The organism is Morganella sp. GD04133 (assembly GCF_029835375.1).
GTDB classification, from domain to species: Bacteria; Pseudomonadota; Gammaproteobacteria; order Enterobacterales; family Enterobacteriaceae; genus Morganella; species Morganella morganii_B.
Map to the genome: position 1 here is coordinate 57,356 of NZ_JAODZS010000012.1, position 57,671 is coordinate 115,026.

53 protein-coding genes, 1 tRNA gene and 1 pseudogene (1 of these 55 cut by a window edge) are annotated in these 57,671 nt (G+C 51.2%); 26 read left to right on the forward strand and 29 right to left on the reverse strand.

The window, feature by feature from the left end; translation table 11 throughout:
• Positions 1-726: the start of a signal peptide peptidase SppA gene (gene sppA, locus N7387_RS07555; protein ID WP_279798048.1), read on the reverse strand. 1,137 nt of this gene lie to the left of the window's left edge; 726 of the gene's 1,863 nt are visible here — the first part of the coding sequence; its start codon is at positions 724-726; the stop codon falls past the left edge of the window.
• 163 nt (positions 727-889) lie between these two features.
• Here sppA and N7387_RS07560 point away from each other — a divergent pair, with 163 nt between their 5' ends.
• The 3 genes from N7387_RS07560 to N7387_RS07570 are packed head-to-tail and all read left to right on the forward strand — an operon-like array spanning position 890 to position 4,480.
• Positions 890-1,441, forward strand: a complete 552-nt coding sequence (locus tag N7387_RS07560; RefSeq protein ID WP_279798050.1) for an NAD(P)H nitroreductase — start codon at positions 890-892, stop codon at positions 1,439-1,441.
• A gap of 25 nt (positions 1,442-1,466) precedes the next feature.
• Complete coding sequence (gene selD, locus N7387_RS07565; protein ID WP_262859479.1) at positions 1,467-2,513, forward strand: selenide, water dikinase SelD; 1,047 nt, start codon at positions 1,467-1,469, stop codon at positions 2,511-2,513.
• Between the two features lie 2 nt (positions 2,514-2,515).
• Positions 2,516-4,480: a DNA topoisomerase III gene (locus N7387_RS07570; RefSeq protein ID WP_279798051.1), complete on the forward strand. Its 1,965-nt coding sequence runs from the start codon at positions 2,516-2,518 to the stop codon at positions 4,478-4,480.
• A 28-nt stretch (positions 4,481-4,508) separates the two neighbouring features.
• Here N7387_RS07570 and xthA read toward each other — a convergent pair whose 3' ends face one another.
• The gene (gene xthA, locus N7387_RS07575) at positions 4,509-5,318 is read right to left on the reverse strand and encodes an exodeoxyribonuclease III (RefSeq protein ID WP_279798053.1); all 810 of its coding nucleotides are present in this window, start codon (positions 5,316-5,318) and stop codon (positions 4,509-4,511) included.
• Positions 5,319-5,732: 414 nt separating this feature from the next.
• Here xthA and N7387_RS07580 point away from each other — a divergent pair, with 414 nt between their 5' ends.
• The gene (locus tag N7387_RS07580) at positions 5,733-6,596 is read left to right on the forward strand and encodes a LysR family transcriptional regulator (RefSeq protein ID WP_279798054.1); all 864 of its coding nucleotides are present in this window, start codon (positions 5,733-5,735) and stop codon (positions 6,594-6,596) included.
• A 16-nt stretch (positions 6,597-6,612) separates the two neighbouring features.
• Here N7387_RS07580 and N7387_RS07585 read toward each other — a convergent pair.
• The 3 genes from N7387_RS07585 to N7387_RS07595 all read right to left on the reverse strand — a co-directional run bounded on the left by N7387_RS07585 (position 6,613) and on the right by N7387_RS07595 (position 8,246).
• Positions 6,613-6,697 (reverse strand) — tRNA-Tyr (locus tag N7387_RS07585).
• 158 nt (positions 6,698-6,855) lie between these two features.
• Positions 6,856-7,704, reverse strand: coding sequence for a formyltetrahydrofolate deformylase (gene purU, locus N7387_RS07590; RefSeq protein WP_262859431.1), 849 nt, complete (start codon positions 7,702-7,704; stop codon positions 6,856-6,858).
• 65 nt (positions 7,705-7,769) lie between these two features.
• Positions 7,770-8,246, reverse strand: coding sequence for a YchJ family metal-binding protein (locus tag N7387_RS07595; RefSeq protein ID WP_279798056.1), 477 nt, complete (start codon positions 8,244-8,246; stop codon positions 7,770-7,772).
• A 165-nt stretch (positions 8,247-8,411) separates the two neighbouring features.
• Between N7387_RS07595 and rssB the strand changes: the two genes are divergently transcribed.
• The 4 genes from rssB (at position 8,412) to N7387_RS07615 (ending at position 12,897) form a co-directional block, all read left to right on the forward strand.
• Positions 8,412-9,440 (forward strand): two-component system response regulator RssB, encoded by a 1,029-nt coding sequence (gene rssB, locus N7387_RS07600; protein WP_262882779.1) that lies wholly within the window; start codon positions 8,412-8,414, stop codon positions 9,438-9,440.
• A gap of 163 nt (positions 9,441-9,603) precedes the next feature.
• Positions 9,604-10,509 (forward strand): UTP--glucose-1-phosphate uridylyltransferase GalU, encoded by a 906-nt coding sequence (gene galU, locus N7387_RS07605; RefSeq protein ID WP_262859428.1) that lies wholly within the window; start codon positions 9,604-9,606, stop codon positions 10,507-10,509.
• A gap of 22 nt (positions 10,510-10,531) precedes the next feature.
• The gene (locus N7387_RS07610) at positions 10,532-11,875 is read left to right on the forward strand and encodes a UDP-glucose/GDP-mannose dehydrogenase family protein (protein WP_025153083.1); all 1,344 of its coding nucleotides are present in this window, start codon (positions 10,532-10,534) and stop codon (positions 11,873-11,875) included.
• Positions 11,876-11,883: 8 nt separating this feature from the next.
• Positions 11,884-12,897, forward strand: a complete 1,014-nt coding sequence (locus N7387_RS07615) for an NAD-dependent epimerase (RefSeq protein WP_262882778.1) — start codon at positions 11,884-11,886, stop codon at positions 12,895-12,897.
• 117 nt (positions 12,898-13,014) lie between these two features.
• Here the strand turns inward: N7387_RS07615 and hns are convergent, their stop codons facing one another.
• Complete coding sequence (gene hns / locus N7387_RS07620) at positions 13,015-13,425, reverse strand: histone-like nucleoid-structuring protein H-NS (protein ID WP_025153085.1); 411 nt, start codon at positions 13,423-13,425, stop codon at positions 13,015-13,017.
• Between the two features lie 499 nt (positions 13,426-13,924).
• Here hns and N7387_RS07625 point away from each other — a divergent pair, with 499 nt between their 5' ends.
• A complete protein-coding gene (locus N7387_RS07625; protein ID WP_262859478.1) occupies positions 13,925-14,527 on the forward strand; it encodes a thymidine kinase in 603 nt (200 codons plus the stop codon).
• A 279-nt stretch (positions 14,528-14,806) separates the two neighbouring features.
• On the opposite strand, the gene adhE is transcribed toward N7387_RS07625, so the two are convergent.
• Positions 14,807-17,467 carry a bifunctional acetaldehyde-CoA/alcohol dehydrogenase gene (gene adhE / locus N7387_RS07630; RefSeq protein ID WP_279798057.1) on the reverse strand — a complete coding sequence of 887 codons (2,661 nt, stop codon included), beginning with the start codon at positions 17,465-17,467 and terminating at the stop codon, positions 14,807-14,809.
• 555 nt (positions 17,468-18,022) lie between these two features.
• Here adhE and N7387_RS07635 point away from each other — a divergent pair.
• A complete protein-coding gene (locus N7387_RS07635; protein ID WP_025153088.1) occupies positions 18,023-18,670 on the forward strand; it encodes a YchE family NAAT transporter in 648 nt (215 codons plus the stop codon).
• A 43-nt stretch (positions 18,671-18,713) separates the two neighbouring features.
• Here N7387_RS07635 and N7387_RS07640 read toward each other — a convergent pair whose 3' ends face one another.
• The 5 genes from N7387_RS07640 to N7387_RS07660 form a co-directional block, all read right to left on the reverse strand.
• On the reverse strand, positions 18,714-19,448 hold the full coding sequence (locus N7387_RS07640; RefSeq protein ID WP_279798058.1) for an ABC transporter ATP-binding protein: 735 nt from the start codon (positions 19,446-19,448) through the stop codon (positions 18,714-18,716).
• Positions 19,435-20,283, reverse strand: a complete 849-nt coding sequence (locus N7387_RS07645; protein WP_262859424.1) for an ABC transporter ATP-binding protein — start codon at positions 20,281-20,283, stop codon at positions 19,435-19,437. The genes N7387_RS07640 and N7387_RS07645 overlap by 14 nt, the downstream gene beginning before the upstream one ends.
• Entirely contained in the window at positions 20,276-21,100 is an 825-nt protein-coding gene (locus N7387_RS07650) for an ABC transporter permease (RefSeq protein ID WP_004238189.1), read from the reverse strand. The genes N7387_RS07645 and N7387_RS07650 overlap by 8 nt, the downstream gene beginning before the upstream one ends.
• Positions 21,097-22,143 (reverse strand): ABC transporter permease, encoded by a 1,047-nt coding sequence (locus tag N7387_RS07655; RefSeq protein ID WP_279798062.1) that lies wholly within the window; start codon positions 22,141-22,143, stop codon positions 21,097-21,099. The genes N7387_RS07650 and N7387_RS07655 overlap by 4 nt, the downstream gene beginning before the upstream one ends.
• A gap of 79 nt (positions 22,144-22,222) precedes the next feature.
• Positions 22,223-23,791, reverse strand: a complete 1,569-nt coding sequence (locus N7387_RS07660; protein ID WP_279798064.1) for an ABC transporter substrate-binding protein — start codon at positions 23,789-23,791, stop codon at positions 22,223-22,225.
• 743 nt (positions 23,792-24,534) lie between these two features.
• Here N7387_RS07660 and N7387_RS07665 point away from each other — a divergent pair.
• The 8 genes from N7387_RS07665 (at position 24,535) to N7387_RS07700 (ending at position 32,877) form a co-directional block, all read left to right on the forward strand.
• Entirely contained in the window at positions 24,535-26,166 is a 1,632-nt protein-coding gene (locus N7387_RS07665) for an ABC transporter substrate-binding protein (RefSeq protein WP_279798065.1), read from the forward strand.
• 121 nt (positions 26,167-26,287) lie between these two features.
• Complete coding sequence (oppA, locus tag N7387_RS07670; RefSeq protein WP_072868234.1) at positions 26,288-27,928, forward strand: oligopeptide ABC transporter substrate-binding protein OppA; 1,641 nt, start codon at positions 26,288-26,290, stop codon at positions 27,926-27,928.
• A gap of 79 nt (positions 27,929-28,007) precedes the next feature.
• Positions 28,008-28,928, forward strand: coding sequence for an oligopeptide ABC transporter permease OppB (oppB, locus tag N7387_RS07675; protein WP_025153095.1), 921 nt, complete (start codon positions 28,008-28,010; stop codon positions 28,926-28,928).
• A gap of 14 nt (positions 28,929-28,942) precedes the next feature.
• Positions 28,943-29,851 (forward strand): oligopeptide ABC transporter permease OppC, encoded by a 909-nt coding sequence (oppC, locus tag N7387_RS07680; RefSeq protein ID WP_279798069.1) that lies wholly within the window; start codon positions 28,943-28,945, stop codon positions 29,849-29,851.
• 11 nt (positions 29,852-29,862) lie between these two features.
• Entirely contained in the window at positions 29,863-30,837 is a 975-nt protein-coding gene (locus N7387_RS07685; protein ID WP_004239183.1) for an ABC transporter ATP-binding protein, read from the forward strand.
• Positions 30,837-31,835: a murein tripeptide/oligopeptide ABC transporter ATP binding protein OppF gene (oppF, locus tag N7387_RS07690; RefSeq protein WP_029990959.1), complete on the forward strand. Its 999-nt coding sequence runs from the start codon at positions 30,837-30,839 to the stop codon at positions 31,833-31,835. The genes N7387_RS07685 and oppF overlap by 1 nt, the downstream gene beginning before the upstream one ends.
• Before the next feature lie 232 nt (positions 31,836-32,067).
• Positions 32,068-32,292 carry a hypothetical protein gene (locus tag N7387_RS07695; RefSeq protein WP_262859419.1) on the forward strand — a complete coding sequence of 75 codons (225 nt, stop codon included), beginning with the start codon at positions 32,068-32,070 and terminating at the stop codon, positions 32,290-32,292.
• Between the two features lie 27 nt (positions 32,293-32,319).
• A complete protein-coding gene (locus tag N7387_RS07700) occupies positions 32,320-32,877 on the forward strand; it encodes a DNA-binding protein (protein ID WP_262882520.1) in 558 nt (185 codons plus the stop codon).
• Positions 32,878-32,897: 20 nt separating this feature from the next.
• Here N7387_RS07700 and N7387_RS07705 read toward each other — a convergent pair whose 3' ends face one another.
• A complete protein-coding gene (locus tag N7387_RS07705) occupies positions 32,898-33,230 on the reverse strand; it encodes an HI1450 family dsDNA-mimic protein (protein WP_279798073.1) in 333 nt (110 codons plus the stop codon).
• 69 nt (positions 33,231-33,299) lie between these two features.
• Positions 33,300-34,760: a cardiolipin synthase gene (gene cls, locus N7387_RS07710; protein WP_279798076.1), complete on the reverse strand. Its 1,461-nt coding sequence runs from the start codon at positions 34,758-34,760 to the stop codon at positions 33,300-33,302.
• A 255-nt stretch (positions 34,761-35,015) separates the two neighbouring features.
• Here cls and N7387_RS07715 point away from each other — a divergent pair, with 255 nt between their 5' ends.
• Together N7387_RS07715 and N7387_RS07720 are read left to right on the forward strand one after the other, a co-directional pair.
• Positions 35,016-35,195, forward strand: coding sequence for a YciY family protein (locus tag N7387_RS07715; protein ID WP_279798078.1), 180 nt, complete (start codon positions 35,016-35,018; stop codon positions 35,193-35,195).
• A 120-nt stretch (positions 35,196-35,315) separates the two neighbouring features.
• Positions 35,316-36,050: a TonB family protein gene (locus N7387_RS07720; RefSeq protein WP_279798080.1), complete on the forward strand. Its 735-nt coding sequence runs from the start codon at positions 35,316-35,318 to the stop codon at positions 36,048-36,050.
• Between the two features lie 55 nt (positions 36,051-36,105).
• Here N7387_RS07720 and N7387_RS07725 read toward each other — a convergent pair whose 3' ends face one another.
• From N7387_RS07725 to N7387_RS07740, 4 genes are all read right to left on the reverse strand, one after another.
• The gene (locus N7387_RS07725; protein WP_279798082.1) at positions 36,106-36,888 is read right to left on the reverse strand and encodes a hypothetical protein; all 783 of its coding nucleotides are present in this window, start codon (positions 36,886-36,888) and stop codon (positions 36,106-36,108) included.
• A 131-nt stretch (positions 36,889-37,019) separates the two neighbouring features.
• Positions 37,020-38,393, reverse strand: a complete 1,374-nt coding sequence (gene dbpA, locus N7387_RS07730; RefSeq protein WP_279798084.1) for an ATP-dependent RNA helicase DbpA — start codon at positions 38,391-38,393, stop codon at positions 37,020-37,022.
• Positions 38,394-38,529: 136 nt separating this feature from the next.
• Positions 38,530-38,970 carry an acyl-CoA thioester hydrolase YciA gene (gene yciA / locus N7387_RS07735; protein WP_262859411.1) on the reverse strand — a complete coding sequence of 147 codons (441 nt, stop codon included), beginning with the start codon at positions 38,968-38,970 and terminating at the stop codon, positions 38,530-38,532.
• Between the two features lie 69 nt (positions 38,971-39,039).
• The gene (locus N7387_RS07740; RefSeq protein ID WP_262859410.1) at positions 39,040-39,579 is read right to left on the reverse strand and encodes a septation protein A; all 540 of its coding nucleotides are present in this window, start codon (positions 39,577-39,579) and stop codon (positions 39,040-39,042) included.
• 217 nt (positions 39,580-39,796) lie between these two features.
• Between N7387_RS07740 and N7387_RS07745 the strand changes: the two genes are divergently transcribed.
• Positions 39,797-41,554, forward strand: a complete 1,758-nt coding sequence (locus tag N7387_RS07745; protein WP_262859409.1) for a SulP family inorganic anion transporter — start codon at positions 39,797-39,799, stop codon at positions 41,552-41,554.
• Here N7387_RS07745 and qseC read toward each other — a convergent pair.
• Entirely contained in the window at positions 41,544-42,890 is a 1,347-nt protein-coding gene (qseC, locus tag N7387_RS07750) for a quorum sensing histidine kinase QseC (RefSeq protein WP_279798105.1), read from the reverse strand. The two genes, N7387_RS07745 and qseC, sit on opposite strands and share 11 nt — an antisense overlap.
• On the reverse strand, positions 42,877-43,548 hold the full coding sequence (qseB, locus tag N7387_RS07755; protein WP_279798086.1) for a quorum sensing response regulator transcription factor QseB: 672 nt from the start codon (positions 43,546-43,548) through the stop codon (positions 42,877-42,879). Before qseB ends, qseC begins: the two co-directional genes overlap by 14 nt.
• 181 nt (positions 43,549-43,729) lie before the next feature.
• On the opposite strand from qseB, the gene N7387_RS07760 reads away from it, so the two are divergent.
• Positions 43,730-44,146 (forward strand): NirD/YgiW/YdeI family stress tolerance protein, encoded by a 417-nt coding sequence (locus N7387_RS07760; RefSeq protein WP_262859476.1) that lies wholly within the window; start codon positions 43,730-43,732, stop codon positions 44,144-44,146.
• A 191-nt stretch (positions 44,147-44,337) separates the two neighbouring features.
• Here N7387_RS07760 and N7387_RS07765 read toward each other — a convergent pair whose 3' ends face one another.
• From N7387_RS07765 to N7387_RS07775, 3 genes are read right to left on the reverse strand one after another with little or no spacing between them, the layout of a single operon-like run.
• A complete protein-coding gene (locus N7387_RS07765; RefSeq protein WP_262882514.1) occupies positions 44,338-44,910 on the reverse strand; it encodes a YcxB family protein in 573 nt (190 codons plus the stop codon).
• A 9-nt stretch (positions 44,911-44,919) separates the two neighbouring features.
• On the reverse strand, positions 44,920-45,795 hold the full coding sequence (locus N7387_RS07770) for an aminoglycoside 6-adenylyltransferase (RefSeq protein ID WP_279798087.1): 876 nt from the start codon (positions 45,793-45,795) through the stop codon (positions 44,920-44,922).
• A gap of 6 nt (positions 45,796-45,801) precedes the next feature.
• Positions 45,802-46,578, reverse strand: coding sequence for a YciC family protein (locus N7387_RS07775; protein ID WP_279798088.1), 777 nt, complete (start codon positions 46,576-46,578; stop codon positions 45,802-45,804).
• 424 nt (positions 46,579-47,002) lie between these two features.
• On the opposite strand from N7387_RS07775, the gene ompW reads away from it, so the two are divergent.
• Positions 47,003-47,644, forward strand: a complete 642-nt coding sequence (ompW, locus tag N7387_RS07780; RefSeq protein WP_025153112.1) for an outer membrane protein OmpW — start codon at positions 47,003-47,005, stop codon at positions 47,642-47,644.
• Between the two features lie 80 nt (positions 47,645-47,724).
• On the opposite strand, the gene N7387_RS07785 is transcribed toward ompW, so the two are convergent.
• From N7387_RS07785 to N7387_RS07810, 6 genes and pseudogenes are all read right to left on the reverse strand, one after another.
• Complete coding sequence (locus tag N7387_RS07785; protein WP_025153113.1) at positions 47,725-48,039, reverse strand: BON domain-containing protein; 315 nt, start codon at positions 48,037-48,039, stop codon at positions 47,725-47,727.
• A gap of 124 nt (positions 48,040-48,163) precedes the next feature.
• On the reverse strand, positions 48,164-48,970 hold the full coding sequence (gene trpA, locus N7387_RS07790) for a tryptophan synthase subunit alpha (RefSeq protein ID WP_279798090.1): 807 nt from the start codon (positions 48,968-48,970) through the stop codon (positions 48,164-48,166).
• On the reverse strand, positions 48,970-50,160 hold the full coding sequence (gene trpB, locus N7387_RS07795; RefSeq protein WP_045138752.1) for a tryptophan synthase subunit beta: 1,191 nt from the start codon (positions 50,158-50,160) through the stop codon (positions 48,970-48,972). The genes trpA and trpB overlap by 1 nt, the downstream gene beginning before the upstream one ends.
• Positions 50,161-50,192: 32 nt before the next feature.
• Positions 50,193-51,560 (reverse strand): bifunctional indole-3-glycerol-phosphate synthase TrpC/phosphoribosylanthranilate isomerase TrpF, encoded by a 1,368-nt coding sequence (trpCF, locus tag N7387_RS07800; RefSeq protein ID WP_279798094.1) that lies wholly within the window; start codon positions 51,558-51,560, stop codon positions 50,193-50,195.
• Between the two features lie 3 nt (positions 51,561-51,563).
• Positions 51,564-53,186 (reverse strand): annotated as a pseudogene (trpD, locus tag N7387_RS07805) (bifunctional anthranilate synthase glutamate amidotransferase component TrpG/anthranilate phosphoribosyltransferase TrpD).
• Positions 53,186-54,736 carry an anthranilate synthase component 1 gene (locus N7387_RS07810; protein WP_279798095.1) on the reverse strand — a complete coding sequence of 517 codons (1,551 nt, stop codon included), beginning with the start codon at positions 54,734-54,736 and terminating at the stop codon, positions 53,186-53,188. The pseudogene trpD and the gene N7387_RS07810 overlap by 1 nt, the downstream one beginning before the upstream one ends.
• 338 nt (positions 54,737-55,074) lie before the next feature.
• On the opposite strand from N7387_RS07810, the gene N7387_RS07815 reads away from it, so the two are divergent.
• The 3 genes from N7387_RS07815 (at position 55,075) to rluB (ending at position 57,621) form a co-directional block, all read left to right on the forward strand.
• On the forward strand, positions 55,075-55,944 hold the full coding sequence (locus N7387_RS07815; protein ID WP_262859475.1) for a PHP domain-containing protein: 870 nt from the start codon (positions 55,075-55,077) through the stop codon (positions 55,942-55,944).
• Positions 55,945-55,957: 13 nt separating this feature from the next.
• Entirely contained in the window at positions 55,958-56,578 is a 621-nt protein-coding gene (locus N7387_RS07820) for an L-threonylcarbamoyladenylate synthase (protein WP_025153121.1), read from the forward strand.
• A gap of 110 nt (positions 56,579-56,688) precedes the next feature.
• Positions 56,689-57,621 (forward strand): 23S rRNA pseudouridine(2605) synthase RluB, encoded by a 933-nt coding sequence (rluB, locus tag N7387_RS07825; protein ID WP_262859399.1) that lies wholly within the window; start codon positions 56,689-56,691, stop codon positions 57,619-57,621.
• The last annotated feature ends 50 nt before the right edge of the window (positions 57,622-57,671 follow it).

Sequence of the window (57,671 nt, forward strand, 5' to 3'; positions counted from 1 at the left end):
CGTGGTGAGATAATTATCCCACAGCACACTGATAAAACGCTGTGTGGATTCACGGGCTTCCGGTGACATATCATTGCGCATCATCGGCTCAACGGCTGATTTATAGGTGCCAACACGGAAGATATGCGTTTTTACCTTCAGCATTTCCAGCAATTCGTTATAATACAGCGTATTGGTAGCGAAGCCGTAGATACCGACACCACCCTGTGGCGGCATGTATATTTTGTCTGCATAGGATGCCAGGTAATACTGCGCCTGGTTGTAGTTGCCGCTGACGGCATAAACCCGTTTTCCTTGTTTGCGGAATTCGGTGATGGCTTTGCCGATATACTGAAGTGACGGCTGATCAGCACCGATGAAATCATCCAGCTTCAGGATCATGCCGGTAATGTCAGGGTCAGTGGCGGCGGTGCGGATAGTTTCAACCACATCAAACAGCGAGTTTTCCTGTAACTGACCGGAAGACGCCCCGAGCAGCTGAAGAGAAAGACTTTCCAGCGGACTGTTACGGCTCAGCTGATCGACGACAACACCGGAGAGATTTACATATAATGCCCCGGGGTTACGGCTGGTCTGAACATCCTGCTCACTCAGCAGGACATAGGTCCCGGCAACTAACAGCAGTATGATGATAAAAAGGACATTGGCGACAAGCTGACGCACAAAATTCAGTATACGCCAGCTCCATTTAAATATTCCGGCAACGATAGTCCATAAAGTATGCATGACGGCTCCAAAAACAAAGATGTCCTGCTATCGTAAAGAGGATATCCGGATTTGTCAGCCGGAAAACAACGCATTGCCGAAAATATCGGCAGTTAAGCAATCTATCCTTAAAAACAGTAAAAAAAGTGGTAGCTTATCAGCAACTGCAAAAAGGGGAAAACCGATGGATGCACTGACATTATTACTCAACCGGCGTTCTGCGTCTCGTCTGACCACACCTGCACCGGAAGGCGAAGCATTAAAAAATATTCTTAATGCCGGGATGCGTGCGCCGGATCATGGCGCGTTACAGCCCTGGCATTTTATCGTGATGCAGAATGACGGCATCACCAAATTCAGTCAGTTGCTCGAAAAAGCGGCAAAAACAGCCGATCTCGGGCCGGAAGCGGAAGAGAAAGCCCGCAATGCGCCATTACGCGCACCGCTGATTATCACGGTTATCGCGAAAGTGAAGCCGGAACACAAAGTTCCTGAATGGGAACAGATCGCGGCGGCAGGCTGTTCGGTCCATGCGATGCAGATGGCTGCTGTGGCTCAGGGCTTCGGCGGGATCTGGCGCACCGGTTCGTGGACAAAAGACCCGGTGGTACGGGAAGGCCTGGGATGTGAGGAGCATGATAAAATTGTCGGTTTTCTGTATCTCGGCACTCCGGCACTGAAAGCGCCCGCCCACGTGGCGGCACCGGATCTGACACCGTTTGTCACGTATTTCTGAGCAGACTGACGTTAACAAGGAGACTATCATGTCAGAAGCGGTGCGTTTAACGCAATACAGTCACGGCGCGGGTTGCGGCTGTAAAATTTCCCCGAAAGTGCTCGACACCATCCTGCACAGTGAGCAGGCAAAATTCATCGATCCTAATCTGCTGGTCGGCAATGAATCCCGTGATGATGCGGCGGTGTATGATATCGGCAACGGTACCGGCATCATCAGCACCACCGATTTCTTTATGCCGATTGTGGATGACCCGTACGATTTTGGCCGTATCGCGGCCACCAATGCCATCAGTGATATTTATGCCATGGGCGGCAGGCCGATTATGGCGATTGCGATCCTCGGCTGGCCGGTAGACAAACTGGCACCGGAAATTGCACAGCAGGTGATTGAGGGCGGGCGTGCGGTCTGCCGTGATGCCGGTATTTCACTGGCGGGCGGTCACTCCATTGATGCCCCTGAGCCGATTTTCGGTCTGGCGGTCACCGGTATCGTCCCGACAGATAAAATCAAACAAAACAACCGCGCGACCGCAGGCTGTGAGCTGCTGCTGACCAAACCGCTGGGTATCGGTATTCTGACGACTGCCGAAAAACAGAGCAAACTGCGTCCGGAACATAAAAATCTGGCACGTGACACTATGTGTCAGCTTAACAAACCGGGGGCGGACTTCTCTGAAATCGACGGCGTAAAAGCCATGACAGACGTGACCGGCTTCGGTCTGCTCGGTCACCTGAGCGAAATTTGTCAGGGTTCCGGGTTACAGGCCATTATTCGCACTGATTCTGTTCCGGTACTGCCGGGAGTGTATGACTATATTGCTCAGGGCTGCTGCCCGGGCGGCACACAGCGTAATTTTGACAGCTACGGCCACCTTATCGGCGACATGACTGATGTGCAGCGTAAACTGCTGTGTGACCCGCAGACCTCCGGCGGCCTGCTGCTGGCGGTTGATCCGGCGGCGCGTGAGGACGTTGAGGCGGTTGCCCGTAAATACGGCCTGACATTAAGCCCGGTCGGTGAACTGACTGAGCCGGACTCATCCCGTAAACTGATTGAAGTCACTGCATAAGCATGCGTTTGTTTATTGCCGAAAAGCCGAGCCTCGCCCGTGCGATTGCGGATGTATTACCCAAACCGCACCAGCGGGGGGACGGCTTTATCCGCTGCGGTCAGAATGACTGCGTGACCTGGTGTGTCGGTCACCTGCTGGAACAGGCGGAGCCGGATGCGTATGATCCGCGTTATGCCCGCTGGAACCTGGCTGATCTGCCGATTATACCGCAGAAATGGATCCTCAGACCCCGCGATGCGGTAGCGAAACAGTTGCGTACTATCGGTTCGCTGCTCAGTTCCGCCACCGAAGTTATCCACGCAGGAGACCCCGATCGCGAAGGGCAGCTGCTGGTGGATGAGGTTCTGGATTTCCTGGAACTCGCGCCGGAAAAGCGTCAGCAGGTGCAGCGCTGTCTGGTCAATGACCTTAACCCGCAGGCGGTGACCCGTGCGGTGGATAAAATGCGCCTCAACCGCGACTTTATCCCGCTGTGTGTCTCGGCACTGGCACGGGCACGGGCAGACTGGCTCTACGGCATCAATATGACGCGCGCTTACACTATTCTCGGCCGTAATGCCGGGTATAACGGTGTACTTTCAGTCGGCCGGGTGCAGACCCCGGTGCTCGGACTGGTGGTACGCCGTGATGAGGAAATTGAGAATTTTGTACCGCGTGATTTCTTTGAAGTGCGGGCACATATTGTTACCCCGGCAGACGAGCGTTTTACGGCGATGTGGGTACCGAGTGAGGCATGCCAGGATTATCAGGATGATGAAGGGCGCCTGACGCACCGGCCGCTGGCAGAGCATGTGGTCAGCCGCATCACCGGCAAACCGGCGTTTGTCACCGATTTTCAGGACAAAACGGAAAATGAAATCGCGCCGCTGCCGTTTTCACTGTCCGCGTTACAGATTGAGGCCGCCAAACGCTACGGGCTGAGCGCCCAGGCGGTGCTGGATATCTGTCAGCGTCTGTATGAAACCCACAAACTGATTACCTATCCCCGTTCGGACAGCCGTCATCTGCCGGAAGAGCATTTTGCCGGGCGTCACAGTGTGCTTAACGCGATTTCTGTGCATACCCCGCATCTGCTGCCGCAGGATAATCTCGATGATTCACTGCGTAACCGCTGCTGGGACGATAAAAAGGTGGATGCGCACCACGCCATCATTCCGACCGCAAAATCGGTCTCCGTGTCGCTCAGTGAGCATGAAGCCAATATCTACGAGCTGGTTGCGCGTCAGTATCTGATGCAGTTTATGCCGGATGCGCAGTACCGCAAATGCGTGATCGAGCTGGATATCGCCAACGGTAAATTTGTGGCAAAGGCGCGTTTCCTCTCTCAGGCGGGCTGGCGGACCATGCTGGGTGCCAAAGAGCGTGACGAGGAAAACGAAGGCACACCGCTGCCGGTGCTGACCAAAGGGGATGAACTCCTGTGTGAGCGCGGTGAAGTGGTGGAGCGTCAGACGCAGCCGCCGAGACCGTTTACCGATGCTACGCTGCTGTCAGCCATGACCGGAATTGCCCGGTTTGTGAAAGATAAGGCGCTGAAAAAAGTACTGCGTGAAACTGACGGATTAGGCACTGAAGCGACCCGCGCCGGGATTATCGAACTGCTGTTCCGCCGCGAGTTTTTGTACAAAAAAGGGCGCAATATTCATTCATCTCCGGCAGGTCGCGCACTGATCCATGTTCTGCCCGAAATGGCGACATTACCGGATATGACGGCGCACTGGGAATCGACACTGACCCAAATCAGTGAAAAACAGTATCGTTATCAGGATTTCATGGTGCCGTTGTCTGAAACATTGACCGGGCTGATAAACCAGGCCAGACAGAACCGGAATGTTCGTGCCTTCCGTGATTTACCGCCACCGCCGCAGGCAAAAAAGGCCGGTGTGAAAGGCAGAGGTAAAACAGCCGCGAAGGGCAAAGGGAAGACCGGCGGAAAAAAAGCACTTCAACAGGAAGAAGAATAAAATGTCCCGCATTGCGGGACGTTTTTTATCAGCGGGTTAAATCGAATTCAGCCCAGATTGGCGCGTGGTCAGACGGTTTTTCCATACCCCGGATCTCATAATCAATGCCGGTGGCGGTACAGCGCGGTGCCAGCGCATTGCTTGCCAGAATCAGGTCAATGCGCAGTCCCCGGTTGTCATCAAAGCCGCGTGAACGGTAATCGAACCACGAGAAACGATCATCTGCATCCGGATACATAGCGCGGTAAGTGTCTGTCAGTCCCCAGCTGAGCAGGCGATCCATCCACTCGCGTTCTTCCGGCAGGAAAGAGCACTTGCCGGTCTTCAGCCAGCGTTTGCGGTTGGCATCACCAATTCCGATATCAATATCCTGCGGGCTGATATTCATATCACCCATAATAACAATCGGATCCTGATTGGAGCGCCCGGCCAGGTAATCCTGCAAATCCTGATAGAATTTGGTTTTTGCCGGGAATTTCAGCGGATGGTCACGGCTCTCTCCCTGGGGGAAATACCCGTTAATCACAGTCAGTATCCCGGCAGGGGTATCAATATCCGCCATAATCAGACGGCGCTGGGCATCTTCATCGTCCCCGGCGAAGCCTTTGCGCACGGCAAGCGGCTCTGCCTTGGTCAGCATAGCGACACCGTAATGGGATTTCTGGCCGTGATAAAAAATGTGGTAGCCGAGGTGTTTCAGGTCATCGAGCGGGAACATCTCGTCATGGACTTTGGTTTCCTGGAGGCCGATAACATCTGGCTGATGCTGTGCGATAATCGCTTCCAGCTGGTGGGGCCGGGCTCTTAACCCGTTAATGTTAAAAGAGACAAACTTCATAGTATTCCGACCGGTTGATGAGTTAACAACAAAAGGGTAACAGATTGCAGATAGAAAGTAACCCGTCAGCAGAATAATAAAAACCGGCACACCGGGCAGTGATTAATATGACTTAATTTTAATTGACAAAATAATCAGCATTAATAATGATTATTCTTCCTTCAGTAAAGCGGAATGAAACAGGTGTGATAAAAATCGGAAGAAAGATTCTTGTATTTATGTATTAATCTTTAAAATGAAATTTAATAAAACAGAATAATAAAAATATAACATTGTATTATTATTGTTGTATTAATTTTAACGAAAGCCGTATTTTAACTCTTTGTTTAAGAAAAAAACACCAGAAATAAAGTCGTTACATATCAATAAGTAATTATTTAACTGATTATTTACTACAGCACAGGAATCGACATTATGTTTTTTTCAAGGAAGTTAGAAGCCTTTATGGCCGTTGTTGAGTACGGCTCGCTCAGCAAGGCCGCGAAAGTGATGAACAGGACAACGTCACCGGTTGCGAAATCTATCAAGGATTTTGAAATCTCTCTGGGTAAGCGCTTATTTAAACGTGAGAAATTCGGGATGAGCCTGACCCGTGAAGGGATGGAGTTGTACAATGACCTGAAAGATCTCTATATGCAGGAAAAAGAGATTACCAAAAAACATATCAGCGGAACGATATGTAATAAGGTGAATATATTTTATGACTGGGGCAAGAGTAAATATATTGGTGCGCTGTACAGGGCGGCATTCAAAGCCGGTATACAAATTAATATATTTCGTTTTCATTATGATTGTATTGATGAAATAAATGATTTTGAGGGAAATACCCTGATACTGTCCTCTGAGCTGGTTATCAGTGAGCGCTTTACGCTGCTGCGCCACTTACCGCAGGGGCAAATCGGGATTTGTTGCCGCCGCTCACTGTTTCAGGCCTGCGACAATAATTTACAGGCATTATTATCCTGCTGTGTCTGGTTATGTGAGCCGTTGTTATATGAAAGCCCGTTACTGAAAACATTATTGCAGCAGCATGATGAGCAGAGCAAACATGAACATGTGCATCTGATCGACAATGTGAACAGTTATCTGCATCTGCTGGTTGACGGGGATTATCTCTGTTTTATTGATGAGCATCCGAAAACCCTGCCGTACAGTGATGAGCTGATTTTTCTGCCGTTATCGCAGAGTGAGGCGGAAAATCATTGTTATCTGTACAAGTCAAAATCACACGCGAGTGTGCTGAACAAAATAATGGATTGTATTGAAAATATGAAGTAACAGGAGAGAAGAGAGATGGTGGTGGGAGAAGGATTCGAACCTTCGAAGTCTGTGACGGCAGATTTACAGTCTGCTCCCTTTGGCCGCTTGGGTATCCCACCAAAAATCAAATTGTCCGTCCGTTCAGCTCTTGCCTTGGGACGGGCTGCATAATAGCAAATATGCGGGCGCTGTAAAGTAAAAAAAGAGAAAAAATGTGTGTTCGCCGTTTTTTTGCCCGAAGTGCCCGTTATCCGTGCAACTTCAGGCAATCAGGCCGTTATAAAATGACAGTGCGGTTACCGTAAACGAATACCCGTTGTGTCAGAACGCGCCCGAGGGCATGGCTGAGCACATTTTTCTCCACGTCACGACCGGCCATGACCATATCATCAGCGCTGTAGGTGTGATCAACATTTATCACGCTCTGGTGAATGATCGGGCCTTCATCGAGATTATCATTCACATAGTGCGCGGTGGCACCGATAATCTTCACGCCGCGCTCATACGCCTGATGATAAGGCCGTGCGCCGATAAAGGCCGGCAGGAAGGAGTGATGAATGTTGATAATCTGGTTCGGATAGTGCTGCACAAATGCCGGGGTCAGCACACGCATGTATTTTGCCAGCACCACATAATCCGGCTGATACTGATCAATCTGCTGAATGATCTGCATATCATGCTGCTCACGGGTCAGTCCTTCGTGGCTGATATGATGGAACGGAATACCAAACTGCGTGACCAGATGAGAGAGTACATCGTGATTGCCGATAACCGCCGCGATATCGACATCCAGACCGCCATAGGCGCTTTTCATCAGGATATCGCCGAGGCAGTGCGCTTCTTTGGTCACCATAATGACAATACGGCGGCGTCCGGCAGTGGTTAATTCACGTGTGGAGCCTTTCGGCAGGGCATCATCCAGGTCAGCCAGCAGGGTTTCATCGTTAAAAATTCCTTCCAGCTCGGTACGCATAAAAAAGCGGCCGGTACGGTGATCAACGAATTCATTGTTCTGGACAATATTCAGCTGATGCTTGTAACAAATGTTGGTGATTTTAGCGATAAGACCTTTTGCGTCAGGGCAAATGGTTCGCAGAATTTTTTTCTGACTCGTCTGGTGTTGCATGGAAGGTGCGGATCCTTAATAGCTGATGTCGGTGATGTTTGTTTACAGAAGGTGCCTGTCCGGTATCAGGCACAGCATTTTTTATATTTTTTTCCGGAGCCGCAGGGGCAGGGATCATTACGTCCGGTCTGTGGTTTAACGCCATCGAGGTACATCCAGGCACCGTCAGTCAGGCGAAAACGGGACCGTTCGTGAATGAATTGTTTATCTTCGGACTTTTTATCAATAAAGCAAGCACAAAATTCAACGAAAGCTTCGTCCGGCGCGGTACCGGGCTGAAAATCGATCACATTCAGCCCCAGCCATTCTGTTTCACCGAACCCGGCAACCAGTTCTGCCCGCAGAGCGTCCGCCCGTTCCGGCGGATACCATGTCCGGATCAGGTGATCAGCATTATGGGTGACAAACGCGCTGTAACGCGAACGCATCAGTGCCCGCGCATCCGGTGCGGACTGTACACCGGCAAGATAAGGCTGACAACACTGTGCGAAGGTATTGCCGCTGCCGCACGGGCAGGGATCTGTTTCAGTAAAATGAGACATAATTATCAAATAATGTGTTGAGGGTAAATAATCGTAAGGAACAGAGAGCAGATGCTACCGGAAATAGCGATCACGCGCTATCCTTAATCTCAGCAGCAGTGCGCGGGCAACGTGACCACCGGCGTTCCGCACGTTGTGTTGTGAGGCCGGCGGAAAGGAGATGCGATGAAGCAGGCACTGGACGGAAAACGATTGTTAGTCATCGATGACGACCCGGCATTCAATATGGCGCTGTCATCCTATTTACGCCTTCTCGGAGCCACGGTGTTATCTGCCGGTGACGGTGCCCGTGCATGGGAATGTATAGAACAGGGCTTTCAGCCGGAACTGATTTTCTGCGATCTCAATATGCCGGTGATGACCGGCGCGGAATTTATTGCCCGGTCACAGTCGGATTTACCGGCCATCCCGGTGATTGTTATCTCCGCGACACAAAAAATGTCCGATATTGACGAAGTCCTGCGTCTCGGGGCGAAAGATGTTCTGTTAAAACCCCTGAGCAGGCTGGAAGAGGTGAAAAAATTATGTCTGTCTCACCTGTATCCGTCTTTTTTTTCACCGGGTGTGCTGGAAAATAATGACCTCTCCGGGATCTGGGCACAATTGCAGCATAATGTGGATGATGTGTTACGTTTATTAAAACAGCTGAATCCGCCGCCGAGCCAGGTACTGGCCAATTATCAGATTCGTTATGCGCAATTATCCGATACCTGCCGTGCCGGACTGGTATTTGATGTGGCAGAATTCTCCGATAATGAAGTGGCGTTTTATTGTCTCGATATCAGTCAGAATACCGGGAATGGCCCGCTGATGGCGATGTTAATCCGCGTCATCTTTAACGATTTGCTTAAACGCTATATTCATAATCACCACCGGAAATTACCGAGCATGACCGCTATCTTAAATAAGCTGAACCGTTTATTGCAGGACGCGGGTATTCCGGGACAGTTGCCGCTGCTGCTGGGGTATTATCACACCCGGCGCAAGTCGGTGTTATTGTCCAGTGCCGGTATCAGTGCGGAATTACGCTCTGATAATCATGTGATCCGTATTAACCGCGGGATCCCGCTGGGGACACTCTCATCGGTTTATTCCAGTCAGATAAGCGAATTCAGCCGTCATCTGCAATGCCGGATCTGGAACAGCAGCAGTCAGATTAAATTAAGTCTGACCCCCGGACCGCATCAGGGATAATGACCGGACTTTACCAATCCGTTCAGATATTAAACATCCCTTAATACTAAAGCGCATTTACGCGGCACAGAGTATTTATCCCTGAAAATTAGCTGGTATACTCAGTCTCATTATTTTTTATAAATCGCGTATTTATTCTGTTTATGCGCATTGAGGATGATGTATGTCAGTGCAGAAAAATAAAGTACACAAGGCGGTGATTCCGGTTGCAGGATTAGGAACACGCATGTTACCGGCCACAAAAGCGATTCCGAAAGAAATGCTGCCGCTGGTGGACAAACCGCTTATTCAGTATGTGGTAAATGAATGTATCGCGGCGGGGATCACCGAAATTATTTTAGTGACCCACTCATCAAAAAACTCCATTGAAAACCATTTCGATACCAGTTTTGAACTGGAAGCCATCCTGGAAAAACGCGTAAAACGTCAGTTGCTGGATGAAGTTCAGTCAATCTGCCCGCGTCACGTCACCATTATGCAGACCCGCCAGGGCATCGCCAAAGGGCTCGGCCACGCGGTGTTATGTGCAAAACCGATGATTGGTGATGAGCCGTTCGCGGTGGTATTACCGGATGTGATTATTGATGAATACAGCACTGACCTGGCGAAGTTTAACCTGAAAGAAATGATCGCGCGTTATGAAGAACACGGCGCGAGCCAGGTGATGGTCGATCCGGTTCCGCAGGAAATGGTGGCAAATTACGGCGTGGTGGATTGCCACGGTGAAAGCCTGGCCGCCGGTGAAAGTAAACCGATGTTTGCCGTGGTGGAAAAACCTGAACCGGCCAAAGCACCGTCGAACATGGCTATTGTCGGCCGTTATGTGCTTTCTCAGGATATCTGGCCGCTGCTGGGGAAAACGGCTCCCGGAGCCGGTGATGAGATCCAGCTGACTGACGCTATCGCCATGCTGATTGAAAAAAATCCGGTGGAGGCGTACCGTCTGGTAGGCCGCAGCCATGACTGCGGCGACAAAATGGGCTATATGAAAGCCTTTGTCGAATACAGCATGCGCCATAAGCACCTGGGCCGTGAATTCTCAGACTGGCTGAAAACATTACAGAATTAATTATTGTTGCAATAGGTGAACTATGAAAGTAACCGTATTTGGAATCGGATATGTCGGCCTGGTGCAGGCGACTGTGCTGGCGGAAGTCGGCCATGATGTCATGTGTGTCGATGTGGATGCAAAAAAAGTCGAAAATCTGAAAAACGGGATTATCCCGATTTTTGAACCGGGCCTGACCCCGCTGGTGAAGAAAAACTATGACGAAGGTCGTTTAAGCTTCACCACGGATGCGGCACTGGGTGTGGCACACGGCACACTGCAATTTATCGCGGTTGGTACACCACCGGATGAAGACGGCTCTGCGGATCTGCAATATGTGACCGCCGTTGCCCGCACGATTGCGCAGCACATGCAGGACTACAAAGTGGTTATCGATAAATCCACGGTTCCGGTCGGTACCGCGGACAAAGTTAACGCCACCATTAAAGCAACACTGGCTGAACGTGGTGCGGATATTGCCTATGATGTGGTGTCCAACCCTGAATTCCTGAAGGAAGGGGCGGCGGTTGCTGACTGCATGCGTCCTGAGCGTATTGTTATCGGCTGTGATAATGATCGTGTTATCGATATTATCCGCGAACTGTATGAGCCGTTTAACCGCAATCACGACCGCATGATCGTGATGGATATCCGCAGCGCGGAGCTGACCAAATATGCGGCCAACTGTATGCTGGCGACAAAAATCAGCTTTATGAACGAAATTTCCAATCTGGCGGAAATGCTGGGCGCGGATATTGAGAATGTACGCCAGGGTATCGGTTCTGATTCCCGTATCGGCTATCACTTTATTTATCCGGGTTGCGGTTACGGCGGCTCCTGCTTCCCGAAAGATGTGCAGGCGCTGATCCGCACGGCCGAACATATCGGCTTTACCCCGCGTATTCTGCGTGCAGTGGAAGAAGTGAACGAACAGCAGAAATACAAGCTGCCATCCTTTATCAAACGCCATTTTGGTGAAAATCTGGAAGGCAAAACCTTCGCGGTATGGGGGCTTTCCTTTAAACCGAATACCGATGATATGCGTGAAGCGTCCAGCCGTATCCTGTTACAGGAATTATGGGCCGCCGGTGCCAAAATTCAGGCGTATGACCCGGAAGCGATGCAGGAAGCGCAGCGTATTTTCGGACAGCGTGATGACCTGGCACTGATGGGTACCAAAGAAGCGGCATTGCACAATGCGGATGCGCTGGTTATCTGTACGGAGTGGCAGAGTTTCCGTGCGCCGGATTTCGATGCTATCAAAGCCGGACTGAAAACCCCGGTTATTTTTGACGGACGCAACCTATATGACCCGGAACGTTTAGAAAATCGCGGCTTTATCTATTATGGTATAGGCCGTGGTGCTTCCATTAATCCGGTAATCTGAGTCTGAATATGAAAATACTTGTAACCGGCGCGGCCGGTTTTATTGGTTATCATGTCTCGCAGCGCCTGCTTGAGCAGGGGCACGAGGTTGTCGGTGCCGACAACCTCAATGACTATTATGATGTTAATCTGAAAAAAGCCCGTCTTGATCTGTTATTACCGCATCCGCAATTTCAGTTCTTTAAAATGGATTTGTCGGAAAAAGCGGCGGTCAGTGAGTTGTTTGCCGCTCAGAAATTTGAGCGGGTGATCCACCTGGCGGCGCAGCCGGGTGTGCGGTACTCCATTCAGAACCCGATGGCGTATATTGACGCGAATATTCTCGGGCATATGAATATTCTGGAAGGGTGCCGCCATCATAACGTCGGGCATCTGATTTACTCCTCCTCCAGTTCAGTATACGGTCTGAACCGCAAACAGCCGTTTTCTGCCGAGGATGATGTGGATCATCCGGTTTCGTTGTATGCGGCAACGAAAAAAGCCAACGAACTCATGTCTCACAGCTATTCACATCTCTATCAGTTACCGACGACCGGTCTGCGGTTCTTTACCGTTTACGGTCCGTGGGGACGTCCGGATATGGCCTTATTTAAGTTTGTGAAAGCCATGCTGGACGGAAAACCGATTGATGTTTATAACCACGGCAATATGGTGCGTGATTTCACCTATGTTGGTGATATTGCGGAAGCCGTGGTCCGTCTGGTGAATGTGATTCCGGCAGCAGACAGTGACTGGACGGTGGAAGAGGGACTGAAATCTGCCAGTTCTGCGCCGTACAAAATCTATAATGTCGGTAACGGTCAGCCGACCCGGCTGGGTGATTTTATTCAGGCAATTGAAACGGCACTGGATATTAAAGCCAATAAACATTATATGGATATGCAGGATGGTGATGTGTTATCCACCTGTGCGGACTCTTCCGAACTGTATAACACGATTGGTTTCTCACCGGATACACCGGTTAATTACGGTGTGCAACAGTTTGTTGACTGGTATATGTCGTTTTATCACGGTAAAGAATAAATAACAGCGGCGGTTATAAGTATAAAAAAGGAGGCAAACGCCTCCTTTTCTCTGTCCTGCTGTCCGGAAGACATAAAAAAGCCCTTCAGAGAAGGGCCTTTTATCAGATGTTATCGCTTACTTGATTAAGAAATCGTTCAGTGATTTACCTTCGTTATCGATAGCCTGTTTGATAACAGCCGGTGTACGGCCCTGGCCGGTCCAGGTTTTATTTTCACCGTTTTCATCGATATATTCGTATTTGGCAGGGCGCTGGGCACGCTTGGATTTGCTTGCCACTTTGCCGGTTGCCATAGACTGAATTAATTCTTCCGGATTGATACCCTGCTTCAGAATTAACTGACGGACTTCTTCTAATTTGCGGGTACGCTCTTCCTTTTCTGCCTGAGCCTGAGATTCCTCTGAACGGCGTTCTTCAACAACCGCAGTGAGCTTCTCAAGCATTTCTTCTAAGATTTCTAAGCTGCATTCTCTCGCCTGAGCGCGAAGAGTACGGATATTATTAAATGGCTTCAAAGATTCACTCATAATCCTGGTCTCAAATTAAATGTTGGCTGATGTATAGATAATAATAGATTGCTATTTAAAAATCTGCAATAGCAAATTTCGGAGTAAGGTTAAAACACATTTTTTTTAAAAGCAATTATTTCTGAGGAATAATAAGGGTCTTTTTGGTTTTTCGTTTAAAACTGATAAGGGGACGGGGTGAAAATGTGTTGATGTTCAGCATCTTCATAAAAAATGTTCATAAATGAGGTGGGGAATACAAATTATATTCAACCTTATCTTATGTAAAGAAACGTTATTCTTCGGTGCCGGCATAATGAAAAACAGGATAAAGCGAAGAATAGCCGATAACAACAGTGAATATCCGGTATGTAACCATGACCGGTGTGAATTTACGCGGACGATGAAATCAGGATATTGTGTATGCGATCACGGCATGTGTTAAATACAGATTGCGCTGTTTTTAACACTAATGTGTTAGTATTGTCCCGGATCTTGAATGTGTAAGGGGAGAGAGCCGGTGGCTCAGCTTTATTTTTATTACTCCGCAATGAATGCGGGAAAATCGACAGCGTTACTGCAGTCATCCTATAACTACAATGAACGCGGCATGCGCACGCTGATATTTACCGCAGAGATAGACAACCGCTATGAGCAGAGCAAAGTCACCTCACGTATCGGCCTGAGCGCGGATGCACGGGTATTTGGCCCTGAGACGGACATGAGTACTGTTATTATCCGTGAACATCAGCAGGCGCCCGTACACTGCGTATTAATCGATGAATGCCAGTTCCTGACCAAAGCGCAGGTGGAACAGCTCTGCTATATTGTCGATGATATTGATATCCCGGTTCTGTGTTACGGGTTACGCACAGACTTTAAAGGGGAGTTATTCAGCGGAAGCCATTATTTATTAGCCTGGGCGGATAAATTAGTTGAATTAAAAACTATTTGCTATTGCGGGCGGAAAGCCAGCCGCGTTTTACGTTACGACGGGCAGGGCCGGGTGATGTCAGACGGTGCGCAAATTGACATCGGCGGTAATGAAAAATATGTATCTGTCTGCCGCAAACATTACAATGAAGCGATTCGCGAAGCGAAAGCAGCAGAATATCGGTCATAAAGCAGGGAAACGTCTCTGTTATACAAAAAGTGCCGGACGTCATTGTCCGGCCTTTTTATATCCGGCTGGTTTTTCCGGCGATATCAAAAACACCGTAAACCGTTTCTGCAGGAAAAGTGACGCGTATTAAGTGAAATATTAAAAACCGTCTGTCCCGGAAAACAGGCACAAAGGTGAACAATTGTTCATACAAAGACAATTATTTAATAATTATTATGAGACGGATATAAAAAAGCCCTCCGGAGAGGGCTTTGCGGTTATTATTTACCGGATTGATGACTATTTCTTAGCATTTCGTTTGGCAACCGGTTTTGGTGCCGCAACCGGAACAGATTCATCATAGGTACGACCGTAATAGGTATCCAGCATAATTTGTTTCAATTCTGCAATCAGCGGATAACGCGGGTTTGCACCGGTACACTGGTCATCAAAGGCATCTTCGGACAGTTTATCCAGTTTTGCCAGGAATTCGGCTTCCGGCACACCGGCTTCACGGATGGATTTCGGAATACCGAGGGATGCTTTGATTTCATCCAGCCAGACCAGCAGTTTTTCAATCTTCTGCGCGGTACGGTCACCGGCAGCACTCAGCTGCAGATGGTCAGCAATCTCCGCGTAACGGCGGCGCGCCTGCGGACGGTCATACTGACTGAACGCAGTCTGTTTGGTCGGGTTATCGGTCGCGTTATAACGGATGACGTTACAGATAAGCAGGGCGTTAGCCAGGCCGTGCGGAATATGGAACTCAGAACCCAGTTTGTGCGCCATGGAGTGACATACCCCGAGGAAGGCGTTGGCAAACGCGATACCGGCAATCGTCGCGGCATTGTGTACACGTTCACGGGCCACCGGGTTCTTCGCACCTTCGTGATAGCTGGCCGGTAAAAATTCTTTCAGCAGTTTCAGCGCCTGCAATGCCTGACCGTCAGAGAATTCGTTCGCCAGTACCGATACATAAGCTTCCAGTGCATGAGTGACCGCGTCCAGCCCGCCGAATGCGGTCAGGGATTTCGGCATGTTCATCACCAGGTTGGCATCGACAATCGCCATATCCGGGGTCAGGGCATAGTCCGCCAGCGGGTATTTCTGCCCGGTGGTATCATCTGTCACGACCGCGAACGGTGTCACTTCAGAGCCGGTACCGGATGTGGTGGTGATAGCAACCATTTTCGCTTTCACGCCCATTTTCGGGAACTTATAGATGCGTTTACGGATATCCATAAAGCGCAGTGCCAGTTCCTCAAAATGGGTTTCCGGATGCTCATACATCACCCACATAATTTTGGCTGCATCCATCGGGGAGCCGCCGCCGAGGGCAATAATCACGTCCGGTTTGAAGCTGTTCATCTGTTCCGCACCTTTGCGGACCACAGACAGTGTCGGGTCAGCTTCCACTTCAAAGAAAATTTCCACTTCCATACCGTAGGATTTCAGCACACGGGTGACTTCATCCACATAGCCGTTATTGAACAGATAGCCGTCAGTCACGATAAAGGCGCGTTTTGCACCGTCACCGGCGATCTCTTCCAGCGCAACCGGCAGAGAACCACGGCGGAAATAGATAGATTTCGGAAGTTTATGCCACAACATATTTTCAGCTCGTTTTGCCACGGTTTTTGTGTTGATCAGGTGTTTCGGCCCGACGTTTTCGGAAATGGAGTTACCCCCCCAGGAGCCGCAACCCAGTGTCAGTGACGGAGACAGCTTGAAGTTATACAGGTCGCCGATCCCGCCTTGTGATGCCGGGGTGTTAATCAGGATACGTGCGGTTTTCATCTTCTCACCGAAGAATTTCACACGCGCCGGCTGATTGTCCTGATCGGTATATAAGCAGGAGGTGTGGCCGATCCCGCCCATTTCCACCAGTTTTTCCGCTTTGATCACCGCATCTTCAAAATCTTTGCCGCGGTACATGGCTAACAGCGGGGAGAGTTTTTCGTGTGCAAACGGCTCGGATTCATCCACCACGGAGACTGCACCGATAAGAATTTTGGTCCAGGCAGGGACCTCAATACCGGCCATTTCAGCAATTTTCACCGCAGACTGACCGACAATTTTCGCATTCAGTCCGCCGTTGAGCAGAATGATGTCCTGAACGGCTTTCAGTTCTTTGCCTTTCAGAATATAACCGCCGTGGGTTTCAAAACGTTCTTTGACCTGCTCATAGACATCATCAACAACAATAACGGATTGCTCAGAGGCACAAATCACGCCGTTATCGAAGGTTTTTGACATCAGAATAGAGGCTACCGCGCGTTTGATATCAGCCGTTTCGTCAATCACCACAGGGGTATTACCCGCACCGACACCGATAGCCGGTTTACCGGAACTGTAGGCGGCTTTTACCATACCCGGCCCGCCGGTGGCGAGGATTAGGTTAGTATCCGGGTGGTGCATTAAGGCATTGGATAATTCAACAGACGGTTCGTCAATCCAGCCGATAATATCTTTCGGGGCACCGGCGGCAACAGCGGCGTTGAGGACAATCTCAGCGGCTCTGTTAGTGGCTTTTTTGGCACGCGGATGCGGGGAGAAAATGATCCCGTTACGGGTTTTCAGGCTGATCAGTGCTTTAAAGATAGCAGTGGAGGTCGGGTTGGTGGTCGGGACGATACCGCAGATAATACCGATAGGCTCTGCGATAGTGATGGTGCCGAAAGTCGGGTCTTCCGATAAGATGCCGCAGGTTTTTTCATCGCGGTAGGCATTATAGATATATTCAGAAGCAAAATGGTTTTTGATCACTTTATCTTCAATAATACCCATGCCGGACTCTTCGACCGCCAGTTTTGCCAGCGGGATACGGGCATCGGCAGCAGCGAGTGCCGCGGCCCGGAAGATGGCATCTACCTGTTCCTGGGAGAAACCGGCAAACTCGCGCTGAGCTTTCTTCACGCGGGCAACTAATTCATTGAGTTCGGTAACGTTCGTTACGGCCATACAGATCACTCCTGATAAATTGTTAAACTTTTTAAGCAAATCAGCGGATTGATACAATTTGATTATAGCGGTGATATCTTCCGGTAACTAAATCGATTTTGCCGGTAACATAATGCAGATATGCCCACTGATTTGCTTAAAAAGCCCGTCAGGTCTTTCTGTGTGCATTATAGTTGAATCGATTCAACTATAGTGAAAACAGCTTAACATTCGGGGGAAATATTAAAGTGATCTAAATCACAAATACATTAAGCTGACACCATTCAGCATGGGTAAAGACGGGAACATCACACCGTAACGGGAATGATATCGGGCTTCAATTTCACAGAAGAACTGATGATTGTCTGAAATTCAGACAGAAATAAGGCGATATAACTGTATCGAATCAGCAGGAAGCGGAAAATATTCTGCGCAAAGCAATTCCTTTTCCTGCACATTCAACGGTATGATGTCTGTGTTAATAATCACATTTATAATTATTACAACCCTTTTGCGATAGTCTGCTGTTATTATCAGTGGGCTGTCACTGTATTATCATCAGGTTGAGGATCGTTTGTGGGCAACACATTGCTGGATTTTTCCGGTTATTTAAAATTTTTTGTCGGCTTATTTGCCTTAGTCAACCCGGTCGGTATTCTGCCGGTCTTTATGAGCATGACAAATTATCAGACTGCCGCAGTGCGCAATAAAACCAACATGATTGCGAACTTTTCGGTGGCCGTGATTTTGTGTACATCACTTTTGGTCGGCGATAAGATCCTCATTATGTTCGGTATTTCCATCGAATCTTTCCGGATAGCAGGGGGAACACTGATTGTCCTCATTGCCATGTCCATGATCAGCGGTAAGCTGGGGGAAGATAAGCAGAACAAACAGGAGCAGTCGGAAACGGCGATCCGCGACAATATCGGCGTAGTGCCGCTGGCGCTGCCGCTGATGGCGGGGCCGGGGGCGATCAGCTCCTGTGTGGTCTGGAGTGCCCGCTGGCAGGGCTGGCAGAATTTTCTCGGGCTGGCGCTGACCAGCATCGTGTTTGCGTTCTGTTGCTGGCTGCTGTTCCGCTCAGCGGGACTGTGGGTGAAATATCTCGGACAAACCGGTATCAACGTTGTGACCCGTATTATGGGTCTGATGCTGATGTCTTTAGGGATCGAACTGATTATTACCGGCATGAAAATGAGTTTTCCGGGATTATTGTCATAATCACGCAGTTCATTATTATCAGACGGGGCCAATGGCCCCGTTTTTACCTCTCTCTGTTCTCCATCCGGTGATCGCCGCGCAGCAGGGCGGTGCGATCAAATTCCCGCTCAATCTTCCCGTTCGCCATAAATGCCGCCCGGTCTGACATATGGGCCACCACATCCGCATCATGACTGACCAGCAGATAGGTCATGCCGTGGGCGGTTTTCAGGTGATTAAGCAGATTGAGAATTTCCGCCTGAACGGACATATCCAGTGCGGATGTTGGTTCATCGAGTAGCAGGATCTGCGGGTGCAGCATCAGGGCGCGGGCAATGGCAATGCGCTGGCGCTGCCCGCCGGAGAGCTGATGCGGATAACGCTGTGCCACATCCGGCGGCAGCCCGACAGATACAATGGCCTCTGCCACCCGGCTGTCGATATCATGTTCACGGTGAATGCGTAGTGGTTCGGAAAGTGCCCGGTGAATGGTATGAAACGGATGCAGAGACGCATAAGGATCCTGGAAGACCATCTGCACATTGCGGCGCAAAGCTCCCTGATAACGCTGGCCGGGGTGGATATGTTGTGACAGCAGTTGCACGCTGCCCAGCCATTCCCGCTGCAATCCGGCGATCACCCGCAAAATGGTGGATTTTCCGCAGCCGGACTCACCGATAAGGCTGAACGTCTCTCCGGCATTGAGATGAAAACCGGCCTGACAAACCACCTGCCGCTGTCCGAAGCTGACGGAAAGATTATTAACCTCAATAATCGGTGCTGAATTATTTTCCGGCATGATGTGTCTCCTGAGTCAGTAACACCTGTAAAGCAGCGCGATCCAGTACCGGTAAATCGGTGCCGTAGGTTTGTGCATCCGGGCGGCAGGTCCATAATGTGCGGGTATAAGGATGCGTTGCCTGCGGCAGTTGTGCGGCGGGCAGCTCATCCACCTGCTGACCCTGATACATCACCATCACGCGCTGACAATGGGCCGCCACCAGCGGTAAATCGTGGCTTATCAACAGCAGCCCCATCCGGCGCTCCTCACACTGGCTGACAATCAGTTCCAGAATCTGGTGGCGCAGCCGGGCATCCAGGGCGGAGGTCGGTTCGTCGGCAATTAAGACTGACGGGTTGTTGATCAGGGCAATCGCAATCATGGCGCGTTGTCCCATACCGCCGGAAAGCTGCCCCGGATAGCGGGAGAGCGCCTGTTCTGATAACCCTGTGGCACGGGCCATGTCAAAAACACGGTCGCGGCGGTCAGATTTATTCAGTGTCTGGTGGCGCAGCAGGGATTCCTCTATCTGCTGATACAGATTTCTGACCGGATTCAGCGCATAGCGCGGATCCTGCATGATCATGGCAATGTCATTGCCGCGCAGTGCCGCCCACTGTTTTTCCCGCAGAGACAACAGGGAAGTCTGACCGAATGTCAGCGTATCTGCGCTGACCATCCCCGGTTTGCGCACCAGCCCCATCAGCGCCCTGGCGGTCATGGATTTGCCGGAACCGGATTCCCCGACCAGCGCCAGCCGCTCCTGTCCAAGGGTAAAGGAGACATTTTTCACCACCTGTGCGCGGGGGTAATCCACACACAAGTTACGGACACAAATAAGCGGCTCAGTCATGTTGCGGCTCCATAATATCCCGTAAACCATCACCCAGCAGATTGAATGCCATACCGGCAATCAAAATCGCCGCACCGGGTACGGCGGCTATCCACCACTGGTCAAAAATAACCTGCATACCATCAGCAATCATCGCACCCCATTCCGCCATCGGCGGTTGTGCGCCCAGCCCGAGGAAACCCAGCCCGGCAGCCGCCAGGATAATGGTGGCGAGATCCAGCGCCAGCCGGACAATCGCTGACGGCAGACAGAGCGGCAGAATGTGCCCCCACAGCAGACGCAGACCACGGATCCCCAGCATTTCCGCGCTGGCTAGATAATCACTGTTGCGCAGATGGCGGATTTCACTGCGTGCCTGGCGGGCATAGGCAGGCCAGGAGGTCAGGGCGAGTGCCAGTGCGCCGTTAATCAGCCCCGGCCCGAGAATGGCGACAAAGGCAAAGGCGAGGATCAGGCGCGGCATCGACATCACGATATCGGTGAAACGCATCAGAATCGTTTCCACCCAGCGACCGTAAAATCCGGCCAGAATGCCGATTAATAACCCGGCAGGCAGGGTGATGGCGGCGACCAGCGCAACCAGACCAAACATCGGGCGGGTGCCGTAGATCAGGCGGGAGAGTACATCACGCCCGTAACTGTCGGTTCCGAGCCAGTGTTGTGCATCCGGTGCCAGCAGGCGCTGTGCCGGGTTTTGCAGTACCGGGTCATAGGGGGCGAGCCACGGCGCAAACAGTGCCACCAGCAGCAGAAACAAAATAATCAGGGTACCCGTCAGCGCGGACGGGGATCGGCGGATTTTCGGCAGTAATGTCATGATTTCACCCGCGGATCGGTTAAACGCACAATCATATCGGTCACGTTATTAATAAAGATAAAGCAGATACCGATCACCAGAGTCCCGCCCATCACGGCGGTGGTATCCCCGGCAAACAAGGCGGCGGTCAGGTAACGGCCGATACCGGGCCAGGAAAAGACCGTTTCGGTCAGTACCGCACCTTCCAGCATCCCTGTATAAGCAAGGGCAATGACGGTGATCAGTGTTCCCCGGATATTCGGCAGTACATGGCGGAACAGCACCTGCATGTCGGTATTGCCTTTGGCGCGGGCCAGTGTGACATACTCTTTATTCATTTCACTCAGGCAGGCGGCGCGCGTCAGCCGGGTGATCCCCGCCAGACAAAAATAGGCCAGCAGCGATACCGGCAGGATCAGGTGTGCCACCGCATTGGTAAATGCGCCGGGGTCATCTGCCAGCCAGGTGTCGATCAGCACAAAACCGGTTTTCGCCTCGACGGTATACTGGTAGATATCATCCAGCCGCCCCGGGCCGGGGCTCCACTGCAGCGTGGCGTAGAACAGCAGAAGCATCAGCAGTCCCAGCCAGAAAACCGGTACCGAGTTACCGAGGAGTGTCAGGGTGCGGATGATAAAATCAAACGGCGTACCGGCATAACGGGCACATAACACGCCACAGAGGATGCCGAGCGACGCGCCGATCAGCAGTGAAAGTGTTGCCAGTTCGATGGTGGCGGGCAGGGTGGTCAGCACGCCGTCGAGCACCGGCTGTCCCATCGAGGAGGCCATGCCGAGATCGCCGTGCAGCAGGCGTTCCGCGTAATGCCAGAACTGAATATAGACAGGTTGATCCAGTCCCAGCTCCAGCCTGACCTGTTCATAGGTTTCATGGCTGGCGTGATCGCCGACAATTTGTAATACCCGGTCAACCGGAGAGAATGCCGACAATGCAAAGGTGATCACCAGTAACCCGAGCAGTGTCAGTGCCAGAGTGAAAACGCCCTGAAGCGTGACACGCAGGGTATGGCGAAACAGGGTTCCGGCAGGGGAAATATCGGACATACAGCAGTTCCTGAATAAAAACAAAACACACAAACCCCGTCAGCGGTACTGACGGGGTGATAAGCGGAAAATCAGCAGATTATTTGGTGACTCTGTCGTAATACACCATGTCTGCGTTCAGTCCCTGCTGATAGCCTTTCACGTTATCACGCAGTACCACCTGGTTTTGTCCCTGTGCCATAAAGACATACGGAGAACTGCGCTGTAACTCTTCCTGCATGGCGGTATACATCTGCGCACGTTTGGCTTTATCCGGCTCCGCGACGGCTTTTAGTGTGGTTTGTGATAACTGAGGAATATCCCAGCCGTTCAGCCATGCAACGGTGCTGCTCTTGCCATCATTAAAGGCGAAGGCACTGGCATTGGAATGAGCATCAAAATAGTCAGGGATCCAGAAACGGATGGCTGCCTGATGCTGGCGTGCCCGTACGCGGGAATAGACCTGACTGCCTGCCGCCGGTAATAATTCCACTTTTATGCCGCCCTGAGCAAAACTGGCCTGAAGCGACTGGGCAATAGTGATATATGGCGGTTTGTTTTCCACATCGAGGGTGAAATGGGCATCTTTAATCCCGGCGTTTGCCAGAATCTCTTTGGCTTTGGCCGGATCAAATTTATACGGGTTATTTTCCAGCGCGCCCGGTAAACCGACCGGCAGGAAGCTTTGATGAATAAAATACTGGCCTTTCAGTAAATCGCGGGTAATACCTTCATAATCGACCAGATAACGGGCCGCTTCCCACAATGCCGGGTTTTTCAGCAACGGATTGGCACTGTTGCCGGTGTTGAATGCCATATAATCCTGCTCAGCGGACGGAATATTTTCCACTCGTACCCCGGCGCTGTTTTTCAGTGCCGCAGTCTGGTCAGCACCCAGTTCACGGGCAATATCCGCATCGCCCTGCTGAATCAGCAGGCGGCGGGAAGCCGGGTCCGGCACGTTTTTAATAATAATGGACGGAATTTTGGCCTCGCCGGTGGAAACATGCGGGTTGGCCGCCATCACAATGGCCTGGTTCGGCTGATAGACTTTCAGAGAATAAGCACCGCTCCCGGCAGAGTGCATTTTCAGCCAGGCATTACCGAAGTCATTATTTTTAATATTCGGTGTCACCAATTTTTCATCCACCACCGAGGCTATCGGGGTAGATAAGAGATTCAGTGCCACGTCCGGGCTGATATCTGCGCTCCATTTTATTTTCATGGTGCGGTCGCCGGTTTTTTCAAACTGCTGCGCGATATTCTCTTTATTCCAGCCGAAAATATTGAGAATAAACGCAGGCGATTTATTCATGACCACAGCACGCTGGTAAGAGAAAATAATATCTTCCGGGCGCACCGGGTTGCCGGAGGCAAATTTTGCATTCTCTTTAATCCGGACGGTCAGGGTTTTATTGGCTGCATCGGCCTGCCAGTCTTCCAGCAAAATCGCGTCAAGCTGTTCCGGATTATCACGGTTCGGCTGCACCAGACGCTGATATAAGCTGGGAACGGTCTGGATACTGGACAGTTCATTACTCTCTGCCGGGTCAAGGCTGACAATGTCATCCAGGCTCTGGACAACAATGAGGGTATTCGGTGGTGTGGCGGCAAATGCGGAGACGGAAAAGAGCAGAGCCAATGACGCTGCCGGATATGTTTTTTTCATATATTCCCCTGAAACGCGGTGTTATTGATTTTTTGTAATACTGACACGTTAAAAAAAACAGCGCTGTTTTGCAAAGTCTGTTACGTGCTTGTTTATAACTTTTCGTTATAGCTAAAATTAATCATAGTCTGAAATTGCTGACCGGGAGATTTCACCGGCAAAAAAAGCGGAAAAACAGCAGTAATATAACAACGGGTTATCAGCTCATAAAAAAATTATACTAAAAATGGCGCTGTTTGGGCGGATACGCTAACCTGTGTCGTTCAGTAATAAACGGGTATAACAGATAAAGGTGGTTAAATAAACAACAGAAACTATATTGGCCATCAATCCATTATTTTCAGTGCTCACCAGATTGATATTTCAGTGAAATTTTTTGCTTTACTCTTTTTATTTACAGTTGTTTTTTAAGTGGTTATTAATATTTAATCAGTTAAAACTGTGATAGAGGCAGGGTTTTTATCTGGAAAAATTGCTTTTTGTTAATTAAATGTTTACTTTTTTATCCGGACTGAACAAAAACAGCCGGATCATAAGCAGCCTTGGGTTAATGTTTTATTTCAGCGGCAGAACGGCACTGTTTGCAGATAAAAACAATCACTGCCCCGGAAAATGCACATCAGACCGGAAAACAGCACCGGAAAACAGACGAAACCCGTCGCTGACGGCACTTATAAATAAAGCATTTGCGATTTTTTAATCACGTTGTTCATTTAACAGGTGTTATTCAGAAGGGACGGAAGATGAAAAAACACACTATTGCTGTTTCCCTCACGCAGGCGCTGCTGCTGAGCGCACTCTCTTATTCCGCTTGGGCGGCCCGGGTTCCGCTGGGAACCAAACTGGCGGAAAAACAGGTTATTGTTATCAATAACGGTACTGAACCGGTATCACTTGATCCGCATAAAGTGGAAGGGGTGCCGGAATCCAATATTATTCTTAATCTGCTGGAAGGGCTGGTCTCCACGGACGGTGATGGTCATATCGTGCCCGGGGTGGCGGAAAGCTGGTCGTCCCCGGATAACCGCATCTGGACATTCACACTGCGGCCGGATGCGAAGTGGAGTGACGGTTCACCGGTGACCGCACAGGATTTTGTCTACAGCTGGCGGCGGCTGGCTGATCCGAAAACCGCATCACCTTACGGCAGCTATCTGCATTATGCCTATGTCGAAAATATCGATGACATTATCAGTGGTAAAAAACCACCGGAAAGCCTCGGTGTCAACGCGATTGATGACAGAACCTTTCAGGTTCAGCTGACTCAGCCGGTACCGTATTTCCCGGATATGCTGAGCCATACCGCACTGAAGCCGGTACCGAAAGGGGCAATTGAGCAGTTTGGTGATAAATGGACATCCGCCGGAAAATTTACCGGTAACGGTGCATATACACTTTCCGCCTGGAATGTGAATGAACGGCTGGTGCTTAAACGCAATCCAAAATACTGGAACGATAAAGAAACTGTGATTGAACAGGCAACATTCCTGCCGATCCAGTCAGAAACCAGTGATATTAACCGCTATCGCGCCGGTGAAATTGATGTCACCAACAGTTCGGTTCCGCCGGTTTTATTTGCCAAAATGAAAAAAGATATTCCGGCACAGGTTCAGATTTCCCCGTATTTATGCACGTTCTATTATGAAATAAATAATACCGCGGCACCGTTTACTGACCCGAAAGTACGCGAAGCCGTTAAACTGGGGCTGGATCGCGATATTATCACTCACAAAATCATGGGGCAGGGACAAATTCCCGCTTACGGTTTTACCCCGCATTATATTAACGGCGGGCATTTCACCACGCCGGAATGGGCATCCCTGACACAGGAACAGCGCAATGAAAAAGGGCGCAAACTGCTGGAAGACGCCGGTTACAGCGAAAAAAATCCGCTGACTTTTGAATTGCTCTATAACACGTCCGATCAGAATAAACAGCAGGCGATTGCCGCCGCATCCATGTGGCAGAAAAATATCGGTGCGAAAGTGGTGCTGAAAAACCAGGAATGGAAAACATCCAATCAAAACCGTCATGAAGGGAATTATCAGGTCGCCCGGGCGACCTGGTGCGCGGATTATAATGAGCCGTCCTCGTTTCTGAACATTTTTCTGTCAGACAGCAGCAATAACACCAGTTTCTACCGAAATACCGCGTTTGACAGTGCAATGCAGCGCGCTTTACTGGCAACGGATGAAAAAACACGTCAATCCGCTTATCAGGAGGCAGAAACGCAGTTAGATCAGGACTCTGCATTAATTCCTGTTTATTATCGCGTGAGTGTCCGGCTGATAAAACCATCAGTCGGCGGTATCAGCGGCAATGACCCGCTTGATTATATGGATATTAAGCGCTTATATATGGTAGAAACACATTAATAATAAAAAATTTGCACTCACAGAGTGCGAAAAAAATGAAGGTGCGGCAGTTAAAACGAAAAGCACCTGATAAAAACGCAACAAACGCAAAACACATTCGTCAATGGGGAGTTTATGTAAGATGGTTAATTCAACGAAAAAAACACTGCTGGCACTCAGTGTGGTCGCAGCTATGGGGATGGGTATTGGTACACAGGCGTTTGCTGCGGATGTACCGGCCGGTGTTCAGCTGGCAGATAAGCAGGATTTAATCCGCAATAACGGCTCTGAGCCGCAGTCACTGGATCCGCATAAAGTGGAAGGGGTACCGGAAGCGAATATTATCCGTGACCTGATGGAAGGTATTACTCTGGAAGGACCAAGTGGTGAAATTCTGCCGGGTTCAGCCATCTCCTGGGAAAATAAAGATTTTAAAGTCTGGACGTTTAAAATCCGCGAAGATGCGAAATGGTCCAACGGTGATCCGGTCACCGCACAGGACTTCGTTTACAGCTGGCGCCGCCTGGCTGATCCGAATACCGCATCACCGTATGCCAGTTATCTCCAGTATGCTCACGTGGTAAATATTGATGATGTTATCGCCGGGAAGAAAAAGCCGGAAGAGCTGGGCATCAAAGCGCTGGATGATAAAACCCTTGAACTGACCCTCTCCGAAGAAGTGCCGTACATTCCGAAACTGCTGGCGCATAACTCCATGTCTCCGGTACATCCGGCCACCGTTGAGAAATTCGGTGATAAGTGGACGCAGCCGGGCAATTATGTCAGCAACGGCGCATACACCCTGAAAGACTGGGTGGTTAACGAAAAAATCGAACTGACCCGCAACCCGAAATACTGGGATAACGAAAAAACCGTTATCAATAATGTCCGTTTCCTGCCGATTTCTTCCGAAGTTACCGATGTTAACCGCTACCGCAGCGGTGAAATCGACATGACCTATAACAACCTGCCGATTGAACTGTTCCAGAAGCTGAAAAAAGAAATTCCGGACGAACTGCGCATTTCGCCGTATATGTGTACCTATTACTACGAAATCAATAACGAAAAAGCGCCGTTTGATAACCCGAAAGTTCGTGAAGCCCTGAAACTGAGCCTTGACCGTGACATTATGGTCAACAAAGTCAAAGCACAGGGGGATACCCCGGCATTTGGTTTCACTCCGCCGTTTGCGGATGGTATGTCAGCCAAAGAGCCTGAGTGGTTCGCGAATATGACGCAGGATCAGCGTAACGAAAAAGCACGCAAACTGCTGGAAGAAGCCGGGTTTAATAAAGATAATCCGCTGAAATTTAACCTGCTGTATAACACATCTGATCTGCATAAAAAAATGGCGATCGCGGCATCGTCTATCTGGAAGAAAAACCTCGGTGCGGAAGTTCAGCTGGTTAACCAGGAATGGAAAACCTTCCTCGATACCCGCCATCAGGGAACCTATGATGTTGCCCGTGCCGCATGGTGTGCGGATTATAACGAACCGTCTTCATTCCTGAATATGGTTCTCTCTTACAGCAGCACCAACACCCCGCATTATAAGAGTGCGGAGTTTGACAAGCTGATGAAACAATCCCTTCAGGTGAAAACCGATGCGGAACGTGCGCAGATCTATCAGCAGGCGGAAGCTCAGCTGGATAAAGACTCTGCCATTGTGCCGGTCTATTACTATGTCAGTACCCGTTTAGTGAAACCGTATGTGGGTGGCTATACCGGAAAAGATCCGCTGGATCACTTCCACACCAAAAACTTATATATGATTAAAAAATAATACCGACGGTTGGCCGCCCTGCGAAGGGCGGCCTGTGTAGTGTGTACCCCGGGAAGCGGGTACTGTATAGGAACGGGCAATGTTTAAGTTTATTCTTCGCCGTATACTCGAGGCGATCCCGACGCTTTTTGTGTTAATCACTATCTCTTTCTTTATGATGCGTCTGGCTCCGGGCAGCCCATTTACCGGTGAGCGTAAATTGCCGCCGGAAGTGATGGCGAATATTGAAGCCAAATACCATCTTAATGATCCGATTCACGTTCAGTATTTTGATTATTTAGTTCAGTTATCAAAGGGGGACTTCGGGCCTTCCTTTAAATATAAAGATTACTCGGTGAATGACCTGGTCGCCTCCGCGTTTCCGGTCTCCGCCAAACTCGGGCTGGCGGCGTTTGTGCTGGCGCTGATTGTCGGGGTGAGTGCCGGTGTGATAGCCGCACTGAACCAGAACACCAAATGGGACTATACCGTCATGGGCTTTGCCATGACCGGGGTGGTTATCCCCAGCTTTGTGGTGGCGCCGCTGCTGGTGCTTATCTTTGCCATTCATCTGCACTGGCTGCCGGGCGGCGGCTGGAACGGCGGGCAGCTCAGCAATATCATTCTGCCGATGGTCGCGCTGTCACTGGCCTATATCGCCAGTATCTCCCGTATTATGCGCAGCTCTATGATTGAGGTGATGCACTCCAACTTTATCCGTACCGCACGGGCGAAAGGTCTGCCGATGCGTAAGATTGTCTGGCGGCATGCGCTGCGCCCGGCACTGTTACCGGTGGTTTCCTATATGGGACCGGCATTTGTGGGGATTATCACGGGTTCAATGGTGATTGAGACAATTTTCGGTTTGCCGGGCGTGGGGCAGTTATTTGTCAACGGCGCGCTGAACCGCGATTACTCACTGGTACTGAGTCTGACCATCCTGGTCGGTACACTGACCATCGCCTTTAACTGTATCGTTGACGTGCTGTATGCCGTTATCGATCCGAAAATCCGTTATTAGTCCCGGAGCACGCTATGTTACCGAATGAAAAAAACCGCGAAGCTCTGGAAAATTTCACGGAGCAGCTTGATGTCGAAGGACGCAGCCTGTGGGCGGATGCCCGCCGCCGCTTTATGCATAACAAAGCCGCGATCACCAGTCTGTGTCTGTTGTTTTTAATTACCCTGTTTGTGATTTTTATGCCGATGTTGTCGGAGTTCGCGTATGACGATACCGACTGGGGCATGATGTCCGCAGCACCGGATACGGTGAGCGGTCACTATTTTGGTACCGATTCCTCCGGCCGTGATCTGCTGGTGCGTGTGGCTATCGGCGGGCGTATCTCGCTGATGGTGGGACTGGCGGCAGCGCTGGTCGCAGTGCTGGTGGGAACACTGTACGGCGCGATGTCCGGCTATGTCGGCGGCAAAACTGACTCTTTCATGATGCGCGTGCTGGAAATCCTTAACTCCTTCCCGTTTATGTTCTTTGTCATCCTGCTGGTGACCTTCTTTGGTCAGAATATTTTTCTGATCTTTGTGGCTATCGGTATGGTTTCCTGGCTGGATATGGCGCGTATTGTGCGCGGTCAGACCCTGAGCCTGAAAAGCAAAGAATTTATCGAAGCGGCGAAAGTATGTGGTGTGCCGACCCGCAATATCATTCTGCGTCATATTGTCCCGAACGTGCTGGGTGTGGTGGTGGTTTATGCCTCACTGCTGGTGCCGAGTATGATCCTGTTTGAATCCTTCCTCAGCTTCCTCGGGCTGGGTACACAGGAGCCGTTAAGCAGCTGGGGTGCGCTGCTCAATGACGGTGCTAACTCAATGGAAGTTTCGCCCTGGTTACTGATGTTCCCGGCAGCATTCCTGGTGGTGACTCTGTTTTGTTTCAACTTTATCGGTGACGGGCTGCGTGATGCCCTTGACCCGAAAGATCGCTGAGGAGGCCGCCAATGACTCAGTTGTTACAGGTTAACGACCTGAACGTGACATTCAAAACGCCGGACGGTGATGTCACAGCCGTGAACAAACTTAATTTTTCGCTGGCGGCGGGTGAGACACTCGGGATTGTCGGTGAATCCGGCTCCGGAAAATCACAGACGGCGTTTGCGCTGATGGGACTGCTGGCCCGCAATGGTGTGGTCAGCGGCTCTGCGGTATTCAACGGGCGTGAAATTCTCAATCTGAAAGAGAAAGCGCTGAACAAAATGCGGGCGGAAGAAATTTCTATGATCTTTCAGGACCCGATGACCTCACTCAACCCGTACATGAAAGTCAGTAAGCAGCTGACAGAAGTACTGATGCTGCACAAAGGTCTGAGTTCTCACGATGCTTTTGAGGAATCTGTCCGGATGCTGGATGCGGTGAAAATGCCGGAAGCCCGCAAGCGGATGAATATGTATCCTCACGAGTTCTCCGGCGGTATGCGTCAGCGCGTTATGATTGCGATGGCGCTGTTGTGTAAGCCGAAGCTGCTGATTGCGGATGAACCAACCACGGCGCTGGATGTGACGGTACAGGCGCAAATCATGACGCTGCTCAATGAGCTGAAGAATGAATTCAACACCGCGATTATTATGATCACCCATGACCTGGGTGTCGTTGCCGGTATCTGCGATAAGGTGCTGGTGATGTATGCCGGACGCACCATGGAATACGGCACAGCCCGCGATGTGTTTTATCATCCGTCGCATCCGTACTCTATCGGGTTGCTTAAGGCGGTTCCGCGCCTTGACGGGCAGGAAGACAGTGAGCTTGCGACGATTCCGGGCAACCCGCCGAACCTGCTGCGTCTCCCTGCGGGTTGTCCGTTCCGCCCGCGCTGTCAGTATGCGACAGACGAGTGCGCACGGCATGAGCCGCCGTTACAGGCATTTTCTCAGGGCCGTTTGCGTGCCTGCTTCAGAACTGCAGAGGAGTTGGCATAATGACACATTCAGAACGTCCGGTTCTGCTGGAAATTGAAGATTTAAAAGTCCATTTTTCCATCAGAGACAATAAGCAATGGTTCTGGCAGCCGGCCAAAAGCCTGAAAGCGGTGGATGGCGTAACAGTCCGTCTGTATGAAGGGGAAACACTCGGGGTGGTCGGGGAATCCGGCTGCGGAAAATCCACGTTTGCCCGTGCGATTATCGGCCTGGTAAAATCCACTGCCGGGCGGGTAACCTGGCTGGGCAAAGACCTGTGCGGAATGAGCGAAAAAGACTGGCATAATGTCCGCAATGACATCCAGATGATTTTCCAGGATCCGCTGGCGTCACTCAACCCGCGTATGACTATCGGCGATATTATTGCAGAGCCGCTGCGCACCTATTATCCGTCAATGAGTAAGACGGAAGTGACAGACAAAGTCAAAGCCATGATGATGAAAGTCGGGCTGCTGCCGAACCTGGTGAACCGCTATCCGCATGAGTTTTCCGGCGGGCAGTGTCAGCGTATCGGTATCGCCCGTGCGCTGATCCTCGAGCCGAAACTGGTTATCTGTGATGAGCCGGTTTCAGCGCTGGATGTGTCTATCCAGGCTCAGGTGGTGAACCTGCTGAAAGAATTACAGCGGGAGATGGGATTGTCCCTTATTTTTATCGCTCACGACCTGGCGGTGGTAAAACATATTTCTGACCGTGTGTTGGTGATGTATCTCGGCCATGCGGTGGAACTCGGCACCTATGACGAGGTGTATCACAATCCTCTGCATCCGTACACCAGGGCGCTGATGTCTGCGGTGCCGGTGCCTGATCCGGACAAAGAGCAGAATAAAACAATTCAGCTGCTGGAAGGGGAACTGCCGTCACCGATTAATCCGCCGTCCGGCTGTGTATTCCGCACCCGCTGCCCGCTGGCGGACAGCGAATGTGCAAGAACCCGTCCGTTGCTGGAAGGCAGTTTCCGCCATGCGGTTTCCTGTCTGAAGGTTGATCCGCTGTAAATACGGTAAAGCCGTTAATCTTATTTTTTGAGACAGAGCGCCCGTTGCGGGCGCTTTTTTTTTCATCTGCGTATCCTGCTTTTCCGCATCAACCGCAAAATCTGACAGAGCGTACTTCGCGGCCTTGCAGGCAGCTTACTGATTCCGTTATTAAAAAGCACAGCCGGTTTTCAGGTATGTCAATAACGATTGTTGACGCTTGTCAACATATAAACTACAGTAGGTACAGGTAATGAAGAAACATCCGGATAAACATATTCAGTCTGCGATTGAATATGCACTGTTGCAGGGATGGACATGGATTGCGCCGGGGAATTCCTCACATGCATTCTGCCGGTTACGGTGCGGGTCACCGTATGATGAGCACCGGCAGCATCAGATGAGTGTCTGGTCAACACCGCGGAATCCGGAAAACCATGCAAAACAGATCAGACGAAAAGTGGATACCTGTCAGTGAAAACGGGCAGCAGGAAAGGGGAAAATAATGGCACTGTATAATTTTACGCTGACGCTGTCCGGTGTGACGGCGGATACAGAGAACCTGGAGGATGCCTTATTTGCCGGCGGTTGTGATGATGCATTACTCTGTTTTTACGGCAAATCGGTCTATCTGGAATTTGATCGGGAAGCGCCGTCTCTGGATTGTGCAATCCGCACGGCGGTGGAGGACGTTGAATCAGCCGGTGTGAATGCCCGGGTGGAATCGGTGGATTCCGCGCTTGTCGGGCTGAGTGATATTGCGGAACTGACGGGGATGTCACGCCAGGCAATCGCGTTACTCAAAGATGGCGCGCGCGGCCCGGGAACCTTTCCGGGGCCGGTACAGCGGTTGCGCGGACAATCTCCGTTGTGGGACTGGGCTGCGGTTGCGGCCTGGCTGACGGCGCAGGGGCGGCTGACTACCCATTCCGGTCTGGCGGAAAACGCAAGAATTATCAGCAACTGGAATGTGGCATTACGGGCTGGTGCCGCAGAGGATCCCGCTGAAATTGACATTATCACAAGGTCATTGATTGCCCGGCGGGAAAAGTGCCGCTGCTGACAGTGTGACCGGCGGGTAAATTATTCCCGCCAGCGGACGGCATATTCCGGTGTACCGGTAAAATTCCGGGAAATCAGTACCCGGGCAAAAATCTGGTCGATATCCGCATTTTCATCCGGAGCCAGGCCGATAACCACTTCGGCACATGCCGGGTTTTGTGCCAGAAAAGGTGCAAACGCTGACCAGTCATTACCGGCTGGTACAATTTCAGCACCACCGATCTCTTCAAACTGAAGGTTAAACAGCAGGACGTCTGCGGGGTCAAGGTTATCCATTGCCTGTTCCAGAAACAGGTCATAGGCCATTTCAATTGTTTCTTGCTCGCTGAGGCGGCGGGGCAGAGAGGTACTCATGGGTCAGGTTACATTCCGGTGATCCCCCGCCGTGTTATACCGGCGGGGATAATAAAGAGGGTCAGTTTATCACAGCAGAGGACTGAAGAAATAACATAACCGCTCCAGAACCCGGTTGGTCAGCGGACGTTTCTCCCATTCGGTGTAATCGAGGCGGGTTGCGCGTGAAATATAGTCATTCTGGACAATATTCAGATCACCGGCAAAACTTTCATCATCAATAACGGCGGTGATTTCAAAGTTGAGCCACAGGCTGCGCATATCCAGGTTTACAGAGCCGACCATACTGAGCTGGTCATCCACGAGGACACTTTTCGTATGCAGCAGACCATCCTCAAACAGATAAATTTCCACACCGGCTTCCAGCAGTTCGGTATAAAACGCGCGGCTTGCCCAGCGGACGAGGAATGAGTCATTGAGGCGCGGCATCACAATTGCAACACGCACACCGCGCATGGCGGCGGTACAGATGGCATGCATCAGGTCATCACTCGGGACAAAATACGGCGTGGTGAAGGTCAGACGCTCCTGCGCGGCAAAAATAGCCGTCATCAGGGATTGCTGGATCAGCTCTTCAGGGAAACCCGGCCCCGAAGCCACAATATTGACGGTATGACCGCTGTCTTTTTCAAACGGCATTTCAATATCGTCCGGCGGCGGCGGTAACCGGCGTTCGCCGCGTTCCATTTCCCAGTCCAGTGCGTAGATAATACCGAACAGAGTAGTGACAGGGCCTTCCATCCGGACAAGAATATCGACCCATTCACCGACACCGGCGTCCTGTTTAAAGTAGCGCGGATCCACCATGTTCATACTGCCGGTGTAGGAAATATAGTTATCGATAGTGACGATTTTCCGGTGCTGGCGCAAATCCATCCGGCGCAGGGCGAAACGCAGAACATTCACCGGCAGCGCTTCGACAAATTCGATCCCTGCATCCCGCATCATCTTCGGATAATCATGCCGGAAAAAGTGCCAGCTGCCGGCGGAGTCAACCATTATCCGGCATTTTACCCCCCGTTTTGCGGCAGCGAGCAGGGCATTGGTGACATTGTCCACATCACCACCCGGTTTCCAGATGTAAAACACCATATCAATGCTGTATTTTGCATTATCGATATCTTTGACAATCTGGCGCAATGAGTCTTCACAGGTAGTAAACAGCTGAATCTGGTTACCTTTTACCCCGGGAATACCCTGGCGGTGTTCGATCAGCTGAAACAGCGGGGTCGCCTGGGTGCTGTTTTTAGTGGCGAAAATGTGTTTTGACTGACGCAGATTTTCGACCCAGCCGGAAACGGACGGCCACATTCCTTTTGCCTGTTCAACCCGGCGGCGGCCGAGGTGAAGTTCACCGAAAGCGAGATAAGCGATTATCCCGATAAAAGGCAGAATATAGATGATCAGTAACCAGGTCATGGTAGATGTCACCGGGCGGCGTTTGTACATCACGCGGACAGAGATACCGGCCACCAGCAGCCAGTAGAAAAGAATACTCAGCCAATATAACAGCGTATAAAATGTCGACATAGGTATTATCTTTCCCTAAGAATAAGGTTTGCAGACAAAACAGGCACAGGATCTGATTGATACTCCATCGGAAAATGTATCAGAAAGCCATCTGTAATGCTGCTATATTTGTGATTTAAGTCAGTTTAACCCCTTTTTTCTGCGGATGTCTGCAGATATTGCGGGAAAGCGGTTGGTTATTGTGTCAGGCAGTTTATAATAATTGCCCTTATTATTAGCGTATTTTTTCACACAGTCTAAAAAAAGGGTTTAGTTATGAGACACAGCAGACCGGAAGTTGCACGTTGGCGTATGTTACGGCAGGCAACCCGCCGTCGTCGTCGCTGGCTTGAAAGCCAGTCCCGGCGGAACATCCGGATTTTCGCCCTGCGTAAGCTGGATATCGCGAGACAGCGCCGTTCGCTGCTGTTTGCTCAGGCTGGATTAAACCGCTAAGAAGTGACCACCTGCACGATAAGTGACAATGGTTGCGTCTTTCGTATTGAAATTGATTGCTATTTGCATTTAAACTAGTGACCATTGTCATTATTAGCTGCTTATAAGATTGTATCGATTATGCCTATTTTTCGCTGGATCAGCTGGCCAATTCTCATTTCTCTTTGTCTGCATGCCTCTGTGGCTGCAGCGATTTACTACAACATAAACAAGGAGGTTGCGGACGAACCTAAGGTGCTGATGGTGGAGATGACAGCATTTGCGCCTGCACCGGCAGCTGCGGTGGCTGAACCTCAGCCTGAGCCGGAACCCGAAGCAGAACCGGAGCCCGAGCCCGAGCCGGAACCGGTCGTGAAGCCGGTTATTGAAAAACCGGTGGAAAAGAAACCGGTTGAGAAAAAACCAAAGCCAAAACCGAAAAAAGAGAAAAAAGTTGAGAAACCGGCTGTAAAACCGGCAGAAACCAAAGCACCGGTATCCGATAAACCACTGTTCAGCGGTACACCGGATGGTCAGCTGGCCGTGAAAAAAGCCCCTGCAGGTCCCGCGGGAAATGTCGCCTCTGCCGGACAAAGCGATGTTGGCGGTGGTGATCCGAGAGCGTTACACCGTTCCGATCCGGTTTATCCGGCACGGGCACGCAGTCTCGGCAAAGAAGGGAAGGTGAGGGTCAGGTTTGATGTCGATACGGATGGTCGTATTCAGAATATTGATATTATCGAAGCATCACCGAAAAATATGTTTGAACGTGAAGTCCGTAACGCAATGCGTAAGTGGCGTTACGAGAAAAAGCCGAAGAAAGGCATGACGACAACCATTATTTTCCGGATCGACGGTAAAACCACGATTCAGTGATCAGATAAAATAAGAAAACCCGGCACATAAAAATGCCGGGTTTTTTGTTGTTGTTTTATTTTGCCGGGAAAAGATCAGCGCGTAAATTCACCAGGTTATCCGGTATCACATGAATAACCCCTTCACCCGGAATATCAATTTCGGCAATCATAAACAGTGCCATCGTTGTCAGCAGCGGCAGAATTAAAATCATCATATTGCTGCCGCGCAGTCCGCGGATATTATACCCGATCAGCACATTGGCACTGACGGCAAACAGAACCAGTAATATCCAGGCAGCGCCCGGAATCTGATAGCGCCAGCTGGCCATGGTTTTTTCTTCGGAAACATAGAGATCACTGAATGCTGTCAGTACAGAGGCAATGACCGGATTCGGGGTCGCACGGGCTTCAGATGCAGCAATTTCCCAGAGAGAGGACTGGGCCTCAAGGGAGATATCCCGCCATTTTTCATTTTTTGCCTGTGAACCGCCGTTAAAAAAATCAATACGTGCGTCAATATACGTGTTAAGCAAAGTATTTGCCCGCAGATTATTTTCCGGGGACAATAATTGTGCCCGCTGAAATGCATTACCGATGGCAATAGCTTCGTTTTCTTCCATTTGTTCGCGGTTATTATAGCCGCCGATAGAAATCGTCAGTAAAAAGCCGATTAATAAACCCAGCAGAGATAATACGGCACCGAGAACAATTTTGGTTTCATCATCCGCTAATTCCGTCTTACCGTGACGTTTTTTGAACAGATATTTTCCGGCATAGGCTGAGCCGACCGATAAAATAAAGGTAACGACAAATAAGACGACAGAATCAGAGACTAAAGCGTTAAACAGCGCTGACATACAGAGACCCTTTAACAAAAAAATACCTCAGCAGAACGCAGAGATGCAGGTGGAATAAAGCCGGCCTGAGAAGGCCGGCCGGATACAAAACAGAGATATCATCCGTTGACGGGAAATACGGTCCTTTAAAATTATTTCAGCAGTCTGACTCTGACAGGTTTGCCTTTGATTTTACCCTGCTGAAGCAGTTTGCGTGCCTGCTGCGCGATACCCTGACGTACTGCGACATAAGCATGCATTGGCTGGATCACGATTTTGCCGATATCTTCGCCGTTCAGTCCCATATCACCGGTCATTGCACCGAGAATGTCTCCGGGGCGGATCTTGGCTTTTTTGCCGCCCTCGATGCACAGTGTCGCCATTGCCGCATCCAGCGGAGTGATGCGCAGCCCGGCCGGGATTGGCTGCCAGTTCAGTTTCATATGCAGCATTTCTTCCAGTGCGTTTGCACGGACCGCTTCTTCCGGTGCGCACAGGCTGATCGCCAGCCCGCTTTCACCGGCACGGGCGGTACGGCCGATGCGGTGGATATGCACCTCCGGATCCCACGCCAGTTCATAGTTGATTACCAGCTCAAGGGCTTTGATATCCAGTCCGCGTGACGCCACATCAGTGGCAACCAGTACACGGCTGCTGCCGTTGGCAAAGCGGATCAGCGTCTGGTCGCGCTCACGCTGTTCCATATCACCGTGCAGCACCAGAACACTCTGTCCGCTGCTTTCCAGGGCGTCATACACATCCTGGCAATCTTTTTTGGTATTACAGAACACCACACAGGATGCAGGTTGTTCACGGCTCAGTAATTTCTGTAACAGCTCAGTTTTTCCGCGGCGCGATACTTCATAAAACTGTTGTTCAACTGCCGGCAGTTCATCGGTGCTGTTGATTTCAATGGTTTGCGGATCGCGCTGAAAACGGCGGCTGACGGCCGCTATCTCATCCGGCCAGGTGGCGGAAAACAGCAGGGTCTGGCGTTCTTCCGGGGTACGGGAGAGAATGTCAGTAATATCGTCAGCAAAGCCCATATCCAGCATACGGTCAGCTTCGTCCAGCACCAGGGTGCGGATAGCATCAAGGTGCAGCGTGTCTTTACTCAGGTGATCAAGCAGGCGGCCCGGCGTTGCCACAATAATATGCGGCGGGTGGATCAGGGAATCACGCTGGGCACCGAACGGCACACCGCCGCATAAGGTCAGGATTTTGATATTCGGCAGATAACGCGCCAGCCGCCGCAGTTCCCCGGCAACCTGATCGGCCAGTTCACGGGTCGGGCAGAGAACCAGAGCCTGAGTCATAAAGTGTCCGGCATCGATATGCTGTAACAGCCCGAGACCAAATGCGGCGGTTTTTCCGCTGCCGGTTCTGGCCTGCGCACGGACATCTTTACCCGCGAGAATAGCCGGTAATGCCGCGGCCTGAACCGGAGTCATGGTCAGATAACCCAGTTCATTCAGGTTGGTAATTTGTTCTGCGGGAAGTGCATTAAGTTCAGCAAATGAGGTCACGATGAAAATTCCGGATTAAATAAAAAGAGAGATTTGCGGCAATGATACTATTACCGGGCGCCGGTGTCGCGGGGAACCTGCGGGTTATCCCGGCAGACAAAACGGCCACTCAGAAGAGTGGCCGGTTATGAAACGCTTATTTTAAATCACTGTTACTGCTGTCTAACTGAAAATGACGTTTTCCGTCAGGCAGCGGGCGGGGACGGTTATCCGCATCCACCGCAACATAACTGAAGACAGCTTCTGTTGCACGGTAACGGTCACCGATAGGATGGGTAGCCACTTTCTTCACCCAGACCTCGACTTTGACCGTCATGGATGAATTTCCGGTTTTCAGGCAGCGCGCATAACAGCAGACCACATCACCGACCGCCACAGAGCGCAGAAAGGTGATGCCGTCCACGCGGACTGTCACCACGCGGCCCAGTGCAATCTCCTTTGCCAGGATAGCACCGCCGATATCCATCTGCGACATCAGCCAGCCACCGAAGATATCCCCGTTGGCATTGGTGTCTGTCGGCATGGTTAAGGTGCGCAGCACCAGTTCTCCGTTAGGTAAACATTGTTGTTGAGTCATGAGAAACACTTACATCCGTTTAACGAAAAAGGACAGCGGCAGAAATAAACCGATATCCGGTTGATTTTATTATTTTTCTTCTTCCCGTGGCAGATGACGGTAAATATATACCACACTGGCAACGGTAAATACCAGCGTTACTGCAGTCAGGCCAAACACTTTGAAGTTCATCCAGGTATCCATTGATAACCAGAATGCGACGTACACGTTTACCGCCGCGCAGACGATAAAGAAGAGAGCCCAGGCGAGATTCAGACGCTGCCAGACCTGCGGCGGCAGGGTCAGCTCTTTGCCCAGCATTTTCTGAATCAGCGGCTTACCGAAGATGAACTGACCGCCCAGCAATACGAGAGCAAACAGGGCATAAATAATCGTCACTTTCCATTTGATAAACTGCGGGTCATGGAAAACGATGGTCAGGGTACCGAAGATGGCGACAATCACGAAGGTGATAACAGCCGATTTCTCCAGATGCTTATACAGGAACCAGCGGACAGCCAGTGCCACCGCAGACGCGGCAATTAAGGCACCGGAGGCGTAATAGATATCCACGGTTTTATATATGGCAAAAAAGATAACCAGGGGGATAAAGTCTAGTAGTTGCTTCATAATTGAGTCTGTCCGAAATTTAAATTTATTTTAAGCACGTGGCATTCAGTCTCTTATTTTTAAAGAAAAAAAATATATTACAATTGATTTTGCAATATTTTACCATAAGACGCGGTCTGACTATCTTCTTTATCCGCGTTCGGTTATAAATCAGTTTAACTATCAGCAGTAAAATTAAATTGTACATCTTAATACGATATTTTTATAAGGGGCGATAATGCAGCCGAACCGACTTTTGCGCTGGATGCCGGGACTTTCTGTTTTTCTGCACTATGAACGCAAAAATTTGCGCTTTGATATCCGCGCGGGGCTTTCTGTTGCTGCCGTGGCATTGCCGGTGGCTATCGCTTACACGGGGCTGATGGGCATTAATGCCATTGTCGGTCTCTACGCCTGTATCCTGCCGATGGTGACTTATGCGCTGTTCGGCTCCTCCCGTCAGCTGATTGTCGGGCCGGATGCGGCGACCTGTGCGGTCATTGCGGCGGCGATTATCCCGCTGGCAAAAGGTGACCCGGATACGCTGTGGCAGCTGGCGATTATCATGACACTGATGACCGGTGTCTGGTGCCTGATTGCCGGGCATTTCAAACTCGCCGCGTTTGCGGATTTTTTATCGCAGCCGATTTTACAGGGGCTGCTCAATGGCGTGGCGGTCACGATCATTGTCGGGCAGATAGGAAATGTGCTCGGGCTGGATGAACTGCCGTCGCAGCTGATTGAGTGCCTGGTGGCGCTGCCGGCGCATCTGCATCTTATGCATATGCCGACGCTGATCCTCTCCGGTGCCAGTCTGGCGGCACTGTTTTTATTACGGGCTGTCCGCCGCAGCTGGCCGGGACCGCTGATTGTGATGACGATTGCCACCCTGGTCAGCGCTCAGCTGGATTTTGCCTCAATGGGGATTTCCGTGGTCGGTAATCTCGGTAACGGGCTGCCGCATATCAAAATGCCGGCGTTTGATCCGGGCCTGCTGCGTGAACTGGTGATCCCGTCACTGAACCTTGCGGTGATCAGTATTGTCAGCTTTATGATGACAGTGCGCAGTTTTGCCGAGAAAAACGGCTATGCCATCGATGTGGATCAGGAGCTGCGTGCTCAGGGGTATATCAACATTGCCTCCGGGTTATCGCAGGGATTCGCGGTCAGTGCCGCAACCAGCCGTACCGCTGTCAACGATGCCACCGGCGGTAAAACACAGATGGTGTCCCTGATCGCAGCGGGATTAATCGCGCTGGTGCTGTTTTTCCTGACCAGTTTCCTCGGACACATCCCGCTGGCAACACTCGGGGTGGTACTGATTTACTCCTCCTGGTCGATGTTCAGCATCCGTCAGATTTTCTCTTTCCGTAAACGGAATAAATCGGCATTCACCCTGGCGCTGTTTACCCTGGTGGCGGTGCTGGTAGTGGGGCTGATCAACGGTATCGGGTTTGCGGTTCTGCTGGGACTGGTACAATTCCTGCGCACTGTTTTCCGTCCGACTGATCAGTTACTGGGTGTGGATGAGCAGGGGATGATCCATTCCATCAACAACAGTAACGTGGATATTAATCAGGTTGACGGATTATTGATGTACCGCTTTAACTCACCGCTGACCTATTTCAACGTGGGGTATTTTAAAAAGCGGATATTGCAGGTGGTGAATACGGCACCAAAACGCCCCGGATGGGTGGCCGTGGATGCGACCGTCAGCTTTATCAATAATGATATGAGCGTGTTCAGTACCCTCAATGAGCTGGTGACTGAGCTGAAAATCAAAGGCGTCACCCTGATCCTGGCGGGACGGCGCACCGAGCTGACACGCTGGGTATCGGAAAACAAAATCAAACGCAATGATGATGATTTGATTATTGTGCCGGATCTCTATTTCGCTATCCGGCTGATTCAGAGCAAACAGCAAAGCCGCATCAAAGCGATAGAAGAGGCGATGGCGCAGGCGGCTGAAGGAACGGAAAAACCGCTCACCACCTGATCGCAGCAATAAACCCGCCCTGCGGGCTGCGGCGGAACTGTATGGTCATGTGATGCAGTTCCGCAATTCGTTTGACAATCGATAGTCCCAGACCGCTGCCGGTTTTTTCCTGTCCCGGCGGCCGGTAAAAACGTTCTCCCAGCCGGGCCAGTATTTCATCACTGACACCCGGCCCGTCATCCTCAATGACTAACTGTTGTGCAGTCAGCGTCAGCTGAACGGTGCCGCCGGTTTTACCGTAGCGGATGGCATTATGCAGCAGATTGCGCAGCATGACAGTCAGCAGCAGCTGTTCGCCGCGGACAGTCAGTTCAGGTGCGGTGATGTCCGGTATTATGCTGACCTGATGCGCCGCTGCATCCGGGGCGGTTTGTGCAACGGCATCATTAATAATGGCTGACCAGCGCAGCTCTGTGCTTTCCAGCGGCTGAGACTGTGATTCCAGCCGTGAGAGGGTCAGCAGCTGATCCACCAGACGGGTGGCACGGTCAATTCCGGTGAGCAGATTCGCGGTCACGTGTTCCCGGGTGGCCGGGTCATCGCCGGCAATCTGCATCACTTCGGACTGTACTTTCAGTGCAGCCAGCGGGCTGCGCAGTTCATGGGCGGCATCAGAGGTGAAACGGCTTTCCCGCTCACGCAGGTCGCGGATCCGCAGAAATAATCCGTTCAGCGCGTCCAGCATCGGACTGACTTCTTTCGGCAGCACCGGCGGGGCAAGCGGGGTCAGTTCCGCCGGGTTCCGGCGCTGTAACTGACGTGCCAGCAGACGCAGCGGCGTCAGGGCGCGGGTCAGCAGCCACAGGAACAAAAGCAGCATCAGGGGCAGCGCCACCAGCCACGGAACCGCCTGAGCGGTGATAATCGTCAGTCCCATATCCTCGCGGTATTCCCATTCCTGGCCGACTACGATGATGTAGCGGCCATCAGCGGAAGGCAGCTGCACAAAGCGCCAGCGGTCGTTGTCATCCGTCAGCGAGCCGTCACGAAACCCGTTTTTCTTGTCGGAGAACGGAATTTTCCGGCCGTTCTCGCCGTCATCCAGCACCCGCTTGCCCTGCGGGGTAAAAATAGCAAAAGCCAGCGCATCATCATCCTGCTTTCCGCGGTTACCGGAGAGCATTTTTTTGGTTTTCTTAATAGCGGACGACGGAAATTCCAGCCCGGACGGCAGAACCGACAGGCGTTTGGCAAAGGCCATTTGTTGCGTATCAAATAATTCATTGATGGATTTTGTGGTCTGCATCCAGGCAAACAGACTGGCGATCCCCCAGGTCAGCAGAGTTAGCAGCAGCAACAGCCCGCCCAGCCGGAGGCGCAGACTATACGTTCTCATCATTCTTTCCCGCGACATAACCGACACCGTGAATGGTTTTGATAAACCCGCGTCCCAGTTTGCGGCGCAGATAGTGAATATGCACCTCAACGGCATTACTGGAAACATCCTCATCCCAGTTATACAGTTTCTCTTCAATCATTGCGCGGGACAGCACTTTCTGCGGATTGCGCAGAAACAGTGCCAGCAGTGCCAGTTCTTTGCTTTTCAGCGATACCGGCACACCGTTGCGGGTGACAGTCATGGCCACTGGGTCCATCTCCACATCGCCGAGCACCAGTTTCTCAGAAACCTGCCCGTAGCGGCGACGGATCAGCGCCTGTAACCGTGCCGCCACTTCCGCAAGTGCAAACGGTTTGCACAGATAATCATCCGCGCCCTGTTGTAAGCCGCTTACGCGCTGCTCAAGAGCATCACGGGCGGTCAGGATCAGTACCGGCTCGTCACGGCCCTCCGAACGCCACTGTTTCAGTATCTCCAGCCCGTCCATGCCCGGCAGGGAGAGATCAAGGATCACGGCATCATAAGGGGCAGAATAGAGGGCCTGCTGACCGGTCAGGCCATCGGTAAACCAGTCAGGCGTAAAGCCGAGCCGGCTCAGGCCGATTTTCAGCCCGTCACCAATCAGCCGGTCATCTTCAATTAATAATATCCGCATAATTCTTATCCGTATAAATAGCGCTATACTAGTTTTAACCCGGATATCTCAGGATAACCACCTGTTTTCGCTGAAATTAAAAATATAGTCAAAAATGACATCCCCTTAAGATCCTGTTAAGAACTTAATGGTTTAATAGTGTCCATGAAGCAAAGACGCTTCCTCATAAAGGAGATAAATGATGAAAAAATTACCTGCACTCGCATTACTTGCCACATTACTGGCAGGATCAGCCGGTTCCGTTTTTGCAGCCAACGGCGGTTTTGAAGGTCCCGGCGCGACAGCGGCGGCAACAACCACAACAACATCACAAAACGGCGGTTTCAGCGGCCCGGATGCCCGTAAAATGACCGTTGCGGATGCACTGAAATTATCCGATGATGCACCGGTTGTACTGCGCGGCACAATTGTCCGTCAGCTCGATAATAAACATTATGAATTTAAAGACAGTACCGGCACTATCCGTGCTGAAATTTCCCCGAAACGCTGGAACGGACTGAAAGTTACACCGCAGGATGAAATTGAGGTCGAAGGGGAAATCGACAAAGAATGGAATAAAACCGAACTGGATGTGAAAGCCGTGCGTAAAGTGCAGTAATCACCACCGCAGACACACCGGATAATCAGGCCATCTTACCGGCCTGATTGAGATTGCTGACAAAGCAGGATAAAACGTGGTTTTTCCTGCTTTGTGTTATCAGCCGAAAATTAATAAATTGATTTTCCTGGTTTATTTTTACAACCTCTGTCGGTCGTCGCCAATCCCTGCGGGCTTGTCAACGGCCTGAATCAGGCCATTTCACCGGCCTGATTCTTTATCTGCACATGTCTTATTTTCTGTGACAGCAGGTGCAAAATATCGTTCTTTTGTGCCTCTGACTGAATATCCCGCAGCGGAAGAATAATGCCGTCATTTTTGCCGTGGTAAAGATAAATTCCGGTGTTGCTTTCGGCATAATCAATGACAGCCCCCCAGGCAAAAAAAGAATGGTGAAGGGCTGAAACCTGGCTTATTCCGTCATTACTCAGTTCAAACGTTACCGGACGCAGGAGGTAATGTCCGGGCTGAACAGAAAACTGACGTATAATCCGTCTGTTTTTGACAGAACGGCTGAACATAAACACCAACAGCGATAAAAAACCGCAGCTTAGTCCGTAAAAAACAGAATAACTATCAAACTTGCCCGGCAGCGGCGAAAAGGTGCTGAAAATAAGCAATAACATCCCGCATAATATCAGCCAGATAAGAAAATAAGGAATACGTCGCCACCCGACCGGTTCCTGATAAAAATGCCGGAAACTGAAAGTCTGGTAGTCAGCCAGATCCTGAACTGTGAGCGTGACGGGCAGGGTGATCATCATTGTATTCCTTTACACAGAAGATAAGAGGCTGTCGTTATAAACCATCCGGAGATAACGGACAGAGGCATCACACTCCCGGGTATTGATTTCAAACCCGGACAGCTCAGCAATGGTCGTCTGATATTCCCTGAACAGCCTGCACATCAGAAACAACGCCTGCCAGTTATTTTCCGGTTCCGCATCAGAATAGGTTCCCAGAACGGTTTGCATCTCACGAGTGGTCAGATAACGGGATAAATATTTTCCGTCTTTTCCGGTGGTCAGGTTAAATCCGTTGGTATAACCGGTTTTCCAGTCGAGCATCTGCATAAATGCCGGGCGGACAACATTTTCCGTCATGGCTTTGGCGAAGGTGATTTCACGCCGTGCCAGACCTTTGGCCACATTTGTCACACACCACCAGAATTCATTGGCGGTTTCGGCAAATAAACGGGCATCAGGCGGCGTAATAAAATAACTCCTTTCATCCGCCGGGGCGATACCGGCGAAGAGGCCGTCTTTATCCGCGAGAAGCACCGTCAGGCTGTCATGTTTATATTCTGAGGCACAATGCGTCAGCGGAAACAGAGTCAGATCTATCCGGTGGCCGTCCTCATAGATCATCAGCAGGGTATACGCCGCACGGGGCGGCATACCTTCATTACCCAAAAGCATATCATCAGGGCATTGCTGTAATACCGGAACGCCGAAAAATGACTCCCGCAGGGCGGGAAACTTTGCCGCTTCAATATTGTGTACAAAAAAGACAATATCGAAGTCCTGATATTTATCGGCAGCAACCTGTCTATTTGCCCGTGACCCGTTGAGCACAGCCGCGCGGATATTATCATCTGCACGGACATAGTCCTGTATTGCCCGGTAAATATCATTGTCTGTGCGCATCATGCAGCCTTACTGATAGTCACTGACAGATTGTGATTGTGTAAATAACTGGTAGAACCGGAACAGATAAATAATCACCAGTCCGCTGATGATATTATTAATGAAGAGAATAACGGTCATCAGAATATGTTCGTTTACGATAGGAAGTTTACTAAGAAACACTACGGATGCCTGTTTCAGGGCAAACCATATTAAAATAGCCGGCAGAAGTGTTCTGATATTTTTCAGGGCAATATTTCCGCTGATTTTGATGGCGGTAAATACGCTGTTCTTTTCGGTGAACATAATAACCGGAGCCAGTGCCAGTAACATGGCCAGAATTAATCCCGGCAGATACATGGCGACCAGTCCGAGTGCAATCACCAGTGAACAGATTAACAGCAGAATCAGCATGCGCGGAACACGTCCGGCAGAGCCGGTGATGGCCTGTAAAGCGGATACCGGCTGTCCCTGTGAAGTACTGAAAATCAGGAAAATCATGGCGGTTACAAAGACGGCATTGCCCAGCAGGGAGCTGAAAATTGTGCCGAGACCGGTTTTCAGCATTTGCCACTGGTCGTCGGATGTCAGCGCGGCAACAGCGCGCTGAAAGCCGCCGGAGCCTTCAGTGACGTAGGTGGTTTCCAGCGAGCGGATCAGCGCCAGCCCATTGGAATTGTAAGTCAGGAGCACATTGAGCCCGACGGTCACAGCAGCGGTAAGCAGCGAAATGATCAGGACAGATAACAGCTGATTACGGAAAAAATTCAGGCTGTCGCGGGCGAGAACCGGCACCGGCATGGACATGGAACAACTCCTGTAAGGCATGAAATAAAAACGTTGATGCAATTGTAAAACAGTATGGCAGGGATTGTAACCTGTTCGTCCGGCGGAAATACAGTATTCAGACGGAATATCCGGAAGCAGATAGCCAAATAATCACAAATAATTAACAATAATAAAACAAAGTAGCCGGCTGAATAGTCAGTATTGTATTTTACAAATTGATATAAAACACATAAATAATGAGCACTCTGAAAATGGTAATCGCTGTTTTTGATATAAATCAATAAATGAAAATGTCACCATGGAATAATAATTCAGATCTTTGTGAAAAATGCGTTTTTTATTTAAATGTTGTGATCTGTCTTAGATCATAATTAGATTTAAGTCTGTATATTTCAAACTGTACTTATTGTGTGTTTTTTCTTTTTTTAGGATGGGATAGATAATGAAAAAGCTTTCTGCAGTGTGTTTAGCACTGGCAACGGTTTTACCGTCAGTTTCAATGGCACACCAGGCCGGTGATTTTATCATTCGTGGTGGTACCGCGACTGTGCGTCCGAATACAGGCTCTGATAATGTTCTGGGTTTTGCCGGCTCTTTTGAAGCAAATAACAATACGCAGCTGGGTCTGACCTTTACTTATATGGCAACCGATAATATCGGTATTGAATTATTGGCTGCGACTCCGTTTGAACACAAAGTTTCACTGCCATCATCCCTGGGTGAAATCGCATCAGTTAAAGATCTGCCGCCAACCTTAATGGCTCAGTATTATTTCCGTACTCCGGAAGATAAACTGCGTCCGTATTTAGGTGTGGGTGTGAACTATACCTTCTTCTTTGATGAAGGGTTTAACGGTACCGGCAGTGGCGCAGGCTTACGTGATCTGAGTTTAGGTGATTCCTGGGGCTTTGCGGCACAGGCTGGTCTGGATTATCAGTTAGATGACCACTGGCTGCTGAATGCGTCAGTCTGGTGGATGAACATCGAAACAGATGTGGACTTCAAAGCAGGTAATGACAGTTACTCTTATAAAACCCGTCTTGACCCGTTTGTCTTTATGTTTGGTGCGGGCTACAAATTCTGATAATTCGTGTTATCAGTACCATAAAAAACGGCGCAATCATCATTGCGCCGTTTTTGTATCCGGTAATCTGATAGTCAGGGTCACCGCAACTTCATTGAGTTAATAACAACCTTCACGCCGGGAACTTTACGTGCGGTATTCACCGCCAGGTTTGCTTCTGTTTCTGAAGAGACAAATCCGCTCAGCTGAACTTTGCCTTTGAACGTTTCCACGCTGATTTGGGTGGATTTAATGCCTTTCTCACCCAGTAACGCTGTTTTTACTTTTGTGGTGATGACAGAATCATCAAAATAACCCCCGGTACCTTCACTGGTGGCAGTCGGGGCACAGGCGGACAGCGTGAAAGCCATAAACATGACAACAAAAAATGAGGTGACCAATTTCATATACTTCATTATGTTCTCCTTATTACCGGCACGGTTCACAGAATAATGTGTGCCTGACCCTTTCAGTATTGATGAAAACTGAATGTTTCTCAACAAAAAATAACCCGCTGTTAACAGCGGGCGGAGTGAAACATTATAATTGCGTTGCGTTTTTCATTTTCTGCGTAAATTCCCGCAGTTTCTGACACATAACCGGTACATTATCCAGATTTGCGGCGATGATTTTTACCACGGCAGATCCGGAAATTGCCCCCGCCGCGCCATTTTTCAGTGATTCCTGCACCTGTTCCGGTTCGGAAATTCCGAATCCCTGAACCGGCGGGGCGGCATTCAGTGCGGTCAGTTTGGCGGTCAGATCAGCCAGCGATTTTTCAGCCCGTTTTTCTGTTCCCGTCACACCGGCACGGGAAAGCAGATAAGTATAGCCTTTCCCGGCGGCAGCCAGTGTCTCCAGTAATTTGTCATCTGCATCCGGCGGGCAGATAAAGACCGGCGCGATATTATTGGCCAGCGCGGCATCCCGGAACGGCTGAGATTCATGCAGCGGCACATCGGCGATCAGAACCGAATCCACACCGGCGTTTACCGCGGTTTCATAAAACTGACTGATACCGTTATGGAAGACCAGATTGGCATACATCAGCAGTCCCACCGGCAGCTCCGGATACTTCGCACGGATTTGTGTAATCAGCTCAAAGCAGCGCGCCGGGGTCATACCGGCAGCAAAGGCGCGGAGGTTGGCATCCTGAATCACCGGACCGTCTGCCAGCGGGTCAGAAAACGGAATGCCGATCTCCAGGGCATCGGCACCACCCGCCACCAGAGCATCAATAATTTGCAGGGAAACCTCAGCGGACGGGTCACCCAGAGTGACAAACGGGATAAATGCACCCTGATTGCGGGACTGCAAACGCTGGAAAAGTTGTTCATACCGGCTCATCAGAAATCACCTCTTGCTTTAAAAATGTCATAAACAGTGAAAATGTCTTTGTCTCCGCGACCGGAAATATTAACGATAAGAAGTTGTTCTTTCTCCGGATTTTCGCGGATCATTTTCAGTGCGTGTGCCAGGGCATGGGAGGATTCCAGTGCCGGGATAATCCCTTCCTGACGGCTCAGCGTTTTAAATGCCTCAAGGGCCTCATCATCGGTGGCGGAAACATAATCGGCCCGGCCGATGGCATTCAGATATGCGTGCTGCGGTCCGACAGACGGAAAGTCCAGACCGGCGGAGATGGAGTAAGATTCCTCGATCTGACCATCTTCTGTCTGCATCATCGGTGATTTCATACCGAAGTAGATACCAATACGGCCATGTTTGAGCGGTGCGCCGTGCTCGCCGGTTTCAATACCGTGCCCGGCCGGTTCGACGCCGATCAGCGCGACAGATTCATCCGGAATAAACCCGGCAAATGCGCCGATAGCATTTGAGCCGCCGCCGATACAGGCGATCACCGCATCCGGTAAACGGCCTTCACGGGTGAGGATCTGGGCACGCGCCTCATCACCAATCATGCGCTGGAATTCGCGGACAATGGTCGGGTACGGATGCGGGCCTGCCGCGGTGCCTAATAAATAGTGGGCGCGGTCATAGTTCCCGCTCCAGTCGCGCAGCGCCTCATTACAGGCATCTTTCAGGGTGGCGGAACCGCTGTGCACCGGGATGACTTCCGCGCCCATCAGTCGCATACGGAACACATTCGGGGACTGACGTTCCACATCTTTTGCCCCCATATAAACACGGCATTTCAGCCCGAGCAGCGCACTGGCGAGCGCTGCCGCGACACCGTGCTGACCGGCACCGGTTTCGGCGATAATTTCCGTTTTTCCCATCCGTTTTGCCAGCAGTGCCTGGCCGAGTACCTGGTTGGTTTTGTGGGCACCGCCGTGCAGTAAATCCTCGCGCTTCAGGTACAGTTTGGTTTTGCTGCCTGCCGTCAGGTTTTTGCACAGCGTCAGGGCTGTCGGGCGACCGGCATAGTTTTGCAGCAGGTCGGTAAATTCGCGCTGAAACTCCGGGTCTTCCTGAGCGGCAATAAAGGCATCTTCGAGCTGGTCGAGTGCCGGGATTAAAATCTGCGGTACAAACTGCCCGCCGAATTCACCAAAGTAGGGATTTAATTTACTCATTGTTTCTGATCCTTTTTCTTTTCAGTCGTTAGTCAGGCAACTTGCTGATGTAATTGATTAAATATTTGACGGAGTTTTTCTGCATCTTTAATACCGGGGGCGGACTCCGCGCCGGAGTTAAAATCCAGCCCGGCAGCACCGGAAGCGGCGGCGGAGACACAATTTTCCGCATTCAGCCCGCCCGCGAGGGTAAAGGGCACCGGCAGTGAAGGAGGCAGGGTCTGCCAGTCGAACGTCTGCCCGGTGCCGCCTTTGCCGTTATCCAGCACCAGGCGCACCACGCCGTCCGGAACGGTGATATCCGCACCGTGCGACATATCCAGCGCTTTCCAGATCTCACATTTTGCCGGGAGATGCAGGCGCAGCAGCGCGATATCGTGCTCGTTTTCATCACCGTGTAACTGAACAGCATGCAGTTTCAGGCGGCGGGCAATCGCGGCGATATCTGCCGGGTCGTGGTTACGGAATACGCCGACATACGCCAGCGGTGCTCCGCACATCACCTCCGCTGCCTGTGCTTCATCCACATAACGCGGCGATTTGCTGACAAAAATCAGGCCGCCGAAGGTGGCACCGGCGTCATAGGCGGCGCGGGCATCGTCCGCACGGGTCAGTCCGCAGACTTTGTGTTCGCCGTAAATCAGGCGGCGGATGGCAGTGTCCAGATCAGGCTGCGCCATAATGGCACTGCCGATCAGGAACCCGTCAGCATGGGGACGCAATTCGCGGATATGCTGATGCGTGGTAATGCCGGATTCACTGATAATAATGCGGTCAGCAGGGATGTGCGGGGCAAAATCCGCTGTCCGGCGGCGGTCAATGGAGAGGTCGCGCAAATCGCGGTTATTGATACCGATAACCTGTGCATCAAGGGTAATGGCGCGGTGCAGTTCCTCTTCCGTACTGACTTCCGTCAGCACCCCCATATTGAGGGAATGAGCCAGGGTCGCCAGTGAGTGATAATCCGCATCATTCAGGACAGAGAGCATCAGCAGAATCGCGTCTGCGCCATAGTGGCGGGCGAGATACACCTGATAAGCATCAATAATGAAATCTTTGCATAATACCGGCTGCGTGATCAGCGCGCGCACCTGCCGCAGATAGTCATGTTGTCCCTGAAAATATTTCTCGTCGGTCAGTACCGAGACTGCCGTGGCATACGGCGCATAAGCCGCTGCGATTTCACGGAGATTAAAATCCTGACGGATAAGTCCTTTCGACGGAGAGGCTTTTTTGCACTCCAGAATAAACGCGGTTTCTGCGCTGCGCAGAGCCTGATAAAAATTGCGGTCACTCAGCGGAAGATCATCCGCGAAACTCAGCAGCGGCTCCTGTTTCTTCCGCGCAACCAGGGAGATACGTTTATCATTCACAATCTGTTCTAATACGGTGCCTTTCATGGTTTATCCTCTCGCGGCCAGGGCGGTGACGCGCTCAAAGGCGTTACCACTGCGGATCATTGCCAGCGCATGCTGCGCATTATCCTGTAAGTCTTCGTTATCATTGAGTTTCATCAGCAGGGCGACATTGGCTGCCACGGCGTGACTCTGTGCGGCGGTGCCTTCTCCCTGTAATAACCGCGTCAGTAACTGACGGTTTTCTTCCGGGGTGCCGCCGCGCAGTTCCTGCATGTCATAACCCCGCAGGCCGAAATCGTCTGTGGTCAGGCGGTATTCGCGGATCTCGCCGTTATGCAGCTCAGCAACCTGTGTCGGCGCATGCAGGGAAACCTCATCCATCCCGCCGCTGTGCACCACGGCTGCACGCTGGTAGCCGAGGACTTTCAGCGTTTGTGCAACAGGGCGGATCAGCGCCGGGCTGTATACACCGATCAGGGCAACCGGCGGGCGGGCCGGGTTGATCAGCGGCCCGAGGACATTAAATAAGGTACGGGTTTTCAGCTGCTGACGCACCGGTGCGGCAAAACGGAAACCGTCATGATAGTGCGGGGCAAACAGAAAACAGACGCCGACATCATCCAGCGCGCTGCGGGACACATCCGCCGGGGTATCCAGCGCGATGCCGAAGGCATTCAGTAAATCGGAAGAACCGGTTTTACTCGAAACACTGCGGCTGCCGTGTTTGGCGACTTTTATTCCGCAGGCAGCTGCCACAAAAGCACTGGCTGTGGAGATATTGATGCTGTCGGAAGCATCGCCGCCGGTGCCGACAATATCACTGAAACGATAGTCCGGACGCGGGAAGGCGCGCGCGTTGTTCAGACAGGCCTGGGCAGCACCGGCAATTTCATCCGGCTGTTCGCCGCGCATTTTCATGCTGATCAGCGCTGCCGCCAGCTGAGTTTCACTCAATTCTCCCCGGATTATCGCGGAAAATAATTCCCGGCTTTCCGCCAGGGTCAGTGTTTCACCCCGGTAAAGTTTTTCAAATAATGTTTGCATCTCTCTGTTCCTTAATCTGTTTTTTTATCTGTTATTCAGGTTGAGTTATGCCTGTGCCCACGCCAGGGTATTGGCCAGCAGGGCTGCGCCGTCCGGAGTCAGGACGGATTCGGGATGAAACTGTAAGCCGCAGACTTTGTCCTGTTCATGGCGGACAGCCATGACAATGTTGTCGCTGGTGGCGCACACGGTCAGCGCTTCCGGGATGATTTCTGCTGCCAGTGAGTGATAGCGTGCCACTTTCATCGGGTTCGGCAGACCGGAAAACATAGATTGCTCATCGTGGTGCAACTGGCTGGCTTTACCGTGGAGCACGGCACCGGCGTGGCTGACTTTGCCGCCGTAGGCTTCAACAATCGCCTGATGACCGAGGCAAATACCGATTACCGGGTAACGCCCTCTGACACGGCTCAGTACTTCCGGCTGGCATCCGGCATCTGCTGGTTTTCCCGGACCCGGAGAGAGCACCAGCACCGGGTTTTTCATGGTTTCCAACGCGGAAAGAATAACGTCCGCCGGAACCCGGTTGCGGTAAATCACCACCTGATGCCCCTGAGCACGGAACTGATCGGCCAGGTTATAGGTAAAGGAATCGACATTATCGAGCAGTAAAATATCAGCCATCAGAATGTCTCCTCTGCATGATGGGCGCGGGTGATGGCGTGGATCACCGCGCGGGCCTTGTTGCGGTTTTCGTCGGCTTCCGCCTGCGGGTCGGAATCCAGTACCACGCCGCCGCCGGCCTGCACAGTGGCAATACCGTTTTCGACATAGGCGGAGCGGATCACAATGCAGGTATCAAAGGTGGTATCGCCGCGAAAATAACCCACCGCACCGCCGTAGCTGCCGCGACGGACTTTTTCGGCCTGTGCAATCAGTTCCATCGCACGGACTTTCGGTGCGCCGGTCAACGTGCCCATGTTCATACACGCCTGATAGGCATGAAAAATATCAAGATCATCACGTAATTCACCGGTGACACGGGATACCAGGTGCATCACAAACGCATAGCGATCCACTTTGGTCAGTTCCGCCACACTGCGGCTGCCGGGACGGCAGATACGGGCGAGGTCATTACGGGCCAGATCAACCAGCATAAAATGTTCGGCCAGCTCTTTCTGATCCGTACGCAGATCCAGTTCCAGGCGGCTGTCTTTATCCGCATCCACCGAACCGTCCGCTGACAGGCCGCGCGGGCGGGTACCGGCAATCGGGTAGATTTCAATCTGACGGGTTGCCGGGTCATATTTCAGCGCACTTTCCGGCGATGCGCCGAACAGGGTGAAATCCGCATCCTGCATAAAGAACAGGTACGGGCTCGGGTTACGGGTTTTCAGTTCACGGTAAGCCGCCATCGGCGACGGGCACGGTAACTGAAAACGGCGTGACGGCACGACCTGGAAAATATCACCCTGAACAATAGATTGTTTTAACTGATTAACGATAGTGCAAAAATCGGCATCTGAATGTGACGTTGTCACGCTGATACCCACCGGTGCAACAGTGCCCGATACGGTTACCGGCTGCGCCAGTGCGGTCAGTATCTGCTGATGCTGTTCTGCCAGGCGGGTTTGTTCTGTTGTATCCGTTGTAAAGGTCAACGTAATGAGTTCGCTGGTTTGCTGCTGGTGGTCAATCGTCAGCAGGGTTTCCGCCAGATAAAAACAGTAATCCGGACAGCGGTTGATGCGTTCAACCGGCGGCAGTGCCTCAAAGGCCGCAACCAGGTCGTAACTGAACAGTCCGCCGCAGAACAGCGCGTGACGGTCATCTGCCTGTGACGGCAGGTTCATCAGGGTGCGGAGCACATCAAAGACCGAGGTGGCGCGCAGGCGGGTATCTTCATCCGCATGGGCGGCGGGTGCAGTAAAATGCAGTGCCAGGGTGTTACCGCTGATAGTCCCGGCGGACAGGCGATCCTGCAGTACCGGCAGCAGCGCTGCGCCGTTTGCGGTCAGGGCTTCTGCGGTAACAGTGTGCCCGGTGCAGCGGATGCGCAGTGCGCTGTGCAGCACCAGCATGCTTTTTAAATTGGCTCTGGACGCGATTTCGGCGGATTCTAATAACAGCGTTGCAGGACGCTGTGCGCAAAGCGCGGTGAATACCGCCGCCGGGTCGGGCTGATAAGCCGGATAATCTGTCCGGATGTGTTGTGTGAAAATCGTTCTGTCCATGATTATTACCTTGCTATGTGAATTTTTTGCCATAAAAAAACCCGCCACGGGGGCGGGTTCTGTGCTTTGGTACAGCCGGTTAACTGACATGCACGCACAACCATTCCGCCCGACGGGAAAGATTGCGCCACCAACGATTGTTCAGTTTGTGCATGTTCATGGGATGTCCTCAGTATAAACAGTGATTACAGATAACTCGTTCTGCGTACTAGTTAACTAGATCGCGGTTGGTGTGTCAAGGCTTTTTATGGAATACTGTGCTGCCCGCAAAAAGGCGGGTGATGAAATATCATGAGGACACCTCAGACAAAGCGTTGTCAGAACAGAAGGGAGACGCGATGGAGCCGGAAACTACAGGTCTCGACCTGTCGTGCTATGATTTACACAGCCATACCACTGCGTCAGACGGCATGCTGACACCGGAGCAGTTACTGGACAGAGCCGTTGAGATGGGCGTGACCGTGCTGGCAATTACCGATCACGACACCACGGATGCACTTCCGGCGGCGCATCATTATCAGCAGGCAAATAATTTGCCGCTAAAAGTGATTAATGGTGTTGAAATATCAACACTTTGGGAACATCATGAGATCCATATTGTCGGGCTGAATATTGATATTACCCATCCGGCAATGACAGAATTACTGGCGCAGCAGTCAGCGCGACGCCGGGCACGCGGCATGCTTATCAGTGAACGGCTGGCAAAGGCCGGGATTGAAGGCACCTGGGAAGAGGCGAATGAAATGGCGCAGGGCGGAGAAGTCACCCGCGGACATTTCGCCCGGGTGTTGATTGCCCGTGGCGTGGAACCGACGATTCCGAAGGTGTTCAAACGCTATCTTGCCCGCAACAAAACCGGCTATGTGCCGCCGCAGTGGTGTGATATTCCTGACGCGGTGAAAGCGGTTCATGCCGCAGGCGGACAGGCGGTACTGGCACATCCCGGCCGCTATGGTTTATCCGCCAAGTGGCTTAAACGCCTGTGTGATTTTTTTAAACAGGCAGGCGGGGATGGCATGGAAGTGGCGCAGTGTCAGCAGGCGCCGGATGAGCGCCGGACACTGGCACAGTATGCAATAACTTACGAATTAAAAGCTTCCCAGGGATCCGATTTTCATCAGCCGTGTTCGTGGATAGAACTGGGCCGTAAATTGTGGTTACCGGGTGATGTGATACCAATCTGGCAGGATTGGTCATTGAAGGATTAACAGAGGAAACAACATGGGCCAGATGTTTTATATCCATCCGGATAACCCGCAGGCACGCCTGATCAATCAGAGCGTGGATATTTTTAACAAAGGCGGTGTGGTGATTTACCCGACCGATTCCGGCTATGCCATCGGCTGCCGTCTGGAAGATAAAGACGCATTACAGCGGATCTGCCGTCTGCGTCAGATAGACAGTAACCATAATTTTACCCTGATGTGCCGTGATTTATCGGATATCTCCACCTATGCGCATGTGGATAACACGGTATTCCGTTTGATCAAAAATAATACGCCGGGTAATTACACCTTTATTCTGCGGGCGACGAAAGAAGTACCGCGCCGTCTGATGAGTGAAAAACGCAAAACCATCGGTCTGCGTATTCCGTCGAATCCGATTGCCATGGATTTGCTTGCCGCTATGGGCGAACCGCTGATGTCAGCCAGTCTCATCCTGCCGGGCAATGATTTTGCGGAATCCGATCCGGAAGAAATTAATGATACCCTGGGCAAGCAGGTGGATCTGGTGATCCACGGCGGCTATATCGGTCAGCAACCGACAACGGTAATTGACCTGACTGACGACGTACCGGTTGTGGTGCGTGAAGGAACCGGAGATGTAACGCCGTTCCTGTGATTGCCGTGTGCGTCACATGTGTAAAATGCGTTAGCGCCGTGCATTAACCTGTGTATAATGCTGCGGTTGATTTTTATGACGCCTGTGAAGGCGACAGCAGAGGGTGCTCAATGAGCCAGAAAACAGAAAAGTTACAAAAGGTGTTGGCACATGCAGGGCATGGCTCACGCCGCGAGATTGAAAGTTACATCGAAGCGGGCCGTATCTCCATTGACGGTAAAACCGCCACACTGGGTGACCGTATCGATGTGAATACTAATGCCAAAATCCGCCTCGACGGCCGGGTTTTAGGCATCAAAGATGCACAGAAAAACCCGTGCCGTGTACTGGCGTATTACAAGCCGGAAGGGGAATTATGTACCCGCCACGACCCGGACGGCCGCCCGACGGTTTTCGATCGCCTGCCGCGTATTCAGGGAGCCCGCTGGATTGCGGTCGGCCGCCTGGATGTGAATACCAGTGGTCTGCTGCTGTTCACGACTGACGGGGAACTGGCAAACCGCCTGATGCACCCGAGCCGTGAAGTGGAGCGTGAATATGCGGTCCGCGTCTTCGGTGAAGTGGATGATGCCAAACGTAATCAGCTGCTCAAAGGTGTTCAGCTGGAAGATGGCCCGGCGTCATTCCGTTCGCTGAAATTCAAAGGCGGGGAAGGTATCAACCAGTGGTTTAATGTTTCTCTGACCGAAGGCCGCAACCGCGAAGTCCGCCGGATGTGGGAAGCGGTCGGTGTGCAGGTCAGCCGCCTGATCCGTGTCCGTTACGGCGATATCGATCTGCCGAAAGCGCTGCCGCGCGGCGGATGGGTGGAACTGAATCTGGAAAAAACCAACTATCTGCGTGCGTTGGTGGGACTGCCTGCGGAAACCACCACCAAGGTTTCTGTGGAAAGTGATAAACGCCGGATCAAAGCCAATCAGATCCGCCGTGCGGTAAAACGTCATTCACAAGTCGGCACTACCGCATCAAAACGTCATTCCGGGCGTCCGTCATCAACCCGTCAGGGAACCGGAAATACACAGAAACGCCGTACCGGTAAATAATAATCCGCGTAAAACCGGTATTTTCTGTTATTTCAGCCTGTCTTTGTTCT

Excerpts from the sequence above, each read along its gene's own strand:
- N7387_RS07705 (WP_279798073.1), bottom strand. The coding sequence starts at position 33,230 with ATGAGTACCTCTCTGCCCCGCCGCCTCAGCGAGCAAGAAACAATTGAA.
- cls (WP_279798076.1), bottom strand. The coding sequence starts at position 34,760 with ATGTCGACATTTTATACGCTGTTATATTGGCTGAGTATTCTTTTCTAC.
- N7387_RS07615 (WP_262882778.1), top strand. The coding sequence starts at position 11,884 with ATGAAAATACTTGTAACCGGCGCGGCCGGTTTTATTGGTTATCATGTC.
- rluB (WP_262859399.1), top strand. The coding sequence starts at position 56,689 with ATGAGCCAGAAAACAGAAAAGTTACAAAAGGTGTTGGCACATGCAGGG.
- N7387_RS07650 (WP_004238189.1), bottom strand. The coding sequence starts at position 21,100 with ATGACATTACTGCCGAAAATCCGCCGATCCCCGTCCGCGCTGACGGGT.
- oppF (WP_029990959.1), top strand. The coding sequence starts at position 30,837 with ATGACACATTCAGAACGTCCGGTTCTGCTGGAAATTGAAGATTTAAAA.
- hns (WP_025153085.1), bottom strand. The coding sequence starts at position 13,425 with ATGAGTGAATCTTTGAAGCCATTTAATAATATCCGTACTCTTCGCGCT.
- N7387_RS07595 (WP_279798056.1), bottom strand. The coding sequence starts at position 8,246 with ATGTCTCATTTTACTGAAACAGATCCCTGCCCGTGCGGCAGCGGCAAT.
- N7387_RS07655 (WP_279798062.1), bottom strand. The coding sequence starts at position 22,143 with ATGTCCGATATTTCCCCTGCCGGAACCCTGTTTCGCCATACCCTGCGT.
- N7387_RS07645 (WP_262859424.1), bottom strand. The coding sequence starts at position 20,283 with ATGACTGAGCCGCTTATTTGTGTCCGTAACTTGTGTGTGGATTACCCC.
- galU (WP_262859428.1), top strand. The coding sequence starts at position 9,604 with ATGTCAGTGCAGAAAAATAAAGTACACAAGGCGGTGATTCCGGTTGCA.
- N7387_RS07665 (WP_279798065.1), top strand. The coding sequence starts at position 24,535 with ATGAAAAAACACACTATTGCTGTTTCCCTCACGCAGGCGCTGCTGCTG.
- trpCF (WP_279798094.1), bottom strand. The coding sequence starts at position 51,560 with ATGAAAGGCACCGTATTAGAACAGATTGTGAATGATAAACGTATCTCC.
- N7387_RS07610 (WP_025153083.1), top strand. The coding sequence starts at position 10,532 with ATGAAAGTAACCGTATTTGGAATCGGATATGTCGGCCTGGTGCAGGCG.
- rssB (WP_262882779.1), top strand. The coding sequence starts at position 8,412 with ATGAAGCAGGCACTGGACGGAAAACGATTGTTAGTCATCGATGACGAC.
- N7387_RS07820 (WP_025153121.1), top strand. The coding sequence starts at position 55,958 with ATGGGCCAGATGTTTTATATCCATCCGGATAACCCGCAGGCACGCCTG.
- N7387_RS07720 (WP_279798080.1), top strand. The coding sequence starts at position 35,316 with ATGCCTATTTTTCGCTGGATCAGCTGGCCAATTCTCATTTCTCTTTGT.
- trpB (WP_045138752.1), bottom strand. The coding sequence starts at position 50,160 with ATGAGTAAATTAAATCCCTACTTTGGTGAATTCGGCGGGCAGTTTGTA.
- N7387_RS07685 (WP_004239183.1), top strand. The coding sequence starts at position 29,863 with ATGACTCAGTTGTTACAGGTTAACGACCTGAACGTGACATTCAAAACG.
- trpA (WP_279798090.1), bottom strand. The coding sequence starts at position 48,970 with ATGAGCCGGTATGAACAACTTTTCCAGCGTTTGCAGTCCCGCAATCAG.
- xthA (WP_279798053.1), bottom strand. The coding sequence starts at position 5,318 with ATGAAGTTTGTCTCTTTTAACATTAACGGGTTAAGAGCCCGGCCCCAC.
- N7387_RS07580 (WP_279798054.1), top strand. The coding sequence starts at position 5,733 with ATGTTTTTTTCAAGGAAGTTAGAAGCCTTTATGGCCGTTGTTGAGTAC.
- oppC (WP_279798069.1), top strand. The coding sequence starts at position 28,943 with ATGTTACCGAATGAAAAAAACCGCGAAGCTCTGGAAAATTTCACGGAG.
- ompW (WP_025153112.1), top strand. The coding sequence starts at position 47,003 with ATGAAAAAGCTTTCTGCAGTGTGTTTAGCACTGGCAACGGTTTTACCG.
- N7387_RS07765 (WP_262882514.1), bottom strand. The coding sequence starts at position 44,910 with ATGATGATCACCCTGCCCGTCACGCTCACAGTTCAGGATCTGGCTGAC.
- N7387_RS07775 (WP_279798088.1), bottom strand. The coding sequence starts at position 46,578 with ATGTCCATGCCGGTGCCGGTTCTCGCCCGCGACAGCCTGAATTTTTTC.
- N7387_RS07745 (WP_262859409.1), top strand. The coding sequence starts at position 39,797 with ATGCAGCCGAACCGACTTTTGCGCTGGATGCCGGGACTTTCTGTTTTT.
- adhE (WP_279798057.1), bottom strand. The coding sequence starts at position 17,467 with ATGGCCGTAACGAACGTTACCGAACTCAATGAATTAGTTGCCCGCGTG.
- yciA (WP_262859411.1), bottom strand. The coding sequence starts at position 38,970 with ATGACTCAACAACAATGTTTACCTAACGGAGAACTGGTGCTGCGCACC.
- N7387_RS07570 (WP_279798051.1), top strand. The coding sequence starts at position 2,516 with ATGCGTTTGTTTATTGCCGAAAAGCCGAGCCTCGCCCGTGCGATTGCG.
- N7387_RS07640 (WP_279798058.1), bottom strand. The coding sequence starts at position 19,448 with ATGCCGGAAAATAATTCAGCACCGATTATTGAGGTTAATAATCTTTCC.
- qseC (WP_279798105.1), bottom strand. The coding sequence starts at position 42,890 with ATGAGAACGTATAGTCTGCGCCTCCGGCTGGGCGGGCTGTTGCTGCTG.
- N7387_RS07660 (WP_279798064.1), bottom strand. The coding sequence starts at position 23,791 with ATGAAAAAAACATATCCGGCAGCGTCATTGGCTCTGCTCTTTTCCGTC.
- N7387_RS07815 (WP_262859475.1), top strand. The coding sequence starts at position 55,075 with ATGGAGCCGGAAACTACAGGTCTCGACCTGTCGTGCTATGATTTACAC.
- N7387_RS07760 (WP_262859476.1), top strand. The coding sequence starts at position 43,730 with ATGAAAAAATTACCTGCACTCGCATTACTTGCCACATTACTGGCAGGA.
- oppA (WP_072868234.1), top strand. The coding sequence starts at position 26,288 with ATGGTTAATTCAACGAAAAAAACACTGCTGGCACTCAGTGTGGTCGCA.
- N7387_RS07715 (WP_279798078.1), top strand. The coding sequence starts at position 35,016 with ATGAGACACAGCAGACCGGAAGTTGCACGTTGGCGTATGTTACGGCAG.
- N7387_RS07725 (WP_279798082.1), bottom strand. The coding sequence starts at position 36,888 with ATGTCAGCGCTGTTTAACGCTTTAGTCTCTGATTCTGTCGTCTTATTT.
- qseB (WP_279798086.1), bottom strand. The coding sequence starts at position 43,548 with ATGCGGATATTATTAATTGAAGATGACCGGCTGATTGGTGACGGGCTG.
- N7387_RS07560 (WP_279798050.1), top strand. The coding sequence starts at position 890 with ATGGATGCACTGACATTATTACTCAACCGGCGTTCTGCGTCTCGTCTG.
- N7387_RS07695 (WP_262859419.1), top strand. The coding sequence starts at position 32,068 with ATGAAGAAACATCCGGATAAACATATTCAGTCTGCGATTGAATATGCA.
- N7387_RS07810 (WP_279798095.1), bottom strand. The coding sequence starts at position 54,736 with ATGGACAGAACGATTTTCACACAACACATCCGGACAGATTATCCGGCT.
- N7387_RS07785 (WP_025153113.1), bottom strand. The coding sequence starts at position 48,039 with ATGAAGTATATGAAATTGGTCACCTCATTTTTTGTTGTCATGTTTATG.
- N7387_RS07700 (WP_262882520.1), top strand. The coding sequence starts at position 32,320 with ATGGCACTGTATAATTTTACGCTGACGCTGTCCGGTGTGACGGCGGAT.
- N7387_RS07770 (WP_279798087.1), bottom strand. The coding sequence starts at position 45,795 with ATGATGCGCACAGACAATGATATTTACCGGGCAATACAGGACTATGTC.
- oppB (WP_025153095.1), top strand. The coding sequence starts at position 28,008 with ATGTTTAAGTTTATTCTTCGCCGTATACTCGAGGCGATCCCGACGCTT.
- purU (WP_262859431.1), bottom strand. The coding sequence starts at position 7,704 with ATGCAACACCAGACGAGTCAGAAAAAAATTCTGCGAACCATTTGCCCT.
- N7387_RS07740 (WP_262859410.1), bottom strand. The coding sequence starts at position 39,579 with ATGAAGCAACTACTAGACTTTATCCCCCTGGTTATCTTTTTTGCCATA.